This is a genomic window from Leisingera sp. M527, from assembly GCF_025141525.1.
Classification (GTDB): domain Bacteria; phylum Pseudomonadota; class Alphaproteobacteria; order Rhodobacterales; family Rhodobacteraceae; genus Leisingera.
Map to the genome: position 1 here is coordinate 1332574 of NZ_CP081037.1, position 55302 is coordinate 1387875.

The 55302-nt window shown below is 62.3% G+C and carries 58 protein-coding genes and 1 pseudogene (2 of these 59 cut by a window edge); 36 read left to right on the forward strand and 23 right to left on the reverse strand.

All coding sequences use genetic code 11. The annotated features are described in order from the left end of the window. On the forward strand, window positions 1-1190 hold the 3' portion of the coding sequence (scpA, locus tag K3555_RS06645) for a methylmalonyl-CoA mutase (protein ID WP_260007852.1). 940 nt of this gene lie to the left of the window's left edge; 1190 of the gene's 2130 nt are visible here — the last part of the coding sequence; its start codon lies off the left edge, out of view; it ends in the stop codon at window positions 1188-1190. 168 nt (window positions 1191-1358) lie between these two features. Here scpA and K3555_RS06650 read toward each other — a convergent pair whose 3' ends face one another. Beyond that, window positions 1359-2006 (reverse strand): imm11 family protein, encoded by a 648-nt coding sequence (locus tag K3555_RS06650; protein ID WP_260007854.1) that lies wholly within the window; start codon window positions 2004-2006, stop codon window positions 1359-1361. A gap of 180 nt (window positions 2007-2186) precedes the next feature. Between K3555_RS06650 and K3555_RS06655 the strand changes: the two genes are divergently transcribed. The 6 genes from K3555_RS06655 to K3555_RS06680 all read left to right on the forward strand — a co-directional run bounded on the left by K3555_RS06655 (window position 2187) and on the right by K3555_RS06680 (window position 6397). Beyond that, on the forward strand, window positions 2187-2789 hold the full coding sequence (locus K3555_RS06655) for a VOC family protein (protein WP_260007855.1): 603 nt from the start codon (window positions 2187-2189) through the stop codon (window positions 2787-2789). Then, window positions 2786-3307, forward strand: a complete 522-nt coding sequence (locus K3555_RS06660) for a GNAT family N-acetyltransferase (protein WP_260007856.1) — start codon at window positions 2786-2788, stop codon at window positions 3305-3307. The genes K3555_RS06655 and K3555_RS06660 overlap by 4 nt, the downstream gene beginning before the upstream one ends. A gap of 9 nt (window positions 3308-3316) precedes the next feature. Further along, complete coding sequence (locus tag K3555_RS06665; RefSeq protein ID WP_260007857.1) at window positions 3317-4015, forward strand: molecular chaperone DjiA; 699 nt, start codon at window positions 3317-3319, stop codon at window positions 4013-4015. Next, the gene (locus tag K3555_RS06670) at window positions 3996-5006 is read left to right on the forward strand and encodes an endonuclease/exonuclease/phosphatase family protein (protein ID WP_260007858.1); all 1011 of its coding nucleotides are present in this window, start codon (window positions 3996-3998) and stop codon (window positions 5004-5006) included. Before K3555_RS06665 ends, K3555_RS06670 begins: the two co-directional genes overlap by 20 nt. Before the next feature lie 183 nt (window positions 5007-5189). Continuing rightward, entirely contained in the window at window positions 5190-5837 is a 648-nt protein-coding gene (locus K3555_RS06675; RefSeq protein WP_260007859.1) for a glutathione S-transferase family protein, read from the forward strand. A gap of 179 nt (window positions 5838-6016) precedes the next feature. After that, a complete protein-coding gene (locus tag K3555_RS06680) occupies window positions 6017-6397 on the forward strand; it encodes a hypothetical protein (RefSeq protein ID WP_260007860.1) in 381 nt (126 codons plus the stop codon). A gap of 17 nt (window positions 6398-6414) precedes the next feature. Here the strand turns inward: K3555_RS06680 and K3555_RS06685 are convergent, their stop codons facing one another. The 5 genes from K3555_RS06685 to K3555_RS06705 all read right to left on the reverse strand — a co-directional run bounded on the left by K3555_RS06685 (window position 6415) and on the right by K3555_RS06705 (window position 12406). Next, complete coding sequence (locus K3555_RS06685) at window positions 6415-7986, reverse strand: Ppx/GppA family phosphatase (protein ID WP_260007861.1); 1572 nt, start codon at window positions 7984-7986, stop codon at window positions 6415-6417. 52 nt (window positions 7987-8038) lie between these two features. Continuing rightward, window positions 8039-8746 carry an HdaA/DnaA family protein gene (locus K3555_RS06690; protein WP_259991298.1) on the reverse strand — a complete coding sequence of 236 codons (708 nt, stop codon included), beginning with the start codon at window positions 8744-8746 and terminating at the stop codon, window positions 8039-8041. Window positions 8747-8751: 5 nt separating this feature from the next. Continuing rightward, the gene (locus K3555_RS06695; RefSeq protein WP_259998278.1) at window positions 8752-9825 is read right to left on the reverse strand and encodes an AI-2E family transporter; all 1074 of its coding nucleotides are present in this window, start codon (window positions 9823-9825) and stop codon (window positions 8752-8754) included. Window positions 9826-10067: 242 nt separating this feature from the next. Beyond that, window positions 10068-11042, reverse strand: a complete 975-nt coding sequence (locus K3555_RS06700) for an isopenicillin N synthase family oxygenase (RefSeq protein ID WP_260007862.1) — start codon at window positions 11040-11042, stop codon at window positions 10068-10070. Further along, on the reverse strand, window positions 11042-12406 hold the full coding sequence (locus K3555_RS06705) for an FAD-dependent oxidoreductase (protein ID WP_260007863.1): 1365 nt from the start codon (window positions 12404-12406) through the stop codon (window positions 11042-11044). Before K3555_RS06705 ends, K3555_RS06700 begins: the two co-directional genes overlap by 1 nt. Before the next feature lie 218 nt (window positions 12407-12624). Here K3555_RS06705 and K3555_RS06710 point away from each other — a divergent pair, with 218 nt between their 5' ends. The 3 genes from K3555_RS06710 to K3555_RS06720 all read left to right on the forward strand — a co-directional run bounded on the left by K3555_RS06710 (window position 12625) and on the right by K3555_RS06720 (window position 16105). After that, a complete protein-coding gene (locus tag K3555_RS06710) occupies window positions 12625-13674 on the forward strand; it encodes an Ldh family oxidoreductase (protein ID WP_260007864.1) in 1050 nt (349 codons plus the stop codon). 426 nt (window positions 13675-14100) lie between these two features. Next, on the forward strand, window positions 14101-15456 hold the full coding sequence (proS, locus tag K3555_RS06715; RefSeq protein WP_260007865.1) for a proline--tRNA ligase: 1356 nt from the start codon (window positions 14101-14103) through the stop codon (window positions 15454-15456). A gap of 133 nt (window positions 15457-15589) precedes the next feature. Beyond that, window positions 15590-16105 (forward strand): carboxymuconolactone decarboxylase family protein, encoded by a 516-nt coding sequence (locus K3555_RS06720; protein WP_260007866.1) that lies wholly within the window; start codon window positions 15590-15592, stop codon window positions 16103-16105. A 23-nt stretch (window positions 16106-16128) separates the two neighbouring features. Here K3555_RS06720 and K3555_RS06725 read toward each other — a convergent pair whose 3' ends face one another. After that, complete coding sequence (locus K3555_RS06725) at window positions 16129-16617, reverse strand: HPP family protein (protein ID WP_260007867.1); 489 nt, start codon at window positions 16615-16617, stop codon at window positions 16129-16131. A gap of 282 nt (window positions 16618-16899) precedes the next feature. Here K3555_RS06725 and K3555_RS06730 point away from each other — a divergent pair, with 282 nt between their 5' ends. The 3 genes from K3555_RS06730 (at window position 16900) to K3555_RS06740 (ending at window position 19377) form a co-directional block, all read left to right on the forward strand. After that, window positions 16900-18186, forward strand: coding sequence for a lipoprotein-releasing ABC transporter permease subunit (locus K3555_RS06730; protein ID WP_260007868.1), 1287 nt, complete (start codon window positions 16900-16902; stop codon window positions 18184-18186). Further along, window positions 18179-18862, forward strand: coding sequence for an ABC transporter ATP-binding protein (locus K3555_RS06735; RefSeq protein ID WP_259991314.1), 684 nt, complete (start codon window positions 18179-18181; stop codon window positions 18860-18862). Before K3555_RS06730 ends, K3555_RS06735 begins: the two co-directional genes overlap by 8 nt. Before the next feature lie 197 nt (window positions 18863-19059). After that, window positions 19060-19377 (forward strand): polymer-forming cytoskeletal protein, encoded by a 318-nt coding sequence (locus K3555_RS06740; protein ID WP_260007869.1) that lies wholly within the window; start codon window positions 19060-19062, stop codon window positions 19375-19377. Between the two features lie 114 nt (window positions 19378-19491). Here the strand turns inward: K3555_RS06740 and K3555_RS06745 are convergent, their stop codons facing one another. From K3555_RS06745 to parE, 7 genes are all read right to left on the reverse strand, one after another. Then, window positions 19492-19884 carry a hypothetical protein gene (locus tag K3555_RS06745; protein ID WP_260007870.1) on the reverse strand — a complete coding sequence of 131 codons (393 nt, stop codon included), beginning with the start codon at window positions 19882-19884 and terminating at the stop codon, window positions 19492-19494. A gap of 85 nt (window positions 19885-19969) precedes the next feature. After that, window positions 19970-20404: a DMT family transporter gene (locus tag K3555_RS06750; RefSeq protein WP_129370444.1), complete on the reverse strand. Its 435-nt coding sequence runs from the start codon at window positions 20402-20404 to the stop codon at window positions 19970-19972. Between the two features lie 149 nt (window positions 20405-20553). Next, window positions 20554-21234 carry a hypothetical protein gene (locus K3555_RS06755; protein ID WP_260007871.1) on the reverse strand — a complete coding sequence of 227 codons (681 nt, stop codon included), beginning with the start codon at window positions 21232-21234 and terminating at the stop codon, window positions 20554-20556. An 18-nt stretch (window positions 21235-21252) separates the two neighbouring features. Then, window positions 21253-21909, reverse strand: coding sequence for a DNA-3-methyladenine glycosylase I (locus tag K3555_RS06760; protein ID WP_260007872.1), 657 nt, complete (start codon window positions 21907-21909; stop codon window positions 21253-21255). Between the two features lie 29 nt (window positions 21910-21938). Beyond that, a complete protein-coding gene (locus K3555_RS06765) occupies window positions 21939-22703 on the reverse strand; it encodes a hypothetical protein (RefSeq protein ID WP_259991323.1) in 765 nt (254 codons plus the stop codon). A gap of 1014 nt (window positions 22704-23717) precedes the next feature. Continuing rightward, window positions 23718-24395 carry a hypothetical protein gene (locus tag K3555_RS06770; protein WP_260007874.1) on the reverse strand — a complete coding sequence of 226 codons (678 nt, stop codon included), beginning with the start codon at window positions 24393-24395 and terminating at the stop codon, window positions 23718-23720. Window positions 24396-24505: 110 nt separating this feature from the next. Then, a complete protein-coding gene (parE, locus tag K3555_RS06775; RefSeq protein ID WP_260007876.1) occupies window positions 24506-26464 on the reverse strand; it encodes a DNA topoisomerase IV subunit B in 1959 nt (652 codons plus the stop codon). Between the two features lie 235 nt (window positions 26465-26699). Between parE and K3555_RS06780 the strand changes: the two genes are divergently transcribed. The 4 genes and pseudogenes from K3555_RS06780 (at window position 26700) to K3555_RS24805 (ending at window position 30678) form a co-directional block, all read left to right on the forward strand. Further along, window positions 26700-28115 (forward strand): pyridoxal-dependent decarboxylase, encoded by a 1416-nt coding sequence (locus K3555_RS06780; RefSeq protein ID WP_260007877.1) that lies wholly within the window; start codon window positions 26700-26702, stop codon window positions 28113-28115. 464 nt (window positions 28116-28579) lie between these two features. Further along, a complete protein-coding gene (locus K3555_RS06785) occupies window positions 28580-29383 on the forward strand; it encodes a transposase (protein WP_260008505.1) in 804 nt (267 codons plus the stop codon). A gap of 218 nt (window positions 29384-29601) precedes the next feature. Continuing rightward, window positions 29602-30099, forward strand: a pseudogene (locus K3555_RS24795) (hypothetical protein); the annotation flags it as partial. A gap of 201 nt (window positions 30100-30300) precedes the next feature. Then, entirely contained in the window at window positions 30301-30678 is a 378-nt protein-coding gene (locus tag K3555_RS24805; RefSeq protein WP_311200028.1) for a transposase, read from the forward strand. A gap of 384 nt (window positions 30679-31062) precedes the next feature. Here the strand turns inward: K3555_RS24805 and K3555_RS06795 are convergent, their stop codons facing one another. Then, window positions 31063-31893, reverse strand: a complete 831-nt coding sequence (locus tag K3555_RS06795) for an AraC family transcriptional regulator (RefSeq protein ID WP_260007878.1) — start codon at window positions 31891-31893, stop codon at window positions 31063-31065. 117 nt (window positions 31894-32010) lie between these two features. Here K3555_RS06795 and K3555_RS06800 point away from each other — a divergent pair, with 117 nt between their 5' ends. From K3555_RS06800 to K3555_RS24965, 3 genes are all read left to right on the forward strand, one after another. After that, window positions 32011-32955 carry an NAD(P)/FAD-dependent oxidoreductase gene (locus tag K3555_RS06800; protein WP_260007880.1) on the forward strand — a complete coding sequence of 315 codons (945 nt, stop codon included), beginning with the start codon at window positions 32011-32013 and terminating at the stop codon, window positions 32953-32955. Continuing rightward, the gene (locus tag K3555_RS06805; protein ID WP_260007881.1) at window positions 32952-33572 is read left to right on the forward strand and encodes a class I SAM-dependent methyltransferase; all 621 of its coding nucleotides are present in this window, start codon (window positions 32952-32954) and stop codon (window positions 33570-33572) included. Before K3555_RS06800 ends, K3555_RS06805 begins: the two co-directional genes overlap by 4 nt. A 311-nt stretch (window positions 33573-33883) precedes the next feature. After that, a complete protein-coding gene (locus tag K3555_RS24965; protein WP_409201692.1) occupies window positions 33884-34033 on the forward strand; it encodes a hypothetical protein in 150 nt (49 codons plus the stop codon). Here the strand turns inward: K3555_RS24965 and K3555_RS06810 are convergent. Further along, on the reverse strand, window positions 34028-34549 hold the full coding sequence (locus tag K3555_RS06810) for a winged helix DNA-binding protein (RefSeq protein ID WP_260007883.1): 522 nt from the start codon (window positions 34547-34549) through the stop codon (window positions 34028-34030). The genes K3555_RS24965 and K3555_RS06810 overlap by 6 nt on opposite strands. A gap of 168 nt (window positions 34550-34717) precedes the next feature. Between K3555_RS06810 and K3555_RS06815 the strand changes: the two genes are divergently transcribed. The 8 genes from K3555_RS06815 (at window position 34718) to K3555_RS06850 (ending at window position 42488) form a co-directional block, all read left to right on the forward strand. Then, window positions 34718-35689 (forward strand): TRAP transporter substrate-binding protein, encoded by a 972-nt coding sequence (locus K3555_RS06815; protein ID WP_260007884.1) that lies wholly within the window; start codon window positions 34718-34720, stop codon window positions 35687-35689. Between the two features lie 58 nt (window positions 35690-35747). Beyond that, window positions 35748-36296: a TRAP transporter small permease gene (locus K3555_RS06820; RefSeq protein ID WP_260007885.1), complete on the forward strand. Its 549-nt coding sequence runs from the start codon at window positions 35748-35750 to the stop codon at window positions 36294-36296. Between the two features lie 9 nt (window positions 36297-36305). Further along, on the forward strand, window positions 36306-37601 hold the full coding sequence (locus tag K3555_RS06825; protein ID WP_260007887.1) for a TRAP transporter large permease: 1296 nt from the start codon (window positions 36306-36308) through the stop codon (window positions 37599-37601). Next, window positions 37601-38347, forward strand: a complete 747-nt coding sequence (locus K3555_RS06830; RefSeq protein WP_260007888.1) for an allophanate hydrolase subunit 1 — start codon at window positions 37601-37603, stop codon at window positions 38345-38347. Before K3555_RS06825 ends, K3555_RS06830 begins: the two co-directional genes overlap by 1 nt. Further along, entirely contained in the window at window positions 38344-39360 is a 1017-nt protein-coding gene (locus K3555_RS06835; protein ID WP_260007889.1) for a biotin-dependent carboxyltransferase family protein, read from the forward strand. Before K3555_RS06830 ends, K3555_RS06835 begins: the two co-directional genes overlap by 4 nt. A 9-nt stretch (window positions 39361-39369) precedes the next feature. After that, window positions 39370-40143 (forward strand): LamB/YcsF family protein, encoded by a 774-nt coding sequence (locus tag K3555_RS06840; RefSeq protein ID WP_260007890.1) that lies wholly within the window; start codon window positions 39370-39372, stop codon window positions 40141-40143. Window positions 40144-40936: 793 nt separating this feature from the next. After that, window positions 40937-41572 carry a DUF1007 family protein gene (locus tag K3555_RS06845; RefSeq protein ID WP_260007892.1) on the forward strand — a complete coding sequence of 212 codons (636 nt, stop codon included), beginning with the start codon at window positions 40937-40939 and terminating at the stop codon, window positions 41570-41572. Window position 41573: 1 nt separating this feature from the next. Next, window positions 41574-42488: a nickel/cobalt transporter gene (locus K3555_RS06850; RefSeq protein WP_260007893.1), complete on the forward strand. Its 915-nt coding sequence runs from the start codon at window positions 41574-41576 to the stop codon at window positions 42486-42488. A gap of 4 nt (window positions 42489-42492) precedes the next feature. Here the strand turns inward: K3555_RS06850 and K3555_RS06855 are convergent, their stop codons facing one another. Next, window positions 42493-43143, reverse strand: coding sequence for a TIGR02453 family protein (locus K3555_RS06855; protein ID WP_260007895.1), 651 nt, complete (start codon window positions 43141-43143; stop codon window positions 42493-42495). A gap of 122 nt (window positions 43144-43265) precedes the next feature. On the opposite strand from K3555_RS06855, the gene K3555_RS06860 reads away from it, so the two are divergent. The 3 genes from K3555_RS06860 (at window position 43266) to K3555_RS06870 (ending at window position 46304) form a co-directional block, all read left to right on the forward strand. Next, window positions 43266-44648 carry an MATE family efflux transporter gene (locus K3555_RS06860; RefSeq protein ID WP_259991359.1) on the forward strand — a complete coding sequence of 461 codons (1383 nt, stop codon included), beginning with the start codon at window positions 43266-43268 and terminating at the stop codon, window positions 44646-44648. 82 nt (window positions 44649-44730) lie between these two features. Continuing rightward, a complete protein-coding gene (locus K3555_RS06865; RefSeq protein ID WP_260007898.1) occupies window positions 44731-45177 on the forward strand; it encodes a nucleoside deaminase in 447 nt (148 codons plus the stop codon). Window positions 45178-45320: 143 nt separating this feature from the next. Continuing rightward, a complete protein-coding gene (locus K3555_RS06870; protein ID WP_260007899.1) occupies window positions 45321-46304 on the forward strand; it encodes an SDR family oxidoreductase in 984 nt (327 codons plus the stop codon). A gap of 126 nt (window positions 46305-46430) precedes the next feature. On the opposite strand, the gene K3555_RS06875 is transcribed toward K3555_RS06870, so the two are convergent. After that, entirely contained in the window at window positions 46431-47294 is an 864-nt protein-coding gene (locus tag K3555_RS06875; RefSeq protein ID WP_259991365.1) for a delta-class carbonic anhydrase, read from the reverse strand. A 222-nt stretch (window positions 47295-47516) separates the two neighbouring features. Between K3555_RS06875 and K3555_RS06880 the strand changes: the two genes are divergently transcribed. Further along, a complete protein-coding gene (locus K3555_RS06880; protein WP_260007900.1) occupies window positions 47517-48293 on the forward strand; it encodes a hypothetical protein in 777 nt (258 codons plus the stop codon). A 21-nt stretch (window positions 48294-48314) separates the two neighbouring features. Here K3555_RS06880 and K3555_RS06885 read toward each other — a convergent pair whose 3' ends face one another. Together K3555_RS06885 and K3555_RS06890 are read right to left on the reverse strand one after the other, a co-directional pair. Continuing rightward, complete coding sequence (locus tag K3555_RS06885) at window positions 48315-48728, reverse strand: hypothetical protein (RefSeq protein ID WP_260007901.1); 414 nt, start codon at window positions 48726-48728, stop codon at window positions 48315-48317. 14 nt (window positions 48729-48742) lie between these two features. After that, window positions 48743-49945 carry a pyridoxal phosphate-dependent aminotransferase gene (locus tag K3555_RS06890; RefSeq protein WP_260007902.1) on the reverse strand — a complete coding sequence of 401 codons (1203 nt, stop codon included), beginning with the start codon at window positions 49943-49945 and terminating at the stop codon, window positions 48743-48745. Between the two features lie 97 nt (window positions 49946-50042). Here K3555_RS06890 and K3555_RS06895 point away from each other — a divergent pair, with 97 nt between their 5' ends. The 3 genes from K3555_RS06895 to K3555_RS06905 all read left to right on the forward strand — a co-directional run bounded on the left by K3555_RS06895 (window position 50043) and on the right by K3555_RS06905 (window position 51298). Beyond that, on the forward strand, window positions 50043-50459 hold the full coding sequence (locus K3555_RS06895) for a helix-turn-helix domain-containing protein (protein WP_259991374.1): 417 nt from the start codon (window positions 50043-50045) through the stop codon (window positions 50457-50459). Between the two features lie 7 nt (window positions 50460-50466). Further along, window positions 50467-50724, forward strand: a complete 258-nt coding sequence (locus K3555_RS06900) for a succinate dehydrogenase assembly factor 2 (RefSeq protein ID WP_260007903.1) — start codon at window positions 50467-50469, stop codon at window positions 50722-50724. A 76-nt stretch (window positions 50725-50800) separates the two neighbouring features. After that, window positions 50801-51298: a MarR family winged helix-turn-helix transcriptional regulator gene (locus K3555_RS06905; protein ID WP_259991375.1), complete on the forward strand. Its 498-nt coding sequence runs from the start codon at window positions 50801-50803 to the stop codon at window positions 51296-51298. Window positions 51299-51587: 289 nt separating this feature from the next. On the opposite strand, the gene K3555_RS06910 is transcribed toward K3555_RS06905, so the two are convergent. The 3 genes from K3555_RS06910 to K3555_RS06920 all read right to left on the reverse strand — a co-directional run bounded on the left by K3555_RS06910 (window position 51588) and on the right by K3555_RS06920 (window position 54451). Continuing rightward, entirely contained in the window at window positions 51588-52016 is a 429-nt protein-coding gene (locus K3555_RS06910; protein ID WP_260007904.1) for a VOC family protein, read from the reverse strand. Window positions 52017-52093: 77 nt separating this feature from the next. Next, entirely contained in the window at window positions 52094-53215 is a 1122-nt protein-coding gene (locus tag K3555_RS06915) for a surface lipoprotein assembly modifier (RefSeq protein ID WP_260007905.1), read from the reverse strand. Window positions 53216-53530: 315 nt separating this feature from the next. Then, on the reverse strand, window positions 53531-54451 hold the full coding sequence (locus tag K3555_RS06920) for a thymidylate synthase (RefSeq protein ID WP_259998305.1): 921 nt from the start codon (window positions 54449-54451) through the stop codon (window positions 53531-53533). Between the two features lie 416 nt (window positions 54452-54867). Between K3555_RS06920 and K3555_RS06925 the strand changes: the two genes are divergently transcribed. Next, window positions 54868-55302, forward strand: partial view of a thymidylate synthase gene (locus K3555_RS06925; RefSeq protein ID WP_259991383.1) — the start only. It continues 462 nt past the right edge of the window; only the first 435 of its 897 coding nucleotides appear in the window; the start codon lies at window positions 54868-54870; its stop codon lies beyond the right edge, outside the window.

The window sequence follows — 55302 nt, forward strand, 5'->3', positions numbered from 1 at the left end:
CCCATTGCCAGACCTCGGGCGTCTCCTTGCAGGAGCAGGACCCCTACAACAACGTGATCCGCACCGCCTATGAGGCGATGAGCGCAGTCCTCGGCGGCACGCAAAGCTTGCACACCAACGCGCTGGATGAAGCCATCGCGCTGCCCACCGATTTCTCGGCCCGCATCGCCCGCAACACCCAGCTGGTGCTGCAGGAGGAAACCGGTGTGACCAATGTCGTCGATCCGCTGGCGGGCTCTTACTATGTCGAAAGCCTCACCAACGACCTGATCGAACAGGCCTGGGCCTTGATCGAAGAGGTTGAGGAAATGGGCGGTATGACCAAGGCGGTTGAGAGCGGCATGCCCAAGCTGCGCATCGAGGAAAGTGCCGCCCGCCGCCAGGCGATGATCGACCGCGGCGACGAGGTGGTGGTCGGCGTCAACAAGTACCGCAAGGAAAAAGAAGACCCGATCGACATCCTGGATGTGGACAATGTGGCTGTCCGCGAGTCTCAGATCGCCCGTTTGCAGAAAATGCGGGCTGACCGCGACGAGACCGCTTGCCAGGCCGCGCTGGATGAACTCACCCGCCGTGCCCAGGCGGGCAGCGGCAATCTTTTGGAAGCCGCAGTTGAAGCCGCCCGCGCGCGGGCCTCAGTCGGAGAAATCTCCATGGCGATGGAAAAGGAATTCGGCCGCCACCGTGCGGAAGTGAAGACTTTGGCGGGCGTCTATGGTGCCGCATACGAAGGCGATGAAGGCTTTGCGGCGATCCAGAAATCGATCGAGGATTTCGCCGAAGAAGAGGGCCGCCGCCCGCGTCTTCTGGTGGTCAAGATGGGCCAGGACGGCCACGACCGCGGCGCCAAGGTGATTGCGACGGCGTTCGCCGACATCGGTTTCGACGTTGACGTCGGCCCGCTGTTTCAGACCCCCGCCGAGGCCGCGCAGGACGCCATCGACAATGACGTCCACGTGATCGGCATCTCCAGCCAGGCGGCAGGCCACAAGACATTGGCTCCGCAGCTTGTTGAGGCGCTGAAGGCGGAAGGCGCGGGCGACATCCTGGTCATCTGCGGCGGCGTGATCCCGCAGCAGGACTACGAGTTCCTGTACTCCAAAGGCGTCAAGGCAATCTTCGGCCCCGGCACCAACATCCCGGAAGCCGCCCAGGACATCCTGCGCCTGATCCGCGAGGCGCGCAGCTGAACACAGCAGGGGGGCTGCCTGTCCCGCTGCCATTGGGCTTGAACCAATGGCGCTGCAAAAGAGCAGGGGGGCTTCCAGCCCCCCTGACCCCCCGGGGGTATTTCGGACCAGAAAGAAGAAGCGGACGGCTGGACCATTTCCGTTTGGGGTTAGAGTTTTAGTGCTTCCTTAGACCAAGTTCACTTCACGAAACACATATGTGCCGGGTGTCACGTTCTCGATGGCTTCGCGGAAAACGTCGTCGCAAAACCATTCAGAAGTTTCTGCATCGCGCACAAGGTGGCGACCGGAAAATTGGTCTTTCCGAACAAACATTTTTTCGCCTAGGCGCGTTGGGAGAGATCTTATTTTCCCAATTTTTGGGTTTTTGACAGGCCTTGTTTTCGTGAGGCGGGGGTCCAGAAGTGCAGCTGCATTGAATACATTAGCAACGAAGTAAGGAACCGGAACCTCTTTGTTGTCGTGTAAGGACCAGAAGTTTCGAATTGGTATGATCTCGCAATTACCTTCTGCAAATTCCTGAAACACCTCACAAACGCCTAGGCGAGCAAAAGGAGCACCGGTGAAGTGAGCACTCTTGAGGGTCCTAAACGTATCGGGCAGGTTGTCATTGCGCGCGAAACTCAAAGCCCAATGCGCATCAATCTCATTCCTGATCTCCGCAGGTAGCTGGCCCAAGGGAGCCCTGTCTGCATCGGTACAGTACCAGAAATCCTTGCCCATACCCGACCCAGGCAGGCGACGTTCCTTGGTTTCCGACCAGTCTACTCCGGCTGAAATCGCATTCAAACTGGTGTCTAAATGATAGACTGTCATTAGAATTCTCTCTCAAAAGAAACGGGGTGCTAACGCCGTTAAACAGCAGTGATGCAGGTTTACCCTAATCCTAGTGCCTGCCCAATTAGAAGCTTCCCCTATTCCGTCCGCAGGCATTTCCCGCCTTGCGCCCCGCAGCAGCGCCGCTAGTCTCAGCCCACAAACCGGGGAGGCGTGCAAATGATACTCGACCACCTGGCCGTGGCCGGCGAAACGCTGGAAGAGGCGGTTGCCCATGCCGAAGAGGCCCTTGGCGCCGCGCTTGGCCCCGGTGGCTCCCACACCCGCTATGGCACCCATAACCGCCTCATCGGGCTGGAGGACGGCCTTTACCTCGAAGCCATCGACATTGAGGCCGAGCCGCAAGAGCAGCCGCGCTGGTTTGACCTCGACCGTTTCAAAGGCCCCGCAAGACTGAACAACTGGATTCTTCGAAGCGAAAACCTTGAGACTGAGAAACCCTTGCTGCCGCTCCTTGCGCAGCGCCACGTGCAGATGCAGCGCGGGGACTTGCGCTGGCTGATGACAGTGCCCGCAAACGGTCTGCTGCCCTATGACAACATCTTCCCTGCGGCGCTGCAGTGGCAGGCCGAGCCGCCCGCCGGCAAGCTGCCGCGGTCGCACTGCCGCCTGACCCGCCTGATCCTCAGCCACCCGGAGGCCAAAGACCTGCATGCCGCACTGGACCGGATCCTCGCCGATCCGCGTGTTGCAGTGGAGCAGGGTAAACCTGCGATGCTGGCTGAATTCGACACCCCGCATGGGCCAAGGGTGCTGCGATGAAAATCCGCTCTGCCCGCCCTGAAGATGCCGAAGCCGTCTGCGCCATTGCCAACTGGGTGATCCGCGACACGCTGGCCACCTTCAACACCATTGAAAAAACGCCTGAAGACGTCCGGGAACTGATCATGGCCGGCAACGGCGCCTATCTGGTGGCGGAACAGGGCGGCAGGATCCTCGGCCACGCGCATTGTTTCCCGTTCCGCCCCGGTCCCGGCTATCGATTTACGGCAGAGCACACCATTCATCTGCTGCCCGAAGCACAGGGGCAGGGCGCGGGCCGCAAGCTGATGCAGGCGCTGGAGGCCAAGGCGGAACAGGCGGGCATTCATGTGCTGATCGCCAGTGTCAGCAGTGCCAATCCCGCAGCAATCGCCTTCCATGCTGCTATGGGCTATGTGGAAACAGCAAGGATGCCGGAACTGGGCTGCAAGCAGGGGCGCTGGCTCGACACTGTTTTCATGCAGAAAATCCTGACGCCCGGTATTCCCGCCCCTGACAACCCGCGCAAAGACGCATAGGCTGGCACCATGTCACTTTGGACCCGCATATCCGACGCGCTGGCCGCACTTGCCGCAGGCGAAAGCCTGTCGGAAGTCTTTGACCGCTTGCGCGCGCCGCCCGAACGCACCGTGGCCTTTGCCATTGCCGTCATCGCCCTTGGCGCCAAGATGGCCAAGGCCGACGGGCAGGTCACCCGCGACGAAGTGGCCGCCTTCCGCGAGGTGTTCCAGATCGCCCGCGATGATGAAACCGGCGCCGCCCGCGTCTTTGACATGGCGCGCACCGATGTGGCCGGCTACCAGGAATACGCCCGCCGCATCCACAGCATGTTTGCCGATGACCCCACCACGCTGTGCGACCTGATGGAGGGGCTGTTCCATATCGCCATGGCCGATGGCTTCTATCACCCCGGCGAGAATGAATTCCTCGAAGAAGTAAGCCGCATTTTTGGCCAGACCCCGCAGCAGTTCCAGGCGCTGCGCGCGCGGTTTGTGCCGGATGCGCCCAAGGATCCCTATACCGTGCTGGGTGTCAGCCCGGATATGGCCATGGCCGAGATCCGCAAGCATTGGCGCCAGCTGGTGCGCGACACCCACCCGGATGCGATGATCGCCCGCGGCGTGCCCGAAGAGGCGGTGCGGCTGGCGGAGAAGCGGATGATCGACATCAACCGCGCCTGGGATGAAATCAACGGATGCTGCGGCAATGCGGCTGGCAACCTATAATATCGAATGGTTCGCCAACCTTTTTGATGCAGAGGATAATCTGCTGCTCGACGGCGAACGCTCCTCCCGCCATGGGGTCGACCGGTACACCCAGGGCCAAGCCATCGCCCAGGTGCTGCGCCGCATTGATGCCGATGCGGTGATGGTGGTGGAGGCGCCCAATACCGGCCGCAGCCAGCGCACCACCCGCGCGTTGGAGCGCTTTGCGGCTGAAGCCGGCCTCAGAGCGCGCGAGGCCGTCAGCGGCTTTCCCAATGACACCCAGCAGGAAATTGCATTGCTGTTTGATCCGGATGTTCTGGACGCCCGCCACGACGCCCGTTCCTCGGCGGATGCGCCGCGGTTTGACGGGGTGTTCGGCATTGACCTGGACGTTGACGCCCAGGCCGATCAGGTGCGGTTTTCCAAACCGCCGCTGGAGCTGGCGGTGACCACCAAAGGCGGCCCGGACAAGAAGGGGGTGGAGCTGCGGATGATCGGCGCGCATCTGAAATCCAAGGCGCCGCATGGTGCCCGGACCAAGAACGAGGTCACCACCGTCTCCATCGCCAACCGGCGCAAGCAGCTGGCGCAGGCGATCTGGCTGCACCGGCGGGTGGCGGAACATGCCGCGGCGGGGGAGCATGTGGTGGTTCTGGGGGATCTGAACGACGGCCCCGGCCTGGATGAATTTGAGAAACTGTTCGGCCAGTCCTCGGTTGAGATCGTCATGGGCAGCCTGCTGAACGACCCCCACGCGCAAAGCCTTTTGCGTCCGCGCGCCACCGTGCTGCCCAGCACCTCGCGGTTTTACAATCCTGAAACCAAACGCTATTTCTGCGCGCTGTTGGATTATGTGATGATCTCGCACAGCCTGATGGGGCTGCAGCCCAAGTGGCGCATCTGGCACCCGTTCGAGGACGCGGAATGCTATGGCGATGCGGAATTGCGCCAGGCGCTGCTGGATGCCTCGGATCATTTCCCGGTGACGCTGGATATCGCGCTGGCGTGAACGGTCTGGTTTCATCCCGGGCCTGCACATGCCGTCCAGCGCCTGAAGGGGGGCAGTCCTGGACTTTCCGGGCAGGCGATCAGCCGCCGTCGTTTAAACCCTTCACATTGCCCCTTTCATAAATCCAAGGGGCGGCGCAAAGTGTCTGCAGAACATCCAACGTCTAAGCTGCCGGATCGGTCTATGAAGCTCATCACCGCAGAATACTGCCCGTTCAGTTTGCGCTGCGTGCTCGCGCTTCGGGAAAAGCGGCAGAAGTTCGAACTGCTGACGGTCAACTTGGCGGAAAAGACGCAATTCGGCGCGCTCCTTTCACCTTATGGCCGGGTGCCGGTTCTCGAACATAATGGCAATTCGATCTATGAGAGCAGCGTGATCAATGAATATTTGGAGGAGGTTTTTCCCGAACCTGCGCTGCTGCCCGGGGACCCTTATAACCGTGCTGCCGCTCGTTTTTGGATCGATTTTTGCAACACGCGGTTCATGCCCGCTTATTTCAATCTGCTGAAATCAGTTCCCGGAAAAACGCGGGATGCGCTGCGTGCGGAATTGCTGGAACATTTGGCTTTCATCGAAGATCAGGGCCTTTCGCAACGGGCCGCGGATCAGCCGTTCTGGCTAAGCGGCCGTGCCGGGCTTGTTGACTTTGCGTTTTATCCTTTCTTTGAGCGCTTCGCCGACGTGGAAGTGTTCCGCAATGTCGAAATTCCGCACCGTCTCGAGCATTTGCAGAAGTGGCTGAAAACGATGCGCGGCCTGCCGTCGGTTCAATCCATCATGCGTTCAAGGGCACACTACATTGCGTATTTCGGAACGTTCTACGCTGATTGAGGTTTCACTTTTGGCAGGTTCCAGTTTTGTTGCAAGGCCTGCAGTTCATTGACCGGGGCAATCGGCATTCATGCCAGGCGGCTGCAAATCAGCCATCACCGCGGGCATGCACCCGCCCGGCGCGGTTCCGTATCAGGGCACCCCTGTTACCCCCGGCAAGACCTCCCTATATTGGCACTATGAAACAGATCCTTTTGCCAGCCGCCCTCGTTGCCCTGATGCCCGCACCGCTTGCCGCCCAGGAAGCCGGGGAGGAGGGCGGTGCCCCCTCGCTGATGGAACGCGGGGCGGAACTGTTCTGGGAGGGGCTGCGCGAGGAAATGGCGCCGGCGCTGGAAGACCTGCAGGGCATGATGGAGGACATCGGCCCCTCGATGGGGGCTTTCCTTGCCGAAATGGGGCCTGCGCTGGCCGAAATCGCCAAGGAGGTGGAGGATTGGAGCGTCTATGAGCTGCCCGAGATCCTGCCCAATGGCGACATCATCATCCGCAAGAAACCCAAGGACAACGCGCCCGCCGAAAAAGACAAGGGCGAGGAGGAAGGCGTCACCGAAATCTGACGCACCACCCTAGGGCCTTACGCCTCAGACGGACCGGCGGGTTTGCTGAAACTCAGTTGCACCCCGGCATCCAATGCCTTGCCCAGCGATTGCAACCGGGCTTCGGCAACTTCGCCGTACAGCGGCCGTGCCGCATCCGGCAGTTCCGCGTGCAGAACCCGCTTGCGCGGCTGCCAGCGCAAGCTGCCGATGGCGCCGGTGCTGGTCAGCATCAGCATTGCGCCGAACCGCATCGCCTTGCCCAGCACCTCGGCCTCGTGCTGGCCCTTTTCGTCTAGAAGCGCATAGAGATGCTCAAAGGCGCTGCCCTGCCGCTTGTTGCTGTAGCGGTGCAGCAGCGCCAGGCCCAGGAACACCCGTTCTGAATGTTTCAGCCCGCCCAGGTTGGCGCGGGTGGCGTTGTCGAAACAGACCTCGGCGCGGTAGTCGGGATGGGCGCGCCAGCTGACGTCATGCAGCAGGCAGGCCGCCTTGACCAGCCGCCGTTTGGCCAGCGGGGCACCGCTGAACAGCGGGCTGACAAATTCATACAGGGTGCCACCGAAACCGGGCACGCGGGCGTCCTTGGCCTCGGCAAAGCGCGAGGCTTCGATCAGCGGGTCGCGGGCGCGCAGCCGCTGCGGCATCTGTTCGTACAACAGGCCTTCGCGGATGCCATAGCTGGAGACGGCGATATCCTTGGGCTTGAAGGTCTTGACCAGCCGGGTCAGCACGTCGATCGCATAGGGCACCAGCGACATCCGGCTGGCGGAGACGCCGCAGGCGTTGCGCAGCTTGTCCAGATTGGTGGTCTCGATATAGCGGGCGGTTTCGCGCACATCCTTGGCGGACATCCGGTATTCATGCAGCACCTTCAAGGGATAGCCGCGCCGGTGCATGTCGATACGGGCAATCGCCCGCCAGCTGCCGCCGACCAGGAACAGCCGGTCGCGCTGCGCGCCCATCGCGCCTTTCAGCTGTTCGATCACCTCCTTGATATGGGCTTTGCGGCCCTTGCGCCCGCCCTTGATGTCGCGCAGCTTCAGCGGCCCCAGGGATGACGTGACCCGGCGCCCGACAGAGTTTTCCTGTATTTCCGCCAGCTCCATTGACGAGCCGCCGATATCGCAGACCAGCCCATAGGCGCCGGGCCAGCCCAACAGCACACCTTGCGCTGACAGCCGGGCTTCTTCGCGCCCGTCTATGACGTGGATCTTCAGGCCGGTCTCGCGCAGCACTTCGGCGCAGAAATCCGGCCCGTCCCCGGCGTCGCGCACCGCGGCGGTGGCAACGGCGGACAGCGGCGGCAGACCCATGCCCTTGGCCAGATGCTGGAACCGGCGCAGCGCCGACAGGGCGCGGGCGCGGCCCTCGGGGTTCAGGCGTCCCGATTCCGACAGGCCCGCGCCAAGCGCGCACATGATCTTTTCGTTATAGAAATAAGCCGGGCTGCGGGCGGCGCCGTCAAACACCACCAGCCGGACCGAGTTGGAGCCGACATCGACCACACCCACCCGCGACAGCGCCCGGGCCCTGGGGTCATCAAAGATCGGGCGGCCGAAGGGCCCCCAATCGGCATTGGCGGCGGCGGGGTCCTGGGTGACGTTCATGAGGGCTCCGTCTGGCAATCCGCGGTCAGGATGGTCGAAGGGAGGGCAGCGGTCAACCGCTTGCGGATGCGTCATTTTCCGCGGCCTCGTGGCGGATCTCGGACAGCGCCCGCACCGCCAGGGGCCGCGACAGGCTGCGTTTTTCGGCCAGCGACAGGTGGTCCAGCCGTCCGACAATCCGGGCGGCTGCGGCAAAGGAGCGGTCCATATGCGCCACCAGATAGGGAATCACATCAGGTTTGGGGGTGATCTGGCGGTCGTTGAACAGTTTGGCCAGCACCACCGCCAGCAGCTGGTCGTCCGGCGGCTGCAGCTCGGCATGGGTGGCGGCCTGCACCCGGCTTTGCAGATCGGGCAGGGTCAGCCCCCACAGATTCGGCGCGCCGCGGCCCGTCATCACCAGCGGATACCCGTTTGCCAGCACCATATTGTGCAAATGAAACAGGGCGTTCTGCTGTTCCGCGCTGCCGGCGGTCTGCGGCACGTCCTCCACCGCGACGGGGCCTTGCGCCAGTTCCGGCACGGCTCCGGCTGTCAGCTCTGCCGCCGGCAGGATCCGCGCGCCGGTCTGGCTGGCCCAGACGTGCACCAGATGGGTCTTGCCGGCACCTGCAGGCCCGGTCAGCACCAGCTTGCCGCTGGGCCAGGCAAATTGCGGATCCAGCAGCGCCACCGCCATTGCATTGGAGGGTGCCACAAAGAAATCATCCCGCCCCAGCGCCGGTTTCGCCGGGAGGTCAAAGCTCAGCTGTTGTGCCATCTGTGTTATTCCGCCCCTGCATCCCGGTGGCTTTGGCCCTGATAGAGGCGGCTGTGCAGATATTGTTCAGTCAGGAAGCGGGCCACCACGCCCAGGGCTGCGGCCACAGGGACAGCAACCAGCATGCCGACAAAGCCGAACAAGGCGCCAAAGACTGACAGCGCCAGCAAGAGCCACACCGGGTGCAAGCCCACAGAGCTGCCGACCAGTTTCGGGGTCAGGAAATTGCCCTCAGCCACCTGGCCGATGGCAAAGATGATGCCCACCAGCCCGATCGACACCCAGTCGCCCCAGAACTGGAACAGCGCCAGGCCGATTGCCAGCGCGCCGCCGATGAGGGCGCCGAGATAGGGGATGAAGGTAACCAGCCCGGCGATAAAGCCGACCGCCAGGCCGAAGTTCAGCCCCACCAGCATCAGCGCCACCGCGTAATAGGTGCCCAGGATCAGGCAGACCGTGCCCATGCCGCGGATGAACGACGCCAGCACCGCGTCGATCTCGCCGGCAATGCGGCGGATCACCGGCTGGTGGTCGCGCGGCAGCAGCTCATCAATGCGGGCGACCATCCGGTCCCAATCGAGCAGCAGATAGACGGCCACCACCGGCACGATGACCAGCAGAACCACCACGTTCAGAAGTGAGACCGCCGATCCTGCAACCGACTGCAGCACCTCAACCGCGCGTGATTGCAGCGTCTGCAAAAAGGCGGTGAGGGCCTGGTGGATGCGGCTGTTTTCCTCAAAGACAGAAGGGAACTGTTCAATTGCAAAGGCGCGGGCATCGCGCAGCAGCTGCGGCAGCACCTGTGCCAGGTCGATCATCTGCGACACCAGCGTCGGCACAACCACCACCAGCAGAAGCAGGAACACCATCAGCGCGCCGGCGGTGATGGCGGCGGTGGCAGCCGTGCGGCTCATCCCCCAGGACTCCAGCCGGTCGGCAATCGGGTCGATCATATAGGCAATGGCCGCGCCCAGGATAAAGGGCATCAGCACGCCGCCAAGCGCCCACATCACCACGGCAAACACCACTGCGGCGATGCCCCAGTATTTGAATTGTTTCTGTGCTGGTAGCGCCATGGTCAGTCAGCCCGCCCTTTATCCGTTTGGTTCAGGATCTTGGCGCCAGTCTTCCCTGATGGGGCAGGGGCTTGCAAGGGGGGCGGGTCAATCCTCTGTGGGCAAGCCGGGGATAAGACGGAAAAGGCGGGGGGCAACCGGGGGGCAACCCGGGAAAGGCCTTCCGCCCGGGCGGAAGGCCGGGCAGCGCCCGCCCTCACGGTGTGGGCGGGCGCTCCGCCCCCTTGGGGCGGGGCGTTCCCTCAGCTGTGAATTGTGCCCAGTTCCGGCGTATCGGCGCCCGCGTCTTCATCCGGCCAGTTAGTGCGCCAGATCTCGGCCGACCAGTGGCCGCAATGCACCGCGGGGCGGTCAAACCCCGCGACCGGCGGCAGCAGCGGCGCCACCACCACGTCATGGCGCGGCACCGCGAAATAGGGGAAGGAGTAGCGTTCTTTGCCGGTATTGTTCACTACCCGGTGCGGGGTGGAGACCAGCCGCCCGCCGGACCACAGCTCCAGCATGTCGCCGATATTGACCACAAAGCCGCCGGGCGGGCAGTCCGGGGTGATCCAGCCGCCGCCCTTGGTCTGCACTTCCAGCCCGCCCACCGGATCGGGTGCGATGATGGTCAGCGCATCGGTGTCCTTGTGGGGGTGGATGCCAAAGCCCGCGTCCTCCGGCGCCTGCGGTGGATAATGCAGCAGCGACATGTTGGTGAGCGGGGTTTCAAACGGCTCGCGAAACTGTGCCGGGTTCAGCCCCAGCCCCTCGGCCAAAGCACCCAGCAGCAGGTGAAAGACGCCGTCCAGCTCCGCCCAGTAGCCCAGTATGACCTCGCGCGCTTCCGGCACTTCAGCGGGCCAGCGGTTGGGGCCGTAAAGCGGGCAGGCGGCGCGGATGGGATCATCCGCCGCCACCTCGTAATGCAGCTTATAGCCCTCGTATTTGTCTGCGGTGCCAGAGCCGTCATTGGGCGTGAAAAACCCCATCGGGATGTAGCCGCGGTAATTGCCCCGCGTAATCGCCTGATCCCATTTGGATTTCTCCGGCACGGCAAAGATGGCCTGCACCGCGTTCCGCACCGCCTCTACGGTTTCCTGCGCGACGCCGGTGCCGGTGATTGAGAGGAACCCGATATCCTCCGCCGCGGCCAGAATAGCAGCGACGGTCTGCTGGTGCTGCGGGTGGCCAACCTCCCGCAGCGGTGTGATGTCGATGGTGGGAATGCTCTGCATCAATGGATCCTCACACCTTGGCGCTTCAGCTCTCCTTGCACGGCGGTAATGTCCACCGCGTCAAACTCGCAGCCCGCCTTGACCGACAGCGCCGCGGCGATGCCCGCGCCCTGTCCCGCAACGGCGCAGCAGGCCATGTTGCGGGTGGCGGCATGGGCGATTCTGTCGCCGCCAATGGCGCGGCCTGTCACCAGCAGGCCCTGAACGCCCTTGGGCAGCATCGACCGGTAAGGGATCTGCATGTAGCGCCCGGTGGTCGGCAGGATCAGCACGCCGTAGCCGTCGATGAACTCGGGATAAATGCCGATGGTATCATCAAAACGGCCCTGATTGCGGGTCTCACCTTCGGTAATGTTGTGATGCGCGTCGATCTTGCGGGTGTCGCGGATGCCGATGGTCATCCCGAAATTGCGCAGCCGCGCGCCCTCGCAGCCCGGCGAATAGGCGCGCAGCGCGTCAATCGCGTGCATCGCCTGTTTGCGGCCCTCGATCTCGCCCTTGGTCATGCTGTCGGGATCGGTGCCGTCGATCCCGGCCAGATGCACCAGGTTCATATAGGTCATCTCGCCACTGTCATGCACCGCGCCCCAGGTGCCGCCGATAGTATTGAGATGCGCCGGAATGACCCCGTCGCGGATCGCCTGCCCGAACGGCTTGGCCAGAAAGGGCGAGAACATGCCGTCTTCCTTGCCCGAGGTCTCCACCTGCCATTCGCCAGTGGACCAGTTGGCATAGGTCTGCGGATCGGCCCTGACGCCCTCCATGAATTTCTGCTTGTCGACGCCGGCGATGTGGAACATCACACTGGCCGCCTGCATTTCTTCGACCGGAGTCTTGAGGGTCGGCGCGCCCATCATATGGGCAATGTCAGCATCTCCCGTCGCGTCAATCACCCGTTTCGCCAGCACTGCCTCGCGGCCAGCCTTGCTCTCGACAATCACACCGGTGATCCGGCTGCCCTCGCGGATCGGCGCCACAAACACCCGGTGCAGCATCGGGTGGATGCCGGCCTCCTCGATCAGCTTGTCGGCGACCAGCTTGAAGCCCTCGCTGTCCAGCTCATAGGACAGCGACTGGCTTTCCGGCACCGCGGCGCCCATGGCCTTGGCGCGCTCCTCGAACTCCCAGCCGATGCCATGGGCCTCGACCGTCTGTTCGTGCCGGTACCAGGCAAAGCCTTCGACCCCGACGGTGGTAATATTGCCGCCGAAACAACCGAACCGGTCCAGCAGGGTTACCTCCACCCCTGTGCGGGCTGCCGCCAGCGCCGCTGCCAGCCCGCCAGGGCCGGAGCCGACAACCAGCACTTCGGTTTCGTGAATGACCGGTATTTCGCGCGCCGGCTCAAGGATTGTTTTGGCCACGTCTGTCTCTCCCTTGTCGCTGCTGAGAGCGGTGTTTCCGGTAACAGTTTCGAATCTTGTACAGCGGCTCAAGTTCTTTTGCGCCATGATGGCAGGAAAGCGGCATGGCGCTGCGGTCTGGAAGCAGGAAAGCGGAAGCAATGCCGCAAACAGGCGCGGCGGGCCCTGCCGGAGCCGTAGCCTGATGCCAAGGGGCAGGGCAGGGAGGATGATTCGCCATGACGCGCAGCAAATACAGCAGGGACACGCCGCGGGTGGCACTGCCGCAGGCGGAGGCGCGGCGGATCTCGGAGGCAATCCTGACGGCCAAGGGCTGTCCGGCGGACATCGCGGCAGAGGTGGCGGCACATCTGCTGGACTCGGACCTGTCGGGGGTGGAATCCCACGGCGTGTGGCGGATCCTGCCTTATGCCGGGTACTATGACAGCGGCTACCTGGCCGCCGGGGTGCGCCCGGAGCTGCAGCAGAACGCCCGCGGCGCCTGGAGCGTCACCGGCAACGGCGGCATCGGCATTCCGGGGATGTCGATTGCAATCCGCGATGTGGTCGCGCGGGCGCAGGAGACCGGCATCGCGGCAATCGCTGTGACCGAGGCCGGCCATACCGGGCGGCTGGGGGCCTTTGCCGAATATGCCGCCGAACAGGGCTGCCTGGCGATCATCATCGGCGGCGGCGGGCGCGAGGCCTGGCGGCTGGTCGCCCCTTACGGCGGGCGCAAGGCGCTGATGTCCACCAACCCCTATGCCATCGGTATTCCCGGCGGGCGGCGCGGGCCGGTGATCGTCGATTTCGCCACCTCTGAGGCGGCTGCGGGCTGGGTCTATGGCGCTCGGATAGCCGGGGCGCAATTGCCTGAGGGCGTGCTGATCGACCGCGACGGCAACCCCAGCACCGACCCGGAGGCCTATTTCGGGGGCGGCGCCATCCTGACCGCGGGCGGCGCCAAGGGCTATGCGCTGTCGGTGGCGGCTGAGATGATCGCCGAGGCGATGCTGGGGCCGGTTAGCACCGAATGCAACTGGCTGATGCTGGCGCTGGATTGCAGCCTGTATCAGGAACCCAGCCGCCTGCAGGAGATCGCCGAGGGCATTCTGGACGAGTTCCGCAACTGCCCGCCCGCGCCCGGCTTCGACCGGGTCGAGATCCCTGGCGAGCGCGAGGCGGACGCGCGGATGGAGAATGCGCAGCAGCCGATCCTGCTGCCGGAAGCCACCTGGGCAGAGATCCGGATGCTGGCAGAAGGGCTGGGGGTGAAGGTCTCACTCTGAACCGGCTTAACATCAATGGTGTGCATTCCTGCCGCCGTTTCGCAACACAAGGCCCGGGCCTGACCTTGGGGAGGCGCGAATGCGCCTTCCCGGGGGGAAGGTCAGGCGCGGGCCGTGCGGCTAGCGCCTCACGTCCCAGGGAATATCCTGCCAACGCCCCTCTTTGAATTGCACGGTTGGGTGCGAAGGGCTCCGCCCGTCCACGCCTCAAACAGTCCGCCGGACTGTTTGCCCCTTCGGGAACCGGCGTGAACTCCCGGGGGGAAGGTCAGGCGCGGGCCGTGCGGCTGGCGCCACACGTCCCAAGGGGCACAGCCTGACACAGTTGCTATCCAGAACACCGCGATTGGATCCTCCTCTTGCCCGCACCCCCATCAGCCACTAAACCGGGCGGGAACTCGAACCCACATCACCGATGGAGCCAAGATGCGCCTGTCCCGCTATTTTCTGCCGGTTCTGAAAGAGAACCCCTCGGAAGCCCAGATCGTCAGCCACCGGCTGATGCTGCGCGCCGGGATGATCAAGCAATCCGCCGCCGGGATCTATTCCTGGCTGCCCTTGGGCTTCAAGGTGCTGAAGAAGATCGAAAGCATCGTGCATGACGAGCAGATCCGTGCGGGCCACATCCCGATGCAAATGCCGACCATGCAGTCCGCCGACCTGTGGCGCGAGTCGGGCCGCTATGAGGCTTACGGCCAGGAGATGCTGCGGGTGAAGGACCGGCATGACCGCGACATGCTTTTCACCCCCACCGCCGAAGAGCTGATCACCGACATCTTCCGCGCCCATGTCAGCAGCTACAAAGATCTGCCGCTGACCATGTACCAGATCCAGTGGAAATTCCGCGACGAGATCCGCCCGCGTTTCGGCGTGATGCGCGGCCGCGAATTCTACATGAAGGACGGCTACAACTTCGACCTGACCAAGGAAGACGCGCTGCACGCCTACAACCGCCACCTGGTCAGCTACCTGCGCACCTATGAGCGCATGGGCCTGCAGGCGATCCCGATGCGTGCCGACTCCGGCCCGATCGGCGGCGATGACACCCATGAGTTCCTGGTGCTGGCTGAGACCGGCGAGTCCGAGGTCTTCTATGACAGCGCCGTCACCGATCTGACCTTCGGCGACCGCGAGATCGACTATGACAGCGTCGAGCAGTGCCAGAGCGTGCTGGAGGAGTTCACCTCCAAATACGCCCGCACCGACGAGACCCACGACGAGGCTCTGTTCAACCAGATCCCCGAGGAGCGCCGCCGGGTGGCGCGCGGTATCGAGGTCGGCCAGATCTTCTATTTCGGCACCAAATACTCCGACGCGATGGGCGCCACCGTGCAGGGCCCCGATGGTAAGAACGTGCCGGTCCACATGGGCTCCCACGGCATCGGCGTTTCCCGCCTCCTGGGTGCGATCATCGAGGCCAGCCACGACGACAAGGGCATCATCTGGCCCGAAGGCGTGACCCCGTTCCACTGCGGCATCGTCAACCTCAAGCAGGGCGACGACGAAGCCGATGCGGCCTGCAACCAGCTCTATGCGGCGCTGACCGCTGCCGGTCTGGACCCGCTCTATGATGACCGAAACGAGCGTGCGGGCGGCAAATTCGCCACCATGGACCTGATCGGTCTGCCCTGGCGCATCACTGTCGGCCCGCGCGGGCTGAAAAACGGCGTGGTCGAGCTCACTTCGCGCCGCACTGGCGACAGCGAAGAGCTGAGCCCGGAAGAGGCAGTGAAGAAGGTGGCCCAGGTCTACAAGGCGCACCCCACGGGGCGCGGCTTCTGAGCCGGACTGACAGGTTGAAGTATGTAGCCCCGCCAGTCGCCGCCGGCGGGGTTTTCCTTTGCCAGGCAGGGCGCTGACAGAGAGCGCTTGGGCTGCTAGCCTTGCCTCGAACAGCAGCGGGGGCAGAGCAGGCATGGCCAATTTCAGCGGTATCGCAGCGAACAGCGGGCTGACGCATGTGCTGTCATCCTTTCCGCGCAACTCCGAACCGTTGCTGCGCTTGCTGGACAGTATCATGAGCGGTAGCGGCGCGCTGTCGCGGGGCGAGCGTGAGGCGATTGCGGCGCATGTCTCACGGCTGAACAATGTGGCCTATTGCGTTCATTACCACAGCCTGTTCTCGGAGGTGTTCTGCGGCCCGGCGGCGGTAACGCAGGTCCGTATCCGGCCTCTGCTGGATTATGCTGGTGCTTTGCATACAGGGGAGGCTGGGGGCATATCGCAGGCCTTTGAGGCCGCCATCAGTTCGGGCTGGAGCGAGGCCGCGCTCTATGAGGTGGTGGAGGTCTGCGGCGTCTTCAGCTTTATCAACACCATCGTCAAGGCGACCGGTCTGGCTGCGCCGGAACAGGCAGTGGAGCCTCGGCTCACAGCAGAGGGGCTGATAGACTCTTATGCTGCAATGGCGGAAGCGGTCCGGGGGAGGTAGGTCTTTGCGTCAGCCCGCTGTGCTCAATCGTGTTTTAGGGGGTATTCGTGGCCCGAGAAACTGTGGAACACTGCGGCAATCACCACCAGCGCCACCGCGCCGGTCAGCACCGGGAACAGCAGGAAGGACAGGCCGGGATCGGTGGCAAAGACCACCAGCGGATTGGCGCCGGCAGGCGGATGGGTGAGGCGCAAAGCCGCCATCACCGCAATCGACAGACCCACCGCCAGCGCCAGTGCCCACCAGGCTTCCGGCAGCACGGCATTAAGCCCGAGGCTGATAGCAGCGGCCAGAAGGTGGCCGCCTATTACGTTGGCAGGCTGCGACAGCGGGCTGGCGGGAACGGAGAACAGCAGCACGCAGCTGGCGCCAAAAGGCGCGATCAGCAGCAGCAGATTGGCATGGGTGGTCAGCAGCGACAGCGCTGCAATTGCCAGAAAGGCACCCAGCCCGGCGGTGATCACAGCCCGCGGTGACGGATGCGGCAGCGCGCGCTTGAAGTATCTGTCCATCGTCCTCACCCGTAAAAAAACCGTAACCAGCGCGGTACACCCTGCTTACGGCGCAGATGCAAGGCAATAGGCGTTTGCGGCAAGTCACGTTGCGGTGACGCCCGGCAGAGGAGCCTGTGACCGGCGTCCAAGAGTTTTGAGGAAAACTCTTGGCAAATCTTTTCTCAAAAGATTTGCGGCTTCGGCTGCGGCCGGCGGAAAAAGGGCCGGGCCGGCAACCACATCTTGACCCCAAGCCCCCGGCAGCACAGGTTGCAGCAAAATTTCCGGGCAGGACAGCACATGGCCACAACACCTCCGCCGTTTTCACGATTTGAATGGATCATCGCCTGGCGGTACTTGCGCGCCCGCAAGGCCGAGGGCGGGGTCAGCGTGATGACCTGGATCAGCCTCATCGGCATCACTCTGGCGGTGTTTGCGCTGATTGCCACGCTGGCAGTACGTTCGGGCTTCCGGTCGGAATTTGTCGGCACCATTCTGGGCGCCAACGCGCATGTGACGCTTTATTCCTACGGAGAGGTGACGGAATCCGGGGTGCTGGACCGCTCGCTGAAAGACTATGAAGCGCTGGCTGAAACAGTGGCCGCCGTGCCCGGCGTGACCCGCGCGGCCCCGCTGGTCAAAGGCCAGGTGATGGCAAACCGGCGCCAGCGCAATGCAGGGGTTGAGGTGTTCGGCATCTCAGCGGCTGATATTCAAGGCATCCCCGGTGTCGCCCAAAGCGCGGAGGCGCTGGGCGATCTGGCGCGCTTTGACGATGGTATCGCTATTGGGTCCGGTGTGGCGCGGGAACTTGGCGTCTCGGTCGGGGACAAGATCAAGCTGATCTCGCCCAACGGGGTCAAGACCGCCTTTGGCACCAGCCCGCGGGTCAACGCCTATGAGGTGGTCTATGTCTTCACCGCCGGGCGCTGGGACATCGACCGTACCCGTGTTTATCTGCCGTTTGCCGAAGCGCAGGGGTTCTTCAACCGCGAAGGCACGGCGGATGAGATCGAGGTGATGGTGGAGGATCCGGAAGACGTTGATGCCATGGCGGTTGCAATTCTGGGGGCAGCTGGCGGCACCGCAGGCGTGTGGACCTGGCGCGATGCCTCGGGCGGGTTCCTGCGGGCCTTGGAGGTCGAGGACAATGTGATGTTCATCATCCTGTCGATCCTGGTGCTGATTGCAGCGATGAACATCGTCTCGGGGCTGATAATGCTGGTCAAGAACAAGGGCCGCGACATCGGCATCCTGCGCACCATCGGCCTCAGCGAAGGATCGGTGATGCGGGTGTTTTTCATCTGCGGCGCCTTTACCGGGGTGCTGGGCACGCTGTTCGGGGTGCTGCTGGGGTGCCTTTTTGCGCTGTATATCGATCCGATCTTCTCGTTTGTGAATTATCTGATGGGTGGCGGCGTCTGGGACCCGTCGATCCGCGGCATCTATGCGCTGCCGGCCGAGCTGCGGCTGGGGGATGTGCTGTCGGCGGTTGGTCTGTCGCTGGGGCTGTCGTTCTTTGTGACCATTTTCCCGGCCCGCCGCGCGGCGCGGCTGAACCCGGTGGAGGCGCTGCGCTATGAGTGAACTGACGTTGGAGCTGACAGGGATCAGCAAATCCTATCTTCAGGGCACGCCCGGTCAGGTAGATGTATTGCGCGGCGCCGATCTGACCTTGCAGGCGGGGGAGGTTGTGGCGCTGGTGGCGCCCTCCGGTGCCGGTAAATCAACATTGCTGCATATCGCCGGGCTGCTGGACACGCCGGACGCGGGCGAGGTGCGGGTGGCCGGTGAGGACGTGAGCCGCAAGGGCGACCGCCGCCGCACCCGTGTGCGCCGTCAGGAGGTGGGGTTTGTCTACCAGTTCCACCACCTGCTGCCGGAGTTCACGGCGCTTGAGAACATCGTGCTGCCGCAGCTGGCCAACGGGGCCTCGCAAAAAGCCGCAGCCGCGCGGGCGGCGGATCTTTTGGCCACAGTCGGGCTGGCGGGCCGCGCCGGTCACCGCCCCGCGGCGCTGTCGGGCGGTGAGCAGCAGCGGGTCGCCTTTTGCCGCGCGCTGGCCAATGCGCCGCGGGTGCTGCTGGCGGATGAGCCGACGGGAAACCTGGATCCCGGCACTGCGGATCAGGTGTTTGCTGCATTGATGGAACTGGTGCGCGGCACCGGCCTGTCGGCGCTGATTGCCACCCACAACTTGGAGTTGGCTGCGCGGATGGACCGGCAGGTGAAGCTGCAGGAGGGGTTGCTGGTGGCCATGTGAGCAAATTGCGCCTTGGCGGCGCAATGCCTTCGGCGAGAGTATTTTCGCAAAGGTGAAAGCGGGGCAGGCAGCGGCAGGCGGAACCTTGCCGGCGGCGCCGGGAGCGGGCTATGGCCGGGTGCAGGGGTTTGCTATCAGGTGTTCAAACCGGAGCTGGCAGGCTAGGCTGGCCGGGAATGCGCAGAAAGGGCTGAGACGTGGTGAATTCCGTTATCGAAAAAGATGTGACTGTTGAGGGCAATATCACCTCCAGCAAAGGCAGCGTCGAAGTCCGCGGCCGGGTGGTTGGGGATCTTTCGGCGCAGGCGGTGACAGTGCATCAGGGCGGCACGGTTGACGGCGCCCTGAGCGCGCAATCGGTGACCGTTGAGGGCACCTACAGCGGCAGAATCCAGTGCGAGGACCTGCGGCTCGCCTCCAGCTCGCAGGTGAAGGCGGATGTGTCTGCCCAAAGCATGGCCACCGAAAGCGGTGCGCAAGTGGAAGGCAACATCAAGATCACCGGCAAGGCATAAAACAGGCGGGCAGTGCTTTGCTTGATTTTGGGGGCTTCGGCCCCTGTTGGCTTGGGCCCCTGTGAAGTACAGCCCGTGTGCGGCCCGCAGGGTCGCGGTCGAGTGAGGGAAGGGTCATTGGTTTTTTTGCAGTTTCTCAGCGAGGCATGCGATTTCGCCGGTTGCACCAAATCCTTCATCCGACAGGCGTATGACTGCTGTCTTGACGCGTTCCAAACTGACTTTTTGTGCCTGCGCTGAGTTGGCAAGAGACTTGAATTCACTTGGACTGCAAGTGAACACACTCATCCGCTGGATCGCATCCTGAAACTCCGTAAACCCGGATTGGTGGAGAACTTCTGCTGCAAGTTGGAGAGGTCCGGCGCATAAGTTGTCGAAGATGAGCATTGGCCCATTGGTGAGGTGAATCACCTTTTTGTAGTGCAGCCGGTAGATGCAATCTGCAATTGCCAGAATGCGGTCCGGGTGAGAGTTTTCCGGTTCTTTTATCCAGGGCGGCAGATCCATGGATGAAATCTTGGGCGGTTGTCAGATAAAGCGCAAGGGCGTTCGGAGTGTTCCGGGTATGCCTGCAGAACTTCCATTGATCGTTTCACGCCATCTGGGTGATCCAGACCCCCAGCGCCATTACCGAAATTCCGGCTGTGCGGGTCAGGGTCAGGGGGCTGATCTGGGCGCCGAACAGCCCGTAGTGGTCGATGGCTGCAGCTGAAATCAACTGGCCGATCAGCACGAAGAACACCGCGTTGCCAACGCCGAAATGCGGCGCGACATGGGTGATGGACAGTACGTAGAAGGCCACCAGAACGCCTGCCAACAGCAGGTGTTTGGGCGCGGCGGGGATTTTTGCCAAGGCTTGCGGGCCAACAATCAGGCAATAGAGGATCGTGGCAATCAGCGCGATCAGGAACAGCACCACAGCGGCTGAGGCGGGGGAGCCGATCAGCTTGCCCAGGGCCGCATTCAGGGCGGCCAGCACCGGGATGCCAAGGCCCGCGGCCAGCATGATGAGGGCGTATTGTGTCATCGGGCGGCTCCTGAAGATTGCTTGCGAGAGTTGTGGCCGGAATTCACTTGGCAAAACAAGTGCTACGTTGCGGCGCGGATTCCAGCCCTGGTAAATTTGAGGTAAATTTGATTTCCCGGGGCCGCGCTAATTGCAAGAAAACGACGGGGTCAGTCGCAGATGCCGCGCAGTTCGGCGTCCTTCCAGGGCAGGTAGACATCGCTTTCGCGGTTTTGCGGCAGGGCGCTGACCGGCATCGCCGCCGCCAGCATCCCGTGCAGCCGGCGGGTGCGTGCCGCCTGCGGGGCCAGGGCGCGGCAGCAGACGTATTCCTCGATGATGGCGCCCTGCTGTTCAAATCCATAGGTGAGGAAATCCGGTTCGCCCTCGAGATCGAACAGATAGGGGTCGCGGTTCTGGCCGTGTTCTGCCGCAGCCCGCAGCGGCGAATAGCCGGTTTGCTTGCGGTTCTGCCATTGCCAGACATGGGTGACTTCATGTGCGAGCAGCATCGCCTCGACCAGGTGCAGCTTGTCCGGGTAGTCCGGAAGGTAATTTTCCGTGTACCAGACCCTGGCAAAGAAGATCCGGTTGAACAGGGCCACCGCAGCGGGGGAGGAGGTGACGACCTCCTCCGTGACCGGCGGCAGGATACGTTCGCGGCAGGTGACACGCGGGCGCAGCATCCGGCGGAAGGTGACCGCCCCCACAGGTGCGCCGCGCACGATCCGCACCTTGCCGGCGTTCAGGCTGGACCCGTGCAGCCCGGCCAGATAAGCGCGCTCGGTCTCTGTCAACGGGCGGCCGCAGGCGGAGAGAGCGAGCAGGGCAAGAAGCAGGACGCGGATCATGTGTGCATTGCCATCCGGTCAGCAGCTCATCGCCAGCACACGGCTGATTTCGGTGAGCGAGCGGCCCGATTGCTCCATCCAGGTGTTGAAAGCGGCCTGCACGGATTTCAGCGCGGTTTTGGAGGTTGCGGGCTTGTCGATCACCCCTTCTGTGATCAGCCGGGCGGTGACGTCCCGGGACAGGATGAAGCTGTCGCGCCCGGCAAAGCGCATGGCGTATTGGCCGGTGTTGCCACCCAGCCGGCTGCCGCGCTTTTTGAGCATGTCCAAAAGCCCGATGTAGTCGGTGGAGGGCCAGCCGCCCAGCACCTGGCCCGCGCCGCCCTCCGCGCGCAGCTCCATCAGCAGGGAGGCGTTTTCGCGCACGGTTGCCAGTTTGGCGCCGTTTCTGACAACCCGTGTGTCTTGCAGGATCCGGTCGAATTCCTCTTCGGCCATAAAGGCGCAAGGACCGGGGTCAAATCCGTGAAAGACCTCCTCAAAGCCGTCCCATTTGGCCTCGATCACTTTCCAGTTGAAGCCCGCCTGGAAGATGCATTTGGTCATCGTGGCGAGCCAGCGGTCCTCGGGCAGATCCGTGACCTTGGGGTCGGGTTTGGCGAGCTTTTCCTCGAGCGCCTCCGGCCCGCCGTGGCGGTCTGCTGAGATGGCGTGGATGTCGTCAAAGGATCGCATGGCGGCTCCGGTGTGGCGTTCCGGTGAGGTTAGCGGGGGCGGCGCAGCTCGACAATGGATTTGCCGAGGCGGAAGGGGGCGGCAAAGCTGACAAGGCACAGCGCGATGATCTGCAGTACCAGGATATGGGCATTGGCCTGCAGGTATTCCCATTCGTCCTTCAGCTTGGACACATGGGTGATCAGGTCGTCATAGGCCCGCGCGATGATCAGGTAGTCGCCAGCGATGGCGGGAACCTTGCGGCGCATGTTGTCGACGGCGGCCTGGGCAGGGGCGTCGAGCGAGGTGAAGACCAGGAACGCTTCCGGGTTAAATGCGCTGGCCTTGGCTTCCATGTGTTTCATCTCGTCCATGTCGTCCCCGCCGGTGCCGAACAGGAAGTTGAGGCCCTGCAGCGGCGCCACCTCATTTGTTACCGCGATAAACAGCGGCAGTTCGGCGTTGCCTGCGGTGGAGGCAGAGAGGAATTCGACCTTTTCGCACAAGACCGCGATGTCGGCGTCATAGGCAGGGTCGCAAAACCGAAGGCGGAAGCGGGCGGCGTCGCGGTCAAAGGCGGCTGTGGCGGCATAGGCGATGTCGATCTGGCGTTCGAGTTTTGAGCTGTCGGCGGCGTAAATGCCGGAGATCACCGCCACCAGCGCGCCAAAGCCGCCAAGCACCACCCACACGAGGTCCGCCAGTTTCCAGGCGCGGTGGCCGGCCGGTTTGCGGAACAGGAAGATGGTGCCGATAAGGCCGGTGAGGAAGAACAGCAATAGCAGGGGCAGCTGGTTGTTTGCGATGAAATTCATGCCCGGTCTCTTTGCTGTGATTGGCTTGCCTAACCATAAGAAGAGAAAGGGGTTTCAGGCAACAGGCATCACGCAAGCGTCATGCCGCGGGCGGCGCGCATGGGTTTGGCCGGGCGGGAGGGGATCCCGGTCCGGGTGGAATGCTGTTCCGGGGGCCGGTTGGGCCGTTACTTGCTGTGGCCGGGGTGATCTGGCCGGGTAAGAAGTGGCGGCGCCGCCAGAGCCCGGATGGGCCAGTGGCGGAGGGCCGGATGGGGATCGCAAGACCCCATGTCCGCTTGAAAGCTTCCTGTTTGCGGAAAACCCCTGCCCCCGATGAGGGGGTGGTCCTGGCGGGTTCCCGTATCTCCTGTTGGTGCGGGGTGTCAGTCCGCACCGGTGTCGCGACACATTGGAGTATGGCTGAGCGGGGTTAAGGCGGGGAAAGCGGGGCGTGCGGTGGTTCGGGGTTTGGCGCAACAGTGAGCAAGCTGCCCGGAAACCATCCGGGGGATGGTTTCGCTTGCGAACGGGCGGAGCCCTGAAGACCGGGGCGCTGCACCTGCCTGCCTCCCAGGCAGTCGCAGACCTAGCGGCGGGATGCCTCCCCTCTCGGCGGCAAAGCCGCCTGCCGGGCAGGGGGCGGGAGTATTTTCAGAAAGGTGAATGGTAGGGCGGTGTGCCCCTTTGCATGTGGGGCGTCAGCCGTACGGCCCGCGCCTGACTTTACATCCGGGAGTTCGAACCGGTCCGCGCAGCGGCAAACGCTCCGGGAGAGCGTTTGAGGTTCGGACAGGCGGAGCCCTTCGCACCCAACAGTGTAAATCAAAGTACGGCGTTTGCAATATTCCACCTGGGACGTGGCGCGCAGCGGTACGGCCCGCGCCTGATTGGGCTCCGCCCGTTTCGACCTGAAACTGTCCCCCGGACAGTTTCAGGGACGGTCTCAACTCCCCCCGGGAAGGCGCTTAACACCTCCCCAAGGTCAGGCGCGGGCCTTGTTGTGTGGAAGGGTGGCAGGAAAGTTGCGTGCGGTTAAAGTGGAGATTGATCCAAAGTAGACTTTAGCTCTTTGGTAGAAGGGCCAACCTTCACAGGTCGCTTTTCGTCTTTCCTGTTGTAGTCTTTAATGTTTTTTAGGAGCAGGTGCGCTTCTCCATGTAGAGCAACCGCAGACTTGAAAAGAATCTCAAGTTTCTCAAGACTTACTGCTGCCGTATCGTCTAAGTTGTTTTGCGCCGTTTGGTGCCGCGAAAATAGCTCTTCGTACCTATTACGGAGTTCTCTTTTGGCGTGTTTAGGTGTGTTTGAAGCCAAAACACCTACTGCATTAGCCGCAAAAAGCCCCTCGTAAATCTCCTCAGACAAACCAATGCCGAGCAAACGGTTTAGAGCGGAGATATTTCTATTCTCGAGGCCGAGCTCGCTTCGGCAATCCCCAATAACATGAGAGGTTTCCGACACAAGCTTGTAGTACTCAATCCTGGTTTTGCGTGTTTCCTGATCAGCCATTTTATTGGTGGCATCGACTTGGGCTTTGTGTTGCAATACCGCAGCCTTTAACTCTCCTGATTGAACGGTAATGGCGGCACCTTGCTGGAAAAACCCTACGACAAGCCACAATAACGCCACAGGGCCAGCTAACCCAGCGAGGAAGTCGCCAAGTTCATTAAGGCTTAATGTTCCGCCAGCCTCTGCATATTTGGAAAACACTCCAGCAAACGTTCCAAGATATGCAAACGTAAGCCAGATATGCCAGTTTTGTTTTGTTGTTATCGTACAGAACTCAAATACTGATTTGACCCGAGCAACGAATCTACCCCTCAAACATCCAGCTCCTCCACGAACTTCGCGTTCTCCTGGATATACTGGTAGCGGAGCTCGGGTTTCTTGCCCATCAGCTGTTCGACCAGCTCGCCGGTCTCGCCCGGCTCGTCCTCGTCGATGGTGACGCGGATCAGCTTGCGGGTGGTCGGGTCCATCGTGGTCTCTTTCAGGTCCTTGGCGTCCATTTCGCCAAGACCCTTGAAACGGCTCACATCAATCTTGCCTTTGCCGCCCAGACCCTTTTCCAGCCATTTGTCGCGCTCGGCCTCGTCGAGGCAATAGACGCGGCGCGCGCCCTGGGTCAGGCGGAACAGCGGCGGGCAGGCCAGATACAGGTGGCCGCCGTCAATCAGGGGCCGCATCTGGGTGAAGAAGAAGGTCATCAGCAGCGAGGCGATATGGGCGCCGTCGACGTCCGCATCGGTCATGATGATGATCTTGTCATAGCGCAGATCGTCGAGGTTGAACTTGGTGCCGGTGCCGACACCCAGCGCCTCGCAAAGGTCGCGGATTTCGGCGTTGGTGCCGATCTTGTTGGAGGCCGCCCCCAGCACGTTCAGGATCTTGCCCTTGAGCGGCAGCAGCGCCTGATTGACCCGGTTGCGCGCGCCCTTGCCGGAGCCACCGGCCGAGTCGCCCTCGACAATGAACAATTCGGTGCCGGCGCGGTCTTTTGATGTGCAGTCGGTCAGCTTGCCGGGCAGGCGCAGTTTCTTGGTGGCCGATTTGCGCTGGGTCTCTTTCTCCTGCTTGCGGCGCAGGCGTTCTTCGGCCCGCAGGACAAGGAAGTCGAGGATGGCGCCGGCCGATTTGGTGTCGGCGGCCAGCCAATTGTCGAAATGGTCGCGGACCGAGTTTTCCACCATTTTCGAGGCGGACTCGGTCGACAGGCGGTCCTTGGTCTGGCCAACGAATGCCGGGTCGGCGATGAAGCAGGAAATCAGCGCGCAGCCGCCGGCCATTAGGTCGTCGCGGGTGATGTTGCCCGCCTTCTTGTTGCCGACCAGCTCGCCGTAGGCCTTGATGCCTTTGAGGATCGCAGCCCAGAAGCCCGCCACATGCGTGCCGCCTTCGGGCGTGGGGACGGTGTTACAGTAGGACTGGGTAAAGCCGTCGCGCGAGGGCGTCCAGTTGATCGCCCATTCGACATAGCCCGGCGCATTGAATTTCTCGCGGAACTCGACCTTGCCGGCAAAGGGCGCGTCTGCATAGACCGAGGATTTGCCCAGGACTTCGCTCAGGTAGTCGCGCAACCCGCCGGGGAAGTGGAAGGTGGCCTCGGCCGGGGTTTCACCGTCGTCAATGTGGGTTTTCCAGCGGATTTCGACGCCGGAGAACAGATAAGCCTTGGAACGCACCAGGGTCATCAGGCGCTTGGGCTTGAACCGGTGAGAGCCAAAGATCTGCTCATCCGCGTGGAAGGTCACGAAAGTGCCGCGCTTGTTGGGGGCGGCGCCGATTTTTTCGACCGGTCCCAAGGGCAGGCCGCGGGAGAAGCGCTGCTCGAACAGTTCCTTGTTCTTGGCCACTTGCACCACCAGCGAATCCGACAGCGCGTTCACCACCGAGGAGCCGACGCCGTGCAGGCCGCCGGAGGTCTGGTAGGCCTTGCCGGAGAATTTGCCGCCTGCGTGCAGGGTGCAGAGGATCACCTCAAGCGCGGATTTATCCGGGAACTTGGGATGCGGGTCGATCGGGATGCCGCGGCCGTTGTCGGTGATGGTGACGGAATAATCCGCGTTCAGGGTGACTTCGATACGGTTGGCATGGCCCGCGACGGCCTCGTCCATCGAGTTGTCGAGGATCTCGGCCACCATGTGGTGCAGCGCGCGCTCATCGGTGCCGCCGATATACATGCCGGGGCGCTGGCGGACCGGTTCGAGGCCTTCCAGCACCTCGATTGAGGAGGCGTCATAGGTGTCGGCTGCAGGCGTGCTGAGGAGGTCGTCGGCCATGTGCGGAAACTGCTCTTCCTTGGTGTTGATTGGGAGGCATTATGGCAGGTGTCGGGGCCGGGTGGAAGAGGGGCGCATGGGGCTGTGGATAAGGCGGCCGGGGCGGGCGGAGAGCGGTTGTTTTCACTGCGCCGAAGGTAAGTTCCGGTTATCCGCTTGCGTCGATATTTCCCGTGCAGGGAAACAGCCTGCGAGTTAAACCTTGGCCAACGAATGGCATGAGGAGGGCCGCCAAGTGGCTGACAAGGGGATCAAGACGCAGGACTGGGCGGCGTTCCGGGCGGAGGCGCAGCGGATGCTGGAGGCGGCGCTGGACCAGATGGAAGAGGCTGCGGAGCGCCCTTGGCAACCGGTGCCCGAGGATATTGATGCGCGCTATGCGGTGACGGCACAGGCGCGGGGGCCGCAGGAGGCGGTGGACCGGATCATCCGCGACGTGCTGCCCTATCATGGCGGCAATACCCATCCGCGGTTCTGGGGATGGGTGCAGGGATCGGGACTGGCAACGGATCTGATCAGCTCAATGGCGGCGGCGGCGGTCAATGCCAATATGGGCGGGCGCGATCACGGTGCGAATTATATGGAGCGCGCCGTGGTGGACTGGACCCGTCAGAAGATGGGGATGCCGGACAGCGCCAGCGGGCTGCTGGTGACCGGCACCTCGCAGGCGACGGTGATTGCCTTTCAGGCGGCCCGGCTGCGGGTACTGAAGGATTTGCGCAAATCCGGCCAGGGTGACGCGCGGTTGACGGCCTATGCGGGCGAGGGTGTGCATAATGCGACGCTGAAGGCGGTGGAGCTGCTGGGCATCGGCTCGGACAATCTGCGCCGAGTGCCCTTGGCTGGCGGACAGATCGACTGCGCGGCATTGGCGGCGATGGTGGCGCAAGACAAGGCTGCCGGGGCGGTGCCGTTCCTGGTGGTGGGCACGGCCGGATCGGTGGATCTGGGGCTGTATGATGATCTGAATGCGCTGGCCGATGCGGCGGCGGATCTGGGGCTGTGGCTGCATGTGGACGGGGCTTTCGGCGCCTGGACGCGGATTGCGCACGCGCCTTGGCGGTCGTTGTCCGACGGGATCGGACGGGCCGACAGCATTGCGCTGGATTTCCATAAGTGGATGTATGTGGGTTATGATTGCGGCATGGCGCTGCTGCGCAACGAAGATGAGCACCGGGCGGCGTTTTCGGCGCGGCCATCCTATCTGGAGGGGGCCGAGCGCGGGCTGGCGGGCGGTGAGCCGTGGTTCTGCGACTACGGCATTGATCTGAGCCGCGGCAATAGGGCGTTAAAGGTCTGGACCGCGTTGGAGACCTATGGCGAGGCGGCGTTTTCGGAAGCCATTACAGGGAACTGCGAGCTGGCGGCATACATGGCGGCGCAAATTGAGGCGCAACCCGATATGGCACTGGGGGCGCCGGTGGTGTCGAATGTCTGCGTGTTCACCGCGCGCAGCGATCTGGAACCTGAGGCGCAATCCGAGGTCAACGCGCGGGTTGCCCAGACCCTGCAGGAAAGCGGCGAGGCGGTGTTTTCCACCACCCGTTCGCAAGGCCGGGTGATGCTGCGCGCGGCAATCACCAACCACCGCAGCCGCGAGGCGGATGTGCGGGCGGCAATCGCGGCAGTGGCGCGGGAGGCTGCCGGTTAACTCGGCGGATCGGGGGGGGCTATCGGCGGGCTCTTGCGGTTTTGGGTTGCAAGAAGGGGCGCTGCCCTCTTGGCCTTCCGGCCTCACCCCAGGGTTATGCGTAAGACATTGCCTCTATTTTATCTTCTGAGAAGATGATGCCGGTCGGTTTCCCGGATGGCCATTCGGGAAGCTGGTGGCGGGCAGGCCAACCCGAGGAAGACCTGCTCAACGGTCGCAAAATATCTTGCCGCCCGTCACATCTGTCCGGCCATCCGAACGGCAGAAGGGCCTTCGCGGCCGAGCCTAATCAAGGATAACGACATCAGCAGTAACTTCAGCGAGGCAGACCGCACCAACGTCATTGCATTCGAAGTCCCGAAGGCCAGTCTGACGGTGCATAGCTTGCCCGATGATCGGCAGGTGACAAGTCCCAACAGCGTCACGGCCATCAAACGGTTTCTCAAGACAAGAGGAAAGGCGGCATCCCATTTGTCGTTTGCGAGGCATCTGGAGGCTATGAACGGCACGTTCTTCAGTCCTGTGTCGATCTGGAGCTGCCTGTCCATCGCGCACATGGCACACGGACACGGTACTTTGCGAAGTATCCCGGATTGTCAGCCAAGACAGACCAGGTGGACGCAAGAATGCTCGCACTCTTTGCCGCAAAATCAGAGGATCTGCGCCTTTGGCAGCCGCCTGGGACGGAAACAGCCGAGCTACGTGGGCTACGGCGGCGTCGCGATGGCCTGGCCCAGATGATCCGCAAGGAACAGAACCGGCTAATCAGGGCCGTTGAGCGCTCCTTGAAACGCCATATCCGCGCCCTGACCAAAGATATGAACGAGCTGGATGAACAAACCGGCAAGCTGATATCATCAACACCCGGGTTTCGGAGCAAGTCGGACTTGCTGAAATCCGTGGTCGGTGTAGGCTCCGAAACGGCTGCGGCGTGCTTAGCATATGTGCCTGAGCTTGGCTCACTGACCAAGGGTAAAGCAGCCGCCATCGTTGGACTTGCGCCGCAGGCCCAAGATTCAGGGACGTTGAAAGGCCACCGCCGCATTTCCGGGGGCAGGCGCGACGTCAGATCCACGCTCTACATGGCCGCTCTGTCAACGCAGCGATACGATCCCATGATGCAATCATGCGCGCGACGCTTACGTGAACGTGGAAAGCCCGCAAAGGTCGCGATCACGGCAATCATGCGCAAGCTCATCGTCATCATGAATGCGGGGTTGAAGACCGGCGAACCTGCGCGACGGCCCGTTCCAACTGACGATTACTAACCTTCGAAACCACGGCTGCCAACTGGTAGGATGCCGGACCTTCCGGACTTTTGCCCGTGCGGCTATTGCCCATGCAGAAAACCTTCGCTCTTGCGGCAGGGTTTTGCGGCGAAGCAGCGGGTTTTCTGATTGCGGATGAAGTGGATGGCTCCTGCTCCACCGGCGTCGCAATGCACCATAGTGCAGTTGTCATGAACTGCTAGGAGAGGAACCACCCAATGACAGTTAAAACCATAAGTCTCGATCTGGCCAAGAATGTTCTTCAGGTTCACGGAGTTACCGAGACAGGCCGCAAGATTTTCTATCGCAAGATAAAGCGCGCCAATCTACTGGCATTTTTTGAAAGCTTGCCGCCATGCATGGTCGGCATGGAGGACTGCGGTTCTGCCCATCGCTGGGGGCGCGAGTTGCGCAAGCTTGGCCATGATGTCCGGCTGATGCCAGCGACTTACGTCAAACCTTATGTGAAGCGGGGAAAGGCCGATGCGGTGGATGCCGAGGCGCTCTGCGAAGCCGTTCGTCGCCCGAGTTTAAGCTGGTCCGCGCCAGCGGATTGAACGATCCGGGGGATCGTTCAAAGGCGCAGAACGAGATTTGCCGAGATCAAGACGGAAGACCAGCAGGCGCTGCTGGCGGTCCACCGCACCCGCGAACTCGTTGTCCGCCTGAGAACTCATGTCGCGAACATGATCCGCGGCCTGTTGCGCGAATTTGGGCGTGTCCGACCAACCGGTGTCGAGGCCGTGACCGCCTTTTCCTAACGCCATCTCGAGGGCGTTCCACCCGACATGCCCGAGCTGGCGAATGGAGTCCTCGGTACGCTGTGCTACCAATTCCTCGGGCTCAACGCCCGCATTGATGGCTTCACCAGGTTGATCTAGAGCCACTGCCAACGAGATGCCGATCCGCGACGGCTGATGCAGGTGCCGGGGATCGGTCCGATCACGGCATCCGCAATCGTGGCGACGATCGGCGATGCCAAACAGTTCAGAACCGGACGCGATCTGGCCGCCTGGTTAGGATTAACCCCGCTCAGTAAATCCAGTGGCGGCAAGGAGAGGTTCGGACGCATCACCAAGAAGGGGAACCACTACATCCGGAAACTCCTGATCTTTGGCATGCCATCCCGCGCGCTGATGGCCAAACGGAATCCTGAAAAGGTCGATCCCTGGACCGCTAAAATTCTGGCCGGAAAGCCGGTTCGGCTTACGACTGTTGCCATGGCGAACAAGGCGGCTCGTGCAATCTGGGTAATGCTGACGCGACTGGAAAATTACCGGCAGCCGGTCGCTTGACCGGATAACCTGCCAGAGGTGCAAGACGAATGACGTGATGATGCGGAATCAAGTCAACCAAGAGCCAGGACACTCCGGGAATGGCAATGACCCCTTGAGGTCGTTTTGCCGATTGGAACTTCGCTTGCGGAAATCATCAGGGCCAGTGGGAGATCGCCAAGCGAACAGGCCGGACAGACGACTGTACTGACCAAACCGCCGCAGAAATCGTCAAAATATGTCTTGCTATGCAGGAGCCATCCACAGAAGTCATTCATCGGCATAAATTTCGGCCAAATCCAATCCGCCCTTTCGCCGCGACCAGGATCGACCATCGAGGAGCGGGACTTGGTGCATTTGCTGCAAATGCGTCAATGTCTGCAAAGGAGAATTTTATACAAGCGGCTACGCTGGCAATCGTTGCTTCTTGCGCCAGGCAGCAGGGGTCACTCCGTAGATTCTTCGAAACTGGCGTATGAAATGGGTCGTGTCCTGCCATCCGATGTGTGGCGCAATTTGATCGACGGGAATGTCGGTATGTTGCAAGAGTTGCGCGGCCTTGGCGAGGCGGGCGGAAGTGATCCATGTGCCGACCGTAAAGCCAGTATCGGCTTTGACGACGGCCGCGACATGGGGCGCGGTTCGGCTAACTGCGGAGGCCACATCGCTGAGGGAAATGGGGGAAAGGCTATGCCGTTGAATGTAGCGCAGTGCGGCGGCGACCAGCGGCGAGCGTTGCGTATCCTCATCCGCACTTGGCATCGCCCGTGACACCTCTGAAAGAATTAGCGTAATCAAGCTGCGTTGCACGTCTGCGGTCAGCTCGTTTTGCCCTTCGGCTTCGCGCGCCAAGGTTTCAAACCAGAGCTGCAGGCGTGCCTGTGCCGCATTCTCCAGGTGGATCACCGGGGATGCCCCAAGGCGAACCTCGGCAAAGGGACGCATGACCGCCTGCTCCTCATCAAGCCCAAAGCCGCCAGCAGAAAACCCTAGCAGCCAATAATCGAGATCTTCACCTGCCAATGGCCGGTGCGGCACACCGGCGGGAACAATCGTCACGCTTCCCGCCAAGGATAGCGTTTCGTATCTTTGCTCCATTGTGAACCAACCCTCACGGGCAAACACCAACCCATGTTCGGCGTGAACGGCGACGGGCGCCGGCTGTGTGCTGACGCCCGTCTCGTGAATCACATAGCAGGAGGGATGCGGCGGTTCGGGCTGCTTAAGATCTGTCATGCACAAATCCCGAATATCATAAGATCAGCCGATAATACCCGAATCCACGCTCTCAAGCAACGACGCCAGCGGGACTATGTTGGGCCGACGAAACCATCAGCATAAACGGATCCAGACATGGCTAGCCAACACTACGACCTCATTATCATCGGTGGTGGACCCGCCGGACAATCCGCCGCTTTGATTGCTGGACGCACCCGTATGAAAACCGCCTTCATCAACGCGGAAAGCCCCGGCAACTTTGTGACCACAGCCTCGCACGGGTTTTTGACCCGCGATGGTGCCCACCCAAGCGAGCTATTGGCAGTGGCCAAGGAGCAGCTGCGGAAATATCCAACCGTCAACTACATTGCCGGTAAGGTTTCTGAGGTCGCCCGCTTGGCCGGCGGATTTTCGGCGACGACAGCGCAGGGTGTAACGATGACCGCGACCCGCATGCTGATTGCGACGGGTCATCGGGACCACCTCGACCAGTTGGACTTACCCGGTATCGAGGACGTCTACGGCAAATCGGTTTACCCATGCCCGTTCTGCGATGGGTACGAACATTCCGACGAAGCGTTGGCCATTTTCGGCCACGGCGCAATCGAACATTTTGTGCCGATGATGCGGATTTGGTCGCGCGATATGATCGTGTTCACCAACGGCAATCCATTGGACGCCAAGGTGAAGGCAGAGTTGCAGGCCAAAGGCGTGCCGGTCGAAGAAGCCGGGGTTGCGAGCTTGCGGTCAACAGGCGGCACGCTCACCCATGTCGTATTGGACGACGGCCGCGAGATTGCGCGGCAAAGCGGGTTTGTCGTCGAGGAATTCTCTTCGCCCGCGACTGACTTTGCGGTGCGTCTGGGGGTTATCGCGAACGAAGAGAACGATTGGGGTATGTCCGAGCTTGCCGGTGCGAACGGCACGACTAATATTCCAGGTCTTTACATCGTCGGGGATGCGCGGATGGGATTCGCGGGTATCGCGGCAGCGGTTTCGGAAGGCGGGTTCTGCGTAGAAATGATAGCCCATGAGGTCGCGATGGAACGTTGGGCCGTCCTGCTGGAGGAATCAAAGTGAAGGAAAAGACAAAGGCGCTTTGGGAAAAGCAGGATCAGCATAAAGGCGACCGTTGGCGGCTGTTTCAAGCGGTGAGCGCGGCGGTGCCTGCGCGCCGTGTGCTCTATGCGGGCAGCTACGTCGATGTTGCGCCGTCCTTTGTTTATGACGATGTGACCTATGCGGACATGGACAAACGGGCGGCGGCGTTTTTTGCTGATACTGGAGGTACGCGACAGATCATCTGCGACCATGGAGGCAATGTGAACGGGCGGGTCGCGTTCGTGCATGGCGACTACGCCGCACTTGATTTGCCGCCCGAAAGCTTCGATCTGCTGATCTCGCTCTATGCGGGGCTCATATCAGAGCCCTGCGGCCGTTTGCTGCGCATCGGGGGGCATTTTCTGGTGAACTCAAGCCATGGGGATGCAGCGCTTGCGGCGCTCGATCCACGGTTCAAGTTGGTTGCGGTCGTCACCTCTGCAAGCGGTTGCTACGAAGTCACCGATCAACACCTTGACAGCTACATGGTGCCGAAAAAGCCGCAAACGATCACCCGTGACAGCCTGATGAAATCAGGACGCGGCGTTGCTTATACCAAATCGCCATTTGCCTACTTGTTCGAAAGGGTGCTGTGACTTGCCAATCGATAAGCCGATGATGAAAGCAGCCGTTGGCCGCGCCACAGAAAATTTGCAAAGTGGGCTCTGCTCCCGCTTTTGTGGCGTTTTGCCTGAACGCTAGCTATGGAAGCGTCAATGCCGGGACATTGAATGAAGCCGCAGCGTCTCAGGTATATAGTCTGGCAGGCGCACGGCAGGTTCCAATCCGCCCTCAACCTTTTTCACGCCTCACTGGCAATGTGCTGGCCAACAAATAGGCGGGCCAATTTCCCCTGTACCAGCAGCCGCAGAATTACGGGCAGGAAGGGATCACTCTGGACCGCTCCATCCTGGCGGATTGGGCTGGCCGTTCTGCGGCGCGGCTGGAATCACTGGCCGGAGTCCTGCCGGACAGGTTAACCGTCAAAGGAGCTCATCGGTCAGGTGGCCCGGAACTGCCGATTCCCATTGCCCTTGGTCCCCGGCCATCCTTATAGCGACGCCGCTGCGCGGCTGGCCTGATCGTAGTAGCCCGATAAAGTGCGCAAGCTGCGGGCAATCTCGCGCAGATCTTTTCCTGGAAGATCGACGCCATCCAGCCCGTCCAGGAGGCATTGGCGGCGGACATCGCGATAGGCAGCACAAATCACGGCGCCCTCAGGGGAAGTGCGGTAGAACACTTCCTTGCCGCGTTTTTCAGAATCCAGCAGCCCCGCCTTGAGCAGCTTGCGCAGCCCGTAGTTCACCGTGTGGCTGTCCTCGATGTTCAAAAGGAAGCAGATGTCGGACAGGCGCTTGTCCTTGCTGCGGTGATTAACGTTGTGCAGGATCAGGATTTCCAGCGGGCTGAGGTCGGGCTGGCCGGCCGCGGACATGCAGCGGGCGGTCCAGCGCGAAAATGCATTGAAGGCGACGATCAGCCCGTATTCCAGTTCCGACAGTTCCCATCCGTCGCCCTCTGCCAGATGGCGGGAGGAGACGATTCGGCGGCCGTCCGGTTGGTTCTCAGCCATCTTTAGCTCCTTCATTATTGATAAAACCCCGGTGTTTTACCTGCTTGAAGCTATAAAAATGCAAAGTATCAGCAAGATCAAGCGAGCAGGGGCCCATTTTGGCATAACGTTGACAAATTGTCAGCGTTATGAGTATAAATAGACAACAAACCGCATTGGGAGGAAAAAATGCAAATCACACGTATTCTGGGCAGTGCCGCCGTCCTTGCTGCCGGGCTGTCGGTTTCGGTGCAGGCCGCAACCTGGGACATGCCGACGCCTTATCCGGACGCCACGTTCCACACCAAGAACGTCGCTGAATTTGCCAGCGACGTGGCCGAGGCCACCGGTGGCGGGCTGGAGATCAAGGTCCATTCGGCGGGTTCCCTGTTCAAGCATCCCGAAATCAGCAAGGCGGTGCGCAGCGGCCAGGTGCCTGCGGGCGAGTTCTTCCTGTCGCTCTTGGCCAATGACAACCCGGCGTTTGGCGCCGACTCGCTGCCGTTTCTGGCGACCAGCTACGCCGAGGCCGAACGGCTGTGGGCGGCGCAGAAGGACGTGATCGACGGGCTGCTGGACGAACAGGGGCTGATGGCGCTGTACGCTGTGCCGTGGCCGCCGCAGGGACTGTACACCACCAAGGAAATCAACAGCGTGGACGATCTGGCCGGGCTGAAGTTCCGCACCTACAACGCCACGCTGGAGCAATTCGCCAACCTGGCGGGCGCCGCGCCGACCCAGGTTGAGGTTCCGGATATTCCGCAGGCCTTCAGCACCGGCCGGGTCGAGGCGATGATCACCTCGCCCTCCACCGGCGTGAACTCCAAGGCCTGGGATTTCCTGACTCATTACACCGATATCCAGGCCTGGATCCCGAAGAACATCGTGGTGGTGAACAAGCGTGCCTTCCGCCGCCTGGATGAAGCCACTCAGACCGCCGTTCTGGAAGCCGCAGCTGCGGCCGAGGCACGCGGCTGGGAGATGAGCCGGACCGAGACCGCCGAGCAGGTCGGGGTGCTGAAGGAAAACGGCATCACCGTGGCCGAGCCGTCGGAGGAGCTGATGGAAGGCCTGCGTGCCATTGGGGCGCAGATGCTGGAAAACTGGAAGGGCGAGGCCGGTGAGGCCGGCGCCACCCTGCTGAACGCTTATCAGCAGTAACTACAACACGGCCGGACGCCGGCAGCGGCGTCCGGTCTCCTGGGGAGGAGGAGCAGCCATGCGGCTTGTGCTTGATTTCATCTACCGTGCGGCCGGCGGGCTGGCAGCACTGTTCATCGTGGCCATCGTGGCGTTGGTATTCGCGCAGGTGTGCTTGAACCTGGCCGACAAGATCGCGGCGGCACTGACCGGCAGCGGGGTCGGCCTGACCATTCCGTCTTATGCCGATTTCACCGGCTTTTTCCTGGCGGCCTCCACCTTTCTGGCACTGGCCTACGCACTGCGCGCTGGCGGCCACATCCGGGTGACGCTGCTGACCAACCGGCTGCCCGTCCCCGCCCGCCGCATGACCGAAGCGGCCGTCACCTTTCTGGCACTGGTCATGAGCGGCTATGCCACCTGGTACATGGGCTTGCTGCTGCTGGAATCGCTGGAATTCGGCGACCGCAGCGCAGGAATGGTGTCGGTGCCGCTGTGGCTGCCGCAGGCACCGGTGGCACTTGGCCTTGCGATCCTCACCCTGGCGCTGGCGGACGAGCTGATCTGCATATTGCGCGGCGCCCCGCCCTCCTGGGAGGGCAAGGGCGAAAATCTTCTGAGCGAATAGGGGTTCACCATGTCGATTGCCGCACTTTCCATCCTTCTTCTTGTCCTTCTGTTCCTGTTCCTGGGTGCAGGCCTTTGGGTGGCCTTTGCCCTGCTGGGGGTGGGCATCGCCGCGATGGCGCTGTTCACCGAGGCGCCTCTGGGGCTGGTGATGGCCACCACCATGTGGGGCCACAGCAACTCCTGGGCCCTGGCGGCGCTGCCGCTGTTCATCTGGATGGGCGAGATCCTGTTCCGCTCGCGCCTGTCGGAGGACATGTTCACCGGGCTGTCGCCCTGGATGAACCGGCTGCCGGGGCAGCTGCTGCATGTGAATGTCTTTGCCTGCGGGATCTTTGCCGCGGTGTCAGGGTCGTCCGCCGCCACTGCCGCCACCATCGGCAAGCTGTCGATCCCGGAGCTGTCGCGCCGTGGCTATCCTGAAAAGCTGGTGATCGGCACCCTGGCCGGTTCTGCCACGCTGGGGCTGCTGATCCCGCCGTCGATCATCCTGATCGTCTACGGCGTGGCGACCGAGCAATCCATCGCCCGGCTGTTTGTCGCGGGCGTGCTGCCGGGCGTGCTGCTGGTCGGGCTGTTCGTCGGCTATGTGGTGGTCTGGGCACTCCTGAACCGCAGCCAGCTGCCCACCGAGGACATCGCCGCCACCTTCCGCGAGAAGCTGAAGCGCGCCCGCAGGCTGCTGCCGGTGGTGCTGCTGATCGGCGGGGTGATCGGTTCGATCTATGCAGGCATTGCCTCGCCCACCGATGCCGCCGCTGTCGGCGTGGTGCTGGCGCTGCTGTTGTCATGGCAATCGGGCTCACTCAACCGCCAAAGCTTTACCGAGGGTCTGATGGGGGCGACCATCACCTCCTGCATGATCGCCTTTATCCTGGCGGGGGCATCGTTCCTGACCGTAGCGATGGGGTTCACCGGTATTCCGCGCATACTGGCGGAGTGGATCGGGTCGCTGAACCTGTCAACCTTCACCCTGCTGGCGGCGCTGACCATCTTCTTTGTGATCATGGGCTGCTTTCTCGACGGGATCTCGGTGGTGGTGCTGACCGCCTCGGTGATCATGCCGATGGTGCTGGAAGCGGGCATTGATCCTCTGTGGTTCGGCATCTTCCTGGTGATCGTGGTCGAGATGTCGCAGATCACGCCACCAGTCGGCTTTAACCTGTTTGTGCTGCAGTCGCTGACCGGGCGGGACATTCTGACCGTGGCCAAGGCGGCGCTGCCGTTCTTCTTCCTGATGATCGTGGCACTGGTGCTGATCGTGCTGTTCCCGTCCATCGTCACCTACCTGCCGGAGCAGATGTAATGGCACAGGATACCGTTGCGGCGCCCAACCCTGAAATCCGCACGGTGGGGGTGGACGGGATGCTGGTGAGCTTTGGCAGCCGCCTGAGCGAGCCGGCCAACCGCGCCGCCCTGGCGTTCCGCGCAGCACTTGCGCAGGAGAGCTTGGACGGGGTCGAGGAGGTTTCCACCTCGCTGGTGTCGGCCTATGTGCGCTTCGACCTGCGGCATCTGGACCATGCGGGCTTGCGGGCGCGGTTGGAGGGGCTGCTGTCGCAGCGTGACTGGTACGCGGCCAAACTGCCCGGCCAGCGCCGCCTGTGGCGGATCCCGGCTGTGTTCGGCACCGATCTGGCGCCGCAGCTGCCGCAGGCGGCGGAGGCGGCCGGTATGAGCGAGGCAGAGGCAGTGGCCTCGCTGTCGGCAGCGCGGGTCAGGGTACAGACCATCGGTTTTGCCCCCGGCCAGCCCTATCTGGGTGAGCTGCCCGAAGCCTGGGATATCCCGCGCCAGAGCCAGCTGACCACCCGCATCCCCGAAGGCGCGCTGGCGGTGGCGATCCGCCAGCTAGTGCTGTTCTCGGTGGCGACGCCCACCGGCTGGATGCACGCGGGCCAGACCGCGGTGCGGCTGTTCCGCCCGGATGCAGAGGAGCCGTTCCTGCTGCGCCCCGGCGATGAGGTGCAATTCAACGCGATAACACCGGAGGAGCTGCAGGGCCTGCGGCGCGATCCGCTGGGCGGTGCCAAGGCGGAGGATCTGTCATGAGCGGCACATTGACCATTTTGCGCGCAGGACCGGGAGTGACGGTTCAGGACGGCGGCCGTTCCGGCTGGCTGGATTACGGGGTGTCGCGCGGCGGCGCTGCCGACCGGCTGGCGCTGGCCGAGGGCGCGGCGCTCTTGGGGCAAGCGGCGGATCTGGCGGCGGTCGAGATGGCCGGCCTGGGCGGCGAGTTCCAGGCGGGCAGCGATCTGCGCATCGCCCTGACCGGCGCGCCGATGCGGGCCAGCATCGACGGCACCGCCGTGGCTTGGAACGCCAGCCACCTGCTGCCCGCTGGGGCGCGGTTGACGATCGGCGCGGCCCGCAGCGGCAGTTATGGCTATTTGCATGTCAGCGGCGGTATTAAGTCGGCGGAGCATCTGGGTGCGCGGTCGGCGCATCTGGCGGCGGGCATCGGCGCGCCGCTGGCGGAGGGGGAGGTTCTGGACACCGGTCCTGACGGCGGCAAGGGCACCGGGCTGGGGCTGACGCCGGAGAACCGCTTCGAGGGCGGCACCGTGCGGGTGGTGGCGAGCCTGCAGACGGCGCTGTTCCCGCAGGCCGAGTTGGAGCGGTTCGAGCAGACGGCCTTCCGCCGCGGGGTGCGCGGCAACCGGATGGGCGTGCCGCTGGAGAGCGAAGGCGAAGGCTTCCGCCCCGAGGGCGCGCGCACGGTCGTCTCCGAAGTGATCGTGCCCGGCGACATCCAGGTGACCGGCGATGGCACGCCCTATGTGCTGCTGTCAGAGTGCCAGACCACCGGCGGCTATCCGCGGATCGGTACGGTGGTGCCCTGCGATCTGCCCTTGCTGGCGCAGGCGGCGGCGGGGGCGGCGCTACAATTCCGTTTCATCCCGCTGGAGGAGGCGGTCGGGCTGGAACGGGCAGAGACGGAGCGGCGCGAAGGCATGCGCGGCCAGTGCCGTCCCTTGATCCGCGATCCGCGCACTATGTCCAACCTGCTGTCTTATCAGCTGATCAGCGGCGCGATTGCCGGTGAAGAAGATGTCTTGTGAGGAGATGACATGACCCGGACTGTCGATCTGAACGCCGATATGGGCGAAAGTTTTGGCGCTTGGTCCCTGGGCGATGATGCCGGGCTGCTGGATATCGTGACCTCGGCCAATATCGCCTGCGGTTATCACGCGGGCGACCCGGATGTGATGGCGGCGACGATGAAACACGCGGTGGCCAAGGGCACCGGCATTGGTGCGCATCCTGGTTTTCCCGATCTGCAGGGCTTTGGCCGCCGCCGGATGTCGGTGCCCTATGGGACGCTGAGCAACATGGTGCGCTATCAGCTAGGGGCGGCGCAGGCAATGGCCCGCGCGGCGGGCGGCGCGGTGCGGCATCTGAAGCTGCACGGGGCGCTGGCCAATATGGCCTCGGAAGACATTGCGGTGGCGCGGGCCTGCTATCAGGCGGCCTTGTCAGTCGATCCGGAGATCATCGTGATGGTGCTGGCGGGCACCGCGCAGCAGCAGGCCGTGCAAGAGCTGGGCTGCAGGGCGGCCTGCGAGATCTTCGCCGACCGTGCCTATAACGACGATGCGACGCTGGTGAACCGCAGCCTGCCCGGCGCGGTGATCTATGATCCGGCAGAGGCCGGGCGGCGGATGGTGGAAATGGTGCGCGAAGGCGCGATTATCACCGCCGCCGGCAAGCGCATCCCGGCGCGGATCGATACCATCTGCCTGCATGGCGATACTTCCGCCGCTGTGGCCATCGCAGCGGGGGTCAAAAGCGCGCTACGGTCAAACGGCCTAAAGACGGCCATATTCGGTGGGGCCATGCTCTGATTTACCGGGACAGGCGGACGGGGTTCGTAGCATTGAAGAGCTTTGCCGAAGGATTCTGTTTGCTTAACTTCTTCGACTAAGATGCTTCGAATGAACAGTTCAAAATCCACCCTGCTGCACGGTTTTGAGTGTACGTTTTTGGGCAATCCGCTTCACCGCCGAAAATCTGCCGCATCGGTTACGAGAATTTTCTGCGTACGCGAAAGCTACGTTGGCAAAAGGCGGCTCTATCCGGCCTCTTTAGTGTCCAAACGCCAAGCAGTGAAGGTGCGGTTTTGATCTAATGCTCGACCCCGCCAAGCAATGACCGCTTCCGTGACATAGGCTGCAAAGCAGCGAGAAGCCCGTCGCATGTGCAAAGCGATGCTGCGTCAGCGAAGAAGAATTTGCCAAGGTCGGTTCTGTCCGGCGTCCTGGAATTTCAGAAAAAGAATCTCGCTGCAGCACACACGAACGGCAGGTATTCCCGCCGCGCTGCGACGTCAGAATTTGCGCGTGTGCAGAAAAACCCGCGCTGCGCGCGCACGCAGTAAGGAAATCCAATTTACAGGTTGGACTCTCCGCCAGCTTTCGCCGTGTTTTACTCAACAGCTGCTTTGCTGAATCCGCAAGGGCATTGAGCGTTCCGATATTTGGTGTCTCCACGCTCAATGCCCTTGCCATCGTTGCGCCAGGATGTTGACCAAAGGTCCACGGTAGACATTTCCGGCCAGAAAGAAGCGGGCGGGCAGAAGCCTGCTGGTGCGGTGCGCGGCTGTTGCGGGGGGGCGGATTGGGGCGTAAAGCTGTGGCTATGAAACGTTTTGCTCCTTTGCTTTCGTTTGCGCTGCTGGTGCCGCAGGGCGCCGGATCGCATCCGCATATTTTTGTCGATACCGCGCTGAAGGTAATTGTTTCGGATACCGGGCAGTTGCAGGCAGTGGAGATCACCTGGGCCTATGATGAGTTCTATTCACTGCTTATTTTCGAGGACCGGGGGCTGGACGGCGATTATGACGGTGCGCTGACAGCCGCGGAACTGGCCGGGCTGCAGGGGTTCGACTTGGCGTGGACCGAGGGGTTTCAGGGCGACACCTATTTGACCCGGGATGGGGCTGCACTGGCGCTGGGAGCGCCGGAGCATCTGTCCACCGAGGTCGCCGGGGGGCGCATCAGCACCCGCCACCGGCGCGTTCTGGCGCAGCCGCAGGCCGCGGACGGGGTGATGATCAAGGCCTATGATCCAACTTATTACACGGCCTATACCCTGACCGGCGGGCTGGAGGTTTCAGTGGGCTGCCAAGGTCATGTCACCCCGCCGGATCTGGACGCGGCCTATACCAAAGTTGAAGAGCTGCTCTATGCGATGCCCGCGGATCAGGCAGAGGCGGCGTATCCTGAGGTGGGGGCAGCTTTTGCCGATACCGTGCAGTTAAGCTGCGGGGCGTAAGGTGCGGGCTTTTCTGGCAGTTTCAGTGCTGGCTGTTGCGGTTTCCGCCGCCTGGCTGTGGGGCTTCGGCGGCGCAGGCGTTGTTGCCGCCTGGGCGGGCGAAGGCCAGCGCGAGGCGCAGAATGCGATGGCGCGGGGGCTGCGGGCCTTGCGGGCCGGTGAACCCGGAGCGCTGACGGCGTTGCTTGGTTTGTGTTTTGCCTACGGGTTCTTTCATGCCGCCGGGCCGGGGCATGGCAAGCTGGTGATCGGCGGCTATGGCATGGGCAAGCCGGTGCCGCTGGCGCGGCTGGCCGGGCTGGCGGTGGCGTCTTCGCTGGCGCAGGCGGCCACTGCGGTGCTGCTGGTGGCGGGCGGGCTGCTGCTGCTGGACTGGGGGCGGGAGCAGCTGACCCTTGCGGCCGAAGATGTGCTGGCGCCGCTGTCCTATGGGCTGATTGCGCTGGTGGGGCTGTGGCTGCTGCTGCGCGGGGCGCGGCGGCTGCTGGCCAGCCGGGATGGCGGGCCGGAAGGGCATCATCCGCATCACCACCATCATGAACAGGGAGACGCTTGTGCCGCCTGCGGGCACCGGCACGGGCCCACGGCGGAGGAGGCGGCCAGTGTCGCCTCGCTGCGCGACGCGCTGGCAATCATCGGCGCGGTGGCGCTGCGGCCCTGCACGGGGGCAGTGTTTTTGCTGCTTCTGACCTGGCGCATGGGGGTGCTGTGGGCCGGGATTGCCGGGGCCTTTGCCATGGGGCTTGGCACTGCAACGGTGACTGTGGCGGTGGCGGCGGCGGCGGTCACCCTGCGCAAGGGCGCGCTGGCGCAGCTGCAAGGGACGGGTGCGCTGCGGGCAGCGGCAGTGCTGGAAATCGCCGCAGGCGCAGTGGTGGCGGTGCTGGCGGTCCAGATCATGCTGCGGGCATTGTAAAGGATCACGCGGTCAGGGCGCTGTCCAGCAGGGCAAACATCGGCTCCTGGGTGAGATAGGCTGACATCAGCGCTTGCATCGGGGCGGCCTGTTCACGCGCAGTCATCCCGTGCCAGAAGGTCAGGGATTTGCGCTGCAGCAGGTGCCCGTGCGGGTGGGCTTTGCCATAGGGGGCGGGCACGCGTTTCAGTTCCGGGTCTTTGACGGCGAAGCCCTTGAGCGCCAGGATGTCCGTCAGCGCTGCGATCTCGTCGCCATAGGCGCCGTCGATGGCCGCCCGCCAGCGCGGCAGCTGCGGCTTGCCGAAACCCATGATGCCGCCGCCTGCGGTGCAATAATCCGGGGCCAGCCCGAAAAACAGCGCACAGCCGCTGCTGTTCAGCGTCCACATCAGGTGCAGATGGGTGCTATAGGGCGTCTTGTCCTTGGAAAACCGCACGTCGCGCTGCGGGCGGAATAACTTGCCCGTGACTTCGGCGCCGCTGCGCCGGGTTATGGCTTGGGAAACTTCGTCCAGCAGCCGCAGCGCAGGGGACTTCAGTTGGGCTTCATACCTGTCCTTATGCGCGGTGAACCAGTCCCGGCTGTTGTTCTGCGCAAGCGCTGCCAGAAAGGCGCGGGCATCGGGGATCAGCTGGGCAAAGGCGTTGGTCATCGGGAATGGCTCCTGTGCGGCAGGCGGGAAATCCTTCTGTGCAGGATATCACCATAGGCCTGTGCAGGGGCAAGGAAACTCCGCTCTTGCCGGGAATGACTGTCCCGCCTAAGGCTGGCTGTATGAGCACATTCGCACCCAAACACACCGAGATGTCCCTGCGCGGCCATACCAGGGCGATAGCCATCCTGGGGTTGCCGCTGATCGGCGGCCATGTGGCGCAGTTTGCAATCGGCCTGACCGATACCGTGATGCTGGGCTGGTACGGGGTAGAGGCGCTGGCGGCGGTGACGCTTGGGGCGACCTATTTCTTCTCCATCTTCCTTTTGGGGTCCGGCTTTGCCTTTGCGGTGATGCCGATGGTGGCGGCGGCAGCCGGTGCCGGGGAAGAGCGGCAGATCCGGCGCAGCACCCGGATGGGGCTGTGGCTGTCGCTGCTCTATGGTGCGCTGGCGATGCCCTTGCTGTGGTGGTCGGAGCCTATACTGCTGATGCTGGGGCAGAAGGCGGATATTGCCCATGCGGCGGCTGAATACCTGCGGATTGCAGGCTGGGCGATCTTTCCGGCGCTTTTGTACATGGTGGCCAAGTCGTATCTGGCGGCGCTGGAGCGGACCCAGATCGTGCTGTGGCTGTCGGTGTTCGGGGCGGTGCTGAACGCGCTGGTGAACTATGCGCTGATCTTTGGCAACTGGGGCGCGCCGGAGCTGGGCATCACCGGGGCGGCGATTGCGTCGCTGGTGACCAACGGGGTGTCTTTTGTGCTGGTGCTGGCCTATGCGCTGAAGGTGCTGCCGGAGCATGAGCTGCTGAAGAATTTCCAGCGCCCCGACTGGGAGATGCTAGGGCAGGTGTTGCGGATGGGAACGCCAATCGGGCTGACCACCCTGGCCGAAACCAGCCTGTTTGCGGCCTCAGCCATGATGATGGGGTGGCTGGGCACGGTGCCGCTGGCCGCGCACGGGATTGCGATCTCGCTGGCGGGGCTGACGTTCATGGTGCATCTGGGACTGTCCAATGCGGCCACGATCCGCGCGGGCAATGCCTTTGGCCGGGGTGACCGGGACCACATGGCGCGCGGCGGCAAGGTTGTGACAGTGATGTCGCTGGTGGTGTCCGTGATTGGGATCACTCTGTTTCTGACCCTTCCGGATCCGCTGATGTCGCTGTTTCTTGATCCGGCGGATCCGCAGAAGACGGAGATCCTGCTGATCGGTGCCGGGCTTTTGGCGGCTGCGGCGCTGTTTCAGCTGATGGATGGGATGCAGGCCATTGCGCTGGGGCTGCTGCGCGGAGTGCAAGACACCGGCGTGCCGATGGTGATTGCGGTGCTCAGCTATTGGGCCGTCGGGATTCCTGCGTCTTATGTCTTTGGTTTTATGCTGGAATGGGGCGGCGTTGGTGTCTGGGTGGGGCTGATTGCAGGGCTTACAGCCGCCGGCGTCTTCCTGATGGCCCGGTTCTGGCGGCAGTCGATCAAGCTGGTAGGCGCTGCGGCAGTCTGAGCGGCGCGGGGTTGACCCTTTGCGGGCATCTGGGCAGGCTTCGGGAACAGCTTTGGATCCATTCAGAAAGAGGCCGTTCCTGATGATGACCGACGACGACACACGCCTGCTGCGCATCGCCTTTGAGGAAGCCAGGGCGGGATTTGACGAGGGCGGCTGCCCGATTGGTTCGGTACTGGCGCGTGGCGGTCAGGTGGTGGCGCAGGGGCGCAATCAGCGGGTGCAGAAGGGCGATCCGATTGCCCACGGCGAGATGGACGCGCTGCGCAAGGCGGGGCGGCAAAGATCCTATCGCGATACGGTGCTTTATACCTCTTTGTCGCCCTGCATGATGTGCAGCGGTACCATTGTCCAGTTCGGCGTCCCGCGGGTGGTGATCGGTGATGCGCAGAATTTTGGCGGCAACGAGGAGTTCCTGCGCTCGCGCGGTGTGGAGGTGGTGATTGCCGAGGACCCGGACTGCATCGCGCTGATGGAGCGGTTCATCCGGGAAAGGCCGGAGCTGTGGGCGGAAGACATCGCCGAGTGACAGCGGCCTGAGGTCTGGCGAAACCATGGCATTTTGCGTCGGGTTTCGGAGGCTTGGCACCAGCCTGTTGCGGTAGGGTCTGCGCAGATTTGCAATATTTGCGCGCGCCGTTTGGACGGTGCGCGGCACCAGGAGGATCCCCCATGTCCAAACCCGTTGTTCTGATCACCTCGGCCACCGGCCGCATTGGCCGCGAGCTGGTGGCGCGTCTTGCCTCCGCAGGCGGTTTCACCGTGCGTGCCTGCTATTTCAGCGAGGCCAAGGCCGAGCAGTTGACCGCGCTGGGCGCTGATGAGGTTGTGAAGTTCGACCTGTCGGAGCCGGCCACCTGGGACGCCGCGCTGGATGGTGTTTCGGCGGTCTATTCCGCCTCGCTGGACCCGATGCTGGAGGGGCATCTGAACTTTGCCAAGGCGCTGAGCGCGCGCAAGGATCAGATCAAGCATGTGGTGCGGGTCAGCTGCATGGGCGCCGATACCAATACCGCCGATTATGACGCGGATAGCCATGCCTCGCGCGCAGGGGCCGGTATTCCGCTGATGCTGCAGCATTACTGGTGGGGCGAAAAGGCGCTGATTGATGCCGGTCTGAACGTGACCGCGCTGCGCAACAACTTCTTCATGAACCACCTGCTGAAGACCGATTGCGACACCATCGGCGCCGAGGGCTGGTTCTCCAACCCGCTGGGGGATATGCGCAATTCCTTTGTCGCCACCCGCGACATCGCCGAGGCGGCGGCAGTGGTGCTGGCGGAAGGCCCAGCGCGGCATGGCAACAAATTCTATGACATCACCGGTCCGGCGCCGCAGTCGATGGCGGAAATCGCCGCTGATCTGGGCCGCGCAATGGGCAAGGAAATCGCGTACCGCGCCCAGTCAATGGAGCAGTTCGAGGCCGATTTCGGCAGCACCCGCGCCGAGTTCTTTGAGTATCTGACCAACGGTTTCTACACCCGCTGCAGCCCGGATTTCTATAACATCACCGGGCACAAGCCGACCTCTTATTATGACTATCTGACCACCAAGGGCGCCTGCGGTGAAACGGGCCTTGAAGAGCTATGGCAGGGCAACTTGTGGAAGAAAGGTGTCGATGCAATGAAAGACGCCGCCGCCGCCACGGTGTCCTGAGCCGCAGAGGACCGTTTGCCGGTCTGAAAGAAAAAAAGGGCTTCGCACGGGCAGCGCGAAGCCCTTGGCTTGTCCTGCGTGGGGGGATTCGGCGGACAAGCAATCAGCGCCTTAGCACGGCCGTTTTTAGTGGCTGATGTCCGACAGCAGATCCGGGTTCATCACCAGATTACGAACACCGTGGGCGTGATCCTCCATAAAGACATTGTCTTCCAGCCATTTGCCGACGGAATGAATGTTCACCTTGGCGACCTTGGGGCGCACACTCCAGGAGACCTGGAAGGGGGAGCCGTCCTCGTTATAGCCGGGGCCGGTGGTGGAGCCGGCATATTGCACCGGGGTGCCGGTATCGCTGGGAATATTACTGGCCTGATGCAGCCCGTTTGCCTTGCCCAGATGGGCCAGCGCGTTGAAGTCGAGCGCATTTTCGTCGTTCACCAGCACAAAAACCTGTGCTTCGACCCGCAGCTGCGGGTTCTTGATCGCATCACTGAGACAGGACCCAAGGGTCGGGCCGGGCTGCACCTGGGCGGTGGAGTGGACGTAATGCACCTCGATCGTGTCGCCGGGCTGCAGATCGCCGTGTTCGGTTGCGCCGATGGGATGGTCGAGCGGTGCCAGTTCTGCGGCGGTCAGCGTGCCGTCGTATTTGTAGCCGGTGCCATAGCCGTGGCCGTCGCCATTGCCGGCGAAAGTCGTGAAGTCACCGCCGCGGTGTTCGGCGTTCTCGTGAAAGTGGATGTTGCACAGGTTCATTTCCGCATAGTCCGGCGCCGCCTGGAAACTGCGCGTGTTGCTGCCGGCAGCGGCGTCGATGTCGCGCGGCGCCTGGGGACCGAAACCGGCGCCCTTGGTCTTGGCCGCAAGGGCTGCGCGCTGTTCGGCAATCACACTGTCCGCAACAGCGCCTGCGCCGACAGCATAAGCTGCGGTCCCGGCAAGCAGAGTGGAAACAGTGGCAGCGGCCAGAGACAGAATGGGTTTTTGCATAGGGATTCCTGTTGTAGCTGAGAACAAAAGCGGGACGTACCGGTGCACCGCGGGTTCTGCGGGTGCGGGGCTGCTCAGGCGGCAGCAGTCCAGATGTGATACTTGGATTGTGTTAATGGAAAATTAATCAGCCAATAGTTGCACTGTCCGCCCCTGTATCCGCTTGGGCAGTGTGGTATGCTGGGCGTGAACACTGCCACCGGCGGCAAGGAGGCCCCTGTTATGGCAAGCTCCGTTACCTGTCCTGTTTCTCCGGCGTCTCTTTGGGGCGCTTTGCTGGCCTGCCTGGCTTTGATCGCCCTGGCTGCGGGCGCCGCGGCAGAGACTGAACGGCCCCGGAGCGGGCTGATGTGGAACAAAACCGGACTGCCGGCTGTGTTTCCGCTGCAGGTGAAAAGCCCGCCGGGGGCGGATTATTATCTGGTGCTAAGCAGCGAAGGCAGCGGCGAGGAAGCGCTGGCGGCCTATTTCAAGGGCGGTGCGTTCTTCAAGGTGCTGGTGCCGCCGGGCAGCTATGCGCTGCATTTTGCCAGCGGATCAGGCTGGCAGGGCGAGGGGCGGCTGTTCGGACCCGGAACGCGGGTCTTCAAGCTGCCGGAGGTGCTGGAATTTGCCATCCGCGGCGCAGGGATCAAGGGCGGGCACAAGATCACCCTGACGCGGAGCGGCGCCTATTTGCAGGCCGCGGTCACGGAACAGTATATCTGCCAGGTTGCCAGTCTGGACGAGCCGGCGCCGGTGCCCCGCCCGCTGCAGGACAGCCGGCACCTGTTCCGCCTGGGTGGTGACCGCCATGAAAGATGGAGCCTGCATCTGCAGTGGCGGCTGGGGCTGCGCGCGCCTGAGGCCGGAACGGCAGAACAGTTGTGGCAGCGCAGAAGGTTTGTGCTGGGCAGCCCGCTGTTGCCCAGGCGCCAGGCAGGCCTGCAAGACCCGGCCCCTGGGCGGGCGGAGGCCCGGTTCCGGTCTTTTTCGGTACGGTCGCTGTTCTGCGGCTGAAGCATCCGGGAGGGAGGGAGGTCAGTCCCCGCTTCGGTCCTTCATCAGCCGGTCGGCCTTTTTGCGCACCAGCACGCCGCGCAGGTCGTGCATCGCCAGCAGCAAAGCGTCGGTGACGTTCTCCAGCTGCGCATCCGTGGCCCGGCTGTTGGCCCAATGGGCGGTAAGGTTCAGGTGATCGATGGCACGGTGGATATCGTCGGTGTCGCGGGCGGCGATGGTGGCGGCGCGGCTTTCCATCCAGGATTTGATCTCGGCGATGTCCTGTTCGGACAATTCCCGCTGGCCATGCGGTTTGATCTCGCCGTTGCGGATGTTCACAACGGCGATCTGATCCATTTCGATCCGCCGCTGGCGGTTCTCGGTATCCACGCGAAAGACAAAAGCGCCGTTTTCACGGACGCGGAAGTAATAGTCCGGCAGTTCGGCGCTCATGTCTTGTTCTCCCGTTACGTCAGCGCGGCGCAGAACGCCTGGATGCGGCTGCAGGCCGTTTCCAGCGCTGTGTCGGATGTAGCGTAGCTGACGCGGAAGTTGGGCGACAGCCCGAAGGCGGCACCGAACACCACGGCGACGTCGGCCTCCTCCAGCAGCGCGGTGGCGAAATCCTCGTCCGTTTCAATCAGCTTGCCTGCGGGCGTGGTCTTGCCGATCAGCCCGGCGATGGAGGGATAGACGTAAAAGGCGCCTTCGGGCACCGGGCAGGAGATGCCGTCGATTTCGTTCAGCATCCGTACCACCAAGTTGCGGCGCCGGATGAAGGTCGCGTTGTTGGGCGCGAGGAAGTCCTGTGTGCCATTGAGTGCTTCCACCGCGGCCCATTGGCTGACAGAGCAGGGGTTGGAGGTGGATTGCGATTGCACCTTGCGCATGGCGGCGATCAGCTGTTCGGGGCCTGCGGCGTAGCCGATGCGCCAGCCGGTCATCGCATAGGCCTTGGAGACGCCGTTGCAGGTGAGGGTGCGGCCGTACAGCGCCGGTTCCACTTGCGCCGGGGTGCAGAATTCGAACCCGTCATAGGCCAGGTGCTCATACATGTCGTCGGTCATTACCCAGACATGCGGGTGGCGCAGCAGCACATCCGTCAGCGCCTTCAACTCGTCCCGGCTGTAGCCCGCACCGGTGGGGTTTGACGGCGAATTGAAGATGAACCATTTGGTTTTCGGGGTGATCGCAGCCTCCAGCTGATCGGCGGTCAGCTTGAAATTGGTCTGGATCGAGGTCTCGGCAATCACCGGCGTGCCGCCGGCCAGCAGCACCATGTCCGGGTAGCTGACCCAATAGGGGGCAGGGATCACCACCTCGTCGCCCGCATTCAGGGTCGCCATCAGCGCATTGTACAGCGTCTGTTTGCCGCCCGTTCCGACCGACACCTGCGCGGGTGTGTAGTCCAGCCCATGGTCGCGTTTCATCTTGGCGCAGACCGCCTGCTTCAGCTCGGGGATACCGTCGGGGGCGGTGTATTTGGTCTTGCCCGCGGCAATGGCGGCGACCGCTGCGTCCTTGATATTCTGCGGCGTGTCAAAGTCCGGCTCGCCGGCGCTGAGGCCGATGACGTCGCGTCCCGCCGTCCGCAGTTCGGCGGCTTTTGCGGTCATCGCGATGGTCGGTGACGGTTTGACGCGGGATAAGGTCTCGGACAGGAAAGACATGGGCTATGGCCTTGGTTTGTATGTTTCGCATAACTGTCATAGGGTGCGGCTAGATGGCGATCAAGCCGCGTCGAAACTGGATTTAGGAGAACTGGCAATGACGGAGCAGAACACAGACTGGTACGGTCCGGATGCAGCAACTTTCGGCGACCGCGTGGCGGCCGCACGGGAAGCTGCCGGGATGACCCAGGGCCAGCTGGCGCGCCGGCTTGGCATCAAGAAATCCACTCTCAGCGCTTGGGAGCGGGATCTGGCAGAACCGCGTGCCAACAAGCTGACCATGCTGGCGGGTGTGCTGAACGTCTCCATGTCGTGGCTGCTGACCGGCGAAGGCGAAGGCATGTCGGAACCGGCGCCGCTGGAGCTGGACGCTGGTGACTTCGCAAGTGTTCTGAGCGAATTGCGCGATCTGCGCAGCGAGATGCGCCAGAATGCAGATCGTGCGGCGCGTTTGGAGAAAAAACTGCGGACCCTGCTGCAAGTCAATGACAGCCAGGCAACTGAAGCTGCCTGAGACCGGGATGCAGGAAGACCGTGCCACCCGTCTGAAGCGGCTGCAGATGCGTTCGATGCGCCGGGGTATCAAGGAAATGGATATCCTGCTGTCGGCCTTTGCAGCCGCGAATCTTGAGCAGATGGACGAGGCGCAGCTGGATCTTTATGATCAGCTGCTGCTTGAGAATGATCAGGATCTGTATCAATGGGTCACCGGTCAGGCGGCACCGCAAGAGCGGTTCCGCACCCTGGTTGCCGATATATCGCAAACGTACCAAAAATAGTAAAATACCGGCTTAACTGATTTTTGGGGAATTGTTGGCATCTTGTCTCAAGAGCAAATTCGAGTCGGAGATGCGAATGAGTATGGAAATGCCAATCGGCCAGACGGACCGCAAAGGGTTCATGACTGGCTACCTGGAGGCGCTGGGTCTGCTTGAGCGCCTTCATCGTCTGCTGCTGGACGTCATCAAAGATGAGTTCGAACGCGTCGGCGTGCTGGAGATCAACGCAGTGCAGGCGCTGCTGCTGTTCAACATCGGCGACAATGAAGTGACCGCCGGGGAATTGAAGACCCGCGGCTACTATCAGGGCAGCAATGTCAGCTATAATCTGAAGAAGCTGGTCGAGATGGGCTATATGCACCATCAGCGCTGCGAGATCGACCGCCGGTCGGTGCGCGTCCGCCTGACCCAGCGGGGCCGGGAAATCCGCGATATCGTCTCAGCGCTGTTCTCGCGCCATGCGGAAGGCCTGGAGAACAAGGATGTGATCTCCTCCCAAGGGATCGACGATATCTCCACCGCGCTGAAGCGGATGGAGCGGTATTGGTCTGACCAGATCCGCTATATTTACTAAGCCGCCGGTTGGGGTGTGAAATCCCAGCGGGCAACGGGCCGCAAAAGCCGGGAAAACACCGGCGGGCCGCAGACAGGGCATGAGGGGAAACCGTGCTCTGGACGTATAGAGGGGCAAAGCGCCAGGATCCGCATGAAGGTCCATGGCAGACGGCTGCAGAAGCGGCCGCCCTTGTTACCGGGTTTGAGGGTTGCAGGAAATCAATAAGCGGCTGCAGAGGCCGCATGGAACGGGCAGCACCAAACCGGTGCTGCGCCGGGTTTTCTGCGTTGCGGAACGGGGTGTTACCCTACCACTTGCCGGTGTTTTCCATGCCGGCCCAGGGTTCTGCTGGTGCCAGTGGCTCACCGTTTTGCAGCAGTTCGATTGACACATTGTCGGGGGAACGGACAAAGGCCATATGCCCGTCGCGGGGCGGGCGGTTGATGGTGACGCCATTGTCCATCAGGTGCTGGCAGGCCGCATAGATATCATCGACACCATAGGCGAGATGCCCGAAATGACGGCTGTCATCAGGCAGCGCATCATCGCCGTCCCAGTTCCAAGTCAGTTCCAGCGGTGTCTCTTCCTGTCCCGGCGGGGCCATGAAGACCAGGGTGAACCTGCCCTGTTCATTTTCCCAGCGGCGGGTCTCGCGCAGGCCCAGAAGCGTGTAAAAGGCCATCGATTTTTCCAGATCCTTCACCCGGACCATGGTGTGCAGATATGTAAGGGGCATGGCGGATTTTCCTGTCTATGTTTGAAGGGATTTTACCGGGGCGGTGCACAAAGGCCAGCGAAAGCGCCAAGGCGCTCTCAGAATTTTGTTTCAATGCCCAGGGAGACAGAGAATTCCGAGCTTTCAAAGCGGCTATGGTTTGAGAATTTCTTTCCGGCACGCAATCGCAGCATCGGCGCAAAACCGGCATAGTCATAGTCTTCAAAAAATAGGTTCAAATCGGCGTAAGCGGAATGGTCCTGCCGTCCGCCAGGAATAGGAACCCAGTCTGTTCCATTGTTGAAGATGTAGATGGGGTAGTCGGCGGCCCCTAGGATCAGCCCAGTGCTGACCTTAACCGGTCCTACCTTTTGACCAAAGGTATAGCCGACCCTGAGTGTTGCGGATTTCGTAGTGGAGCTGTCGCTTTCCGCCTGGGTATCGCGCAGGCCAAGTGTGACGTTCAGGTTGTCACCATTGGCCAGTTTCCGGGAGAGCGAGGCGCCTAAGCCAAACACATCGGCGTCCAAAGAGGCATACCGAGGATTCAGGCGGTGTTCGGCGCTCCCATCAAGAGTGAAACGCATCTGAGGTGATAGTGCCCAACTGCGCGCAGCGGTCAGCTTTGCCAGATCATAGTTCCGTTCCCCGCCATACCAGGAAGTTGCACTGGTCACGGAAATCCGGGCGCTGCCACCCTTGTTCTTGGGGCCAGCGGCAAAAGCATGGCTTAAGGTGATTTCACCATAAGTGGAGCCGAATTCGGAGTTTCGCGGCACCGTTGTACCAGTTTGCCCGGCCAATTCAGCGGCCTTTGCCTTGGCATTGGACGACAGAGCCACACGCTGAATATAAAGACGGCCGCTTAAGGACGTCAGGCTTGTTTCGTTTTGCCTCAAGCGGCGGCTGATGCCTGCGTCCAGCGTGCCGGTAACACCTGATAGCGCAACGGCTCTTGGCCCAAGCCTGTTGAGATGGGAGGAGAGCCCGTCAATCTCCTGCGTGGCTGCATCCGAACCGCCGTTGACATTATTTGATGGTTTTACCCCGCCGCTTAGCCGGAAGGACCACGGATTTATGCGCCGGAGGGTCTTGTAATCCTTGGCGATCAGGGTCTCGGCCTTGTCATCGGGGGCGTACACGGCAGTGCGGCGCAGCCAGTATTGCGACAGAGTCGGGCTGCCGCTTTGAAAAGCCAGGCGGGAAGCAAGCTGCGCCATCTGGTACTTTGCAGCGCCGTCCGGTGCAAAGCGGAAGGCGCGTGCGGCGGATTTCCGGCCTTCGCCAGGTTGGCCGTTTTTGGCATGGGCGGCTGCCTGCAGGTGCCAGGCCGCATGGTTTTTGCGGTCGGCCTGCAGCAGGGCGCTGGCGATCCGCAAGGCCAGCCGGGGGTTGCCGGAGTTCAGCGCATGCGCACCTAACGCGTGCCCTTGCTGGACCGACAGATGCATCTGCGGCGCTGGTGTTTCTTGCGCATGGGGCTGGGCCGTTGCCAGGGCCAGCCCAAAGAGAGCCGCGGTGGCCTTGCGCATGGTTTAAGGGTCAGGCTGGTTGCAGACCGGGTCGGGACTGGCACCATCGCAAGAGCCGAGTACAAAGACCCCGTACTCCTCAATTGGGGGAGTATTCCCCGAAAAGGCTTCAATATGGCTTGTCGCGTGGACCGAGCCTGCCACCGCTGCGGCATCTGCACCCGAAAAGACGCCGCCGTATTCGCCCACACTTGTGCCTCCAGCATTGACAGCGCCTGTAAATGAGCCGTCTGACGTTATCGCCGTGTTCATGAGGGTCAGATCCTCGACGGCTGTTGCAGGCAGGTCAGTGATCCGACGGTTGTAGATCCGGCCTTTGACTTCACTGTCTTGTGTGAAGTCGGCATTGATGAAGACATCACCGGTAACTTCTGCGGATTGGCCGGGGAGAATTGAAGGGTCGGTGCCGGGAGCCGGGGTGAGCAAGTCGCCGCCGTCGCCATCGATGTTCAACAGGCCCACGTAGGTGCCGGCATAGCTGACGATACCGCCGGCCCCCGTGTCCGTATCTGGAGCGGTAAAGCTGCCGGTGCGCCCGTAGGTCGTACCGCCCTGGTAAGTGCCGAACTGTCCGCCTGTCACAACGACAGCAGCGTAACCGCCTTCGGTTTGACGCACATAGGCAGTCGAATGCTCGGTCAGTGCGTTGTCCTGAACGGCATAGGCCTCGTAGCCATTGCGGTCCAAAGCAGGCTTGCGGACATAAGTCGCGGTAAAGGGCGTTTCATCCAGGCCGACACCAGTAACAGTCAGTGTTTGGTTGCCTGGATCATAATCGACGCTCTCGAGGTCATTTGCCAGAGCTTCGGGGATGGTGGTGGCCGGATCATCTGTGGGGTCACCCGTCGTCGTGATGAACGGATTGCCCCCGCCGCATGCGGACAGCACGGACGCTGCCGCGAGCCCTAGCCAATAGCGCCTCATCTGTCTCTACCTCAATTTGTTTTATCGTTTTGCGCCACCTTCGGTCCAGGCTGGCCTGTTGTCAATTGAGCCGTTGGCATTTGGACGCAACCGTGGCGGATACGCTACCTGCATGTAGCTCCAATTCAAGCCAGGCTGCGCATATGTTGTATGAAAGGAACGGCGCGGAGGTGTTTTTGATCTTGGCGCTTGATGGCGCAGCCGATATGCCGGGGTGTGAATTCCGGGTGTAAATCGAGGAAAGCAGCCATGCATCTGTATCTGGGCCGGCGCCGCGGCTTTCTGTTTCACAAAGCGTTGTGGAACGTTCTTGGGACAGAAGAATGAGCTGTCGCCTGGCACGTGTTATTCATTATGATTGAAAAGGGTTGCCACGCAGGTTTCTGTTGATGGCAAAAAAATGTGGAGACAGAGGCATGCGGCACCCGGAATACCAGTACCTGGACCTGATCGAACGAGTCCTTGAATACGGGGACGAGCGGGTTGACAGAACAGGGGTCGGCACCCGCTCGCTGTTCGGCGCCATGGTCCGCTTTGATCTGTCGGATGGCACTGCGCCTATTCTGACGACCAAGCGTGTCTATTGGAAAACCGCAATCAAGGAAATGCTTTGGTTCCTGACCGGGGGCACCAATATTCAGCCGCTGCTGCGGGAAAATGTCCGGATCTGGACAGACTGGCCGCTGGCGGCCTATCGGCGCGAAACAGGCGAAGACATCACGCAACAGGACTTTGAGCGCAGGATTACCGAGGACGACGGCTTTGCCGCCCGATGGGGTGAGCTTGGTCCTGTATACGGGAAACAGTGGCGGCGCTGGATGGGATCTGATGGCCGTGAACATGACCAGATC

Coding starts and splice junctions, on each gene's coding strand:
- K3555_RS06685 (WP_260007861.1), bottom strand. CDS start 7,986: ATGAACGTCACCCAGGACCCCGCCGCCGCCAATGCCGATTGGGGGCCC.
- K3555_RS06815 (WP_260007884.1), top strand. CDS start 34,718: ATGCAAATCACACGTATTCTGGGCAGTGCCGCCGTCCTTGCTGCCGGG.
- K3555_RS06900 (WP_260007903.1), top strand. CDS start 50,467: ATGCAGGAAGACCGTGCCACCCGTCTGAAGCGGCTGCAGATGCGTTCG.
- K3555_RS06680 (WP_260007860.1), top strand. CDS start 6,017: ATGAAACAGATCCTTTTGCCAGCCGCCCTCGTTGCCCTGATGCCCGCA.
- K3555_RS06890 (WP_260007902.1), bottom strand. CDS start 49,945: ATGTCTTTCCTGTCCGAGACCTTATCCCGCGTCAAACCGTCACCGACC.
- K3555_RS06795 (WP_260007878.1), bottom strand. CDS start 31,893: ATGACAGATCTTAAGCAGCCCGAACCGCCGCATCCCTCCTGCTATGTG.
- K3555_RS06695 (WP_259998278.1), bottom strand. CDS start 9,825: ATGGCGCTACCAGCACAGAAACAATTCAAATACTGGGGCATCGCCGCA.
- K3555_RS06875 (WP_259991365.1), bottom strand. CDS start 47,294: ATGCAAAAACCCATTCTGTCTCTGGCCGCTGCCACTGTTTCCACTCTG.
- K3555_RS06835 (WP_260007889.1), top strand. CDS start 38,344: ATGAGCGGCACATTGACCATTTTGCGCGCAGGACCGGGAGTGACGGTT.
- K3555_RS06865 (WP_260007898.1), top strand. CDS start 44,731: ATGATGACCGACGACGACACACGCCTGCTGCGCATCGCCTTTGAGGAA.
- K3555_RS06730 (WP_260007868.1), top strand. CDS start 16,900: ATGGCCACAACACCTCCGCCGTTTTCACGATTTGAATGGATCATCGCC.
- K3555_RS06820 (WP_260007885.1), top strand. CDS start 35,748: ATGCGGCTTGTGCTTGATTTCATCTACCGTGCGGCCGGCGGGCTGGCA.
- K3555_RS24805 (WP_311200028.1), top strand. CDS start 30,301: ATGCAGGTGCCGGGGATCGGTCCGATCACGGCATCCGCAATCGTGGCG.
- K3555_RS06840 (WP_260007890.1), top strand. CDS start 39,370: ATGACCCGGACTGTCGATCTGAACGCCGATATGGGCGAAAGTTTTGGC.
- K3555_RS06660 (WP_260007856.1), top strand. CDS start 2,786: ATGAAAATCCGCTCTGCCCGCCCTGAAGATGCCGAAGCCGTCTGCGCC.
- K3555_RS06810 (WP_260007883.1), bottom strand. CDS start 34,549: ATGGCTGAGAACCAACCGGACGGCCGCCGAATCGTCTCCTCCCGCCAT.
- K3555_RS06870 (WP_260007899.1), top strand. CDS start 45,321: ATGTCCAAACCCGTTGTTCTGATCACCTCGGCCACCGGCCGCATTGGC.
- proS (WP_260007865.1), top strand. CDS start 14,101: ATGCGCCTGTCCCGCTATTTTCTGCCGGTTCTGAAAGAGAACCCCTCG.
- K3555_RS06825 (WP_260007887.1), top strand. CDS start 36,306: ATGTCGATTGCCGCACTTTCCATCCTTCTTCTTGTCCTTCTGTTCCTG.
- K3555_RS06720 (WP_260007866.1), top strand. CDS start 15,590: ATGGCCAATTTCAGCGGTATCGCAGCGAACAGCGGGCTGACGCATGTG.
- K3555_RS06690 (WP_259991298.1), bottom strand. CDS start 8,746: ATGGCACAACAGCTGAGCTTTGACCTCCCGGCGAAACCGGCGCTGGGG.
- K3555_RS06710 (WP_260007864.1), top strand. CDS start 12,625: ATGACGCGCAGCAAATACAGCAGGGACACGCCGCGGGTGGCACTGCCG.
- K3555_RS06665 (WP_260007857.1), top strand. CDS start 3,317: ATGTCACTTTGGACCCGCATATCCGACGCGCTGGCCGCACTTGCCGCA.
- K3555_RS06915 (WP_260007905.1), bottom strand. CDS start 53,215: ATGGCGCAGCTTGCTTCCCGCCTGGCTTTTCAAAGCGGCAGCCCGACT.
- K3555_RS06745 (WP_260007870.1), bottom strand. CDS start 19,884: ATGGATCTGCCGCCCTGGATAAAAGAACCGGAAAACTCTCACCCGGAC.
- K3555_RS06910 (WP_260007904.1), bottom strand. CDS start 52,016: ATGCCCCTTACATATCTGCACACCATGGTCCGGGTGAAGGATCTGGAA.
- K3555_RS06920 (WP_259998305.1), bottom strand. CDS start 54,451: ATGAGGCGCTATTGGCTAGGGCTCGCGGCAGCGTCCGTGCTGTCCGCA.
- K3555_RS06765 (WP_259991323.1), bottom strand. CDS start 22,703: ATGAATTTCATCGCAAACAACCAGCTGCCCCTGCTATTGCTGTTCTTC.
- K3555_RS06670 (WP_260007858.1), top strand. CDS start 3,996: ATGCGGCTGGCAACCTATAATATCGAATGGTTCGCCAACCTTTTTGAT.
- K3555_RS06885 (WP_260007901.1), bottom strand. CDS start 48,728: ATGAGCGCCGAACTGCCGGACTATTACTTCCGCGTCCGTGAAAACGGC.
- K3555_RS06800 (WP_260007880.1), top strand. CDS start 32,011: ATGGCTAGCCAACACTACGACCTCATTATCATCGGTGGTGGACCCGCC.
- K3555_RS06755 (WP_260007871.1), bottom strand. CDS start 21,234: ATGATCCGCGTCCTGCTTCTTGCCCTGCTCGCTCTCTCCGCCTGCGGC.
- K3555_RS06750 (WP_129370444.1), bottom strand. CDS start 20,404: ATGACACAATACGCCCTCATCATGCTGGCCGCGGGCCTTGGCATCCCG.
- K3555_RS06735 (WP_259991314.1), top strand. CDS start 18,179: ATGAGTGAACTGACGTTGGAGCTGACAGGGATCAGCAAATCCTATCTT.
- K3555_RS06725 (WP_260007867.1), bottom strand. CDS start 16,617: ATGGACAGATACTTCAAGCGCGCGCTGCCGCATCCGTCACCGCGGGCT.
- K3555_RS06700 (WP_260007862.1), bottom strand. CDS start 11,042: ATGCAGAGCATTCCCACCATCGACATCACACCGCTGCGGGAGGTTGGC.
- K3555_RS06675 (WP_260007859.1), top strand. CDS start 5,190: ATGAAGCTCATCACCGCAGAATACTGCCCGTTCAGTTTGCGCTGCGTG.
- K3555_RS06650 (WP_260007854.1), bottom strand. CDS start 2,006: ATGACAGTCTATCATTTAGACACCAGTTTGAATGCGATTTCAGCCGGA.
- K3555_RS06905 (WP_259991375.1), top strand. CDS start 50,801: ATGAGTATGGAAATGCCAATCGGCCAGACGGACCGCAAAGGGTTCATG.
- K3555_RS06845 (WP_260007892.1), top strand. CDS start 40,937: ATGAAACGTTTTGCTCCTTTGCTTTCGTTTGCGCTGCTGGTGCCGCAG.
- K3555_RS06880 (WP_260007900.1), top strand. CDS start 47,517: ATGGCAAGCTCCGTTACCTGTCCTGTTTCTCCGGCGTCTCTTTGGGGC.
- K3555_RS06655 (WP_260007855.1), top strand. CDS start 2,187: ATGATACTCGACCACCTGGCCGTGGCCGGCGAAACGCTGGAAGAGGCG.
- K3555_RS06760 (WP_260007872.1), bottom strand. CDS start 21,909: ATGCGATCCTTTGACGACATCCACGCCATCTCAGCAGACCGCCACGGC.
- K3555_RS06830 (WP_260007888.1), top strand. CDS start 37,601: ATGGCACAGGATACCGTTGCGGCGCCCAACCCTGAAATCCGCACGGTG.
- K3555_RS06855 (WP_260007895.1), bottom strand. CDS start 43,143: ATGACCAACGCCTTTGCCCAGCTGATCCCCGATGCCCGCGCCTTTCTG.
- K3555_RS06895 (WP_259991374.1), top strand. CDS start 50,043: ATGACGGAGCAGAACACAGACTGGTACGGTCCGGATGCAGCAACTTTC.
- parE (WP_260007876.1), bottom strand. CDS start 26,464: ATGGCCGACGACCTCCTCAGCACGCCTGCAGCCGACACCTATGACGCC.
- K3555_RS06860 (WP_259991359.1), top strand. CDS start 43,266: ATGAGCACATTCGCACCCAAACACACCGAGATGTCCCTGCGCGGCCAT.